Source organism: Nostoc sp. (assembly GCF_041747015.1).
Classification (GTDB): Bacteria; Cyanobacteriota; Cyanobacteriia; order Cyanobacteriales; family Nostocaceae; genus Nostoc.
The window spans coordinates 1-43,629 of record NZ_JBGTFY010000076.1; the positions used below are offsets into that span (position 1 = coordinate 1).

The window sequence follows — 43,629 nt, forward strand, 5'->3', positions numbered from 1 at the left end:
CCGCGATCATAATGCAGCAATTAACGTGAAGAATAGAGCGGCAGGGCATTCCGTTCTTAAAGCCAAGAGCCTCCTAAGCAATAGCCGGATTGTCTTGGAAGCCTACACTGTATGCGTTGCATCAGTGTAGGAGTATGTCACTAGCTGTTGTTCTGGATTTTCACAAACTAGTCATTACCTGAGCTAATTCATTAGACAAGTCAGTTACAGACTCCTGGCATTTTTTAAATAAAACACCAGCTAGAAAATAATAATTACCAGAATAAAACGCCATTTTGTGTTTTTGAAGATTTTCTATGTGTTTCTTTACCTTGGGTTCAGAGCTATAGTAGCCGAATTGCAAAGGTAAAACCATGAATTTGTCAACACAATAATCATTTTCTTTGGCTAAATTAAGTGTACTTGTTGGATTAGAATAGCTTGATAGTAAAACCAACACATTTTCATAACCTAACGACAAAAGCTCATTGGTAACTGTGGCTCCATCTACACCTCCAAATAAGAGTGGCATACAAATATCGTTATCTGGCGCAGGGAGATACGGCGGATTGGCTATAAGATACTCTGCATCGGTTTGAGAATAATTAAACAAAGATGAATTATGAATTACATATTTGTTAGTGAGATTGTATTCATCAATGTTTGAATTTGCAACTTTCCATGCAGAAGTGTTTAATTCAAATCCCTGGATCACACTATCAAACTTGTTTCTCAGTAATGAGTTAATAACGGGGCTGCCATCCCCTGAACCAAACTCAACAACAGATTCGGAATTTTTACAATCTCTGAGAACAAAGTTTTCTAGGCAGTTTGAGTAGAAATTAGATTCTTCAGGGCAAAAAAATATGTCTTTCATTTGACTATAGCTCAAAGGCAATGTATTATTAACTCGGAAAAAAAATCGTTTATTGCCTTAATATAAGGCAACAGATAAATGTTTCTTTAGTAAGAAATTTATAGCTCAAGAAATCGGTTGCAGACGAATTAGCAATAAAATGCCTTAGAGATACCAAATCAAAATGTTAAACAGTAACTTGCTAATTTTTGGGATTTATAATCAGACTAAAGCAGCTTGTTCTGCTTCGCGTATTGATCGCATTACAGCCGTCGCCGCGCGATCGCCCATTAGTTTCTCCTGATCATACCCAAGTACCAATTCCCATGCCTGATCGGGATACTGTTCTGCCAAAGGCAAAGCGACATCATCTACCATCCAACGTCCGTGGCGTTCATCTTCCTTAATGTGCAGTTCCCAATAACCCATCGCCGCCTCTGAGAGGTCCAGCCGTTGTGCCGCCGCTAAATAATTGCTGTAAGCCGCAGGCCCAGCCACCTCAAAATATGTCAGCGCCCCATTGTAACGCAGGAAATAACGCTTGCGCTCAGTCGTTAGAAAGTTATGATTACCACAAGCCAGCACTTCCCAAGGTACTAAATCGAAGTATCCTTCTGGTTTAGTGTTCATTCCAAATTCAGCCAGCATCTGGGCAAAAAATGTCGAGTGCTTGCGAGATAAACGACCGTTGCCATATTCTTCTAGTAGTACGCGCACTAGCGTACACTGCACTTCATTAGCCGTACCACCCAAAATCCGGGAGAGACGACTACCTTCGACTAAGCCATCAAAGGAAGCGATCGCTAGCAGGTGGCAATAGCCTGCTTCCGTCATTTCCTCACGGATGTAGCGGCTATCCTTCGACAAGGGCGGCTCTAAATCAGCAGATGCACGCTCAATTAGCGCTTGTTTGACATCTAGTTTTTGCAGTGCGGCCACATCTATTTGGGCAAGTTCCCACTTTTGCCAAGCATCTTCAATTTGGTCACGGCATGAGTACAAGTAAAGTGATCGCTCATTGGTATAATGCCGCAAATCGTCGTACCAAAACAGCTTTAGCCGATTAATTCGGTAAAGTATCCTCTGAAGAAAACGGTGAGCCTGTTCATCGGAGCGATCGTTTCTATAAGCCGCGCTAATTGCCAATGAAAGCGTCTGTTCAAACTCACTAGCTCTTGCCGGTTCTACATCGAGTTTATTGTCCAAATCCTCCGTTGCCAGAAGTTTTACAAATTCCTCTTCAGCACGCTCGTACTTGGTAAGCGTTCTTTTTTCTGTTTGTGTACTCATTTTCCCAGCTTCAGCGCTAGGAAACATAACTAAATTACTTTGCATGGAATATTCGGTAGCTTTGCAAAAGTGAGAAATGAGTTTCACCTCTAATAATAGTTTTTCACAGGAGTTGATTTCTGTACCTCTTTCCCTGGTTATAAAGAAAAGATTAAATCTAGAAGAACGCTGGGCATTGGGCATTGGGAATAAGTCTTTGATACTCACTGACGAGTCTTTTAACTCCACTTCTCCTGCCCCCTGCCCCCTACGGCGCTTCCGAATGTTGCTCAGTTGCCTTACTTGGCGGAATCTCCTCAAGAGGAATCAGCGCTTCGATTACCGATTTCACAATTGGCGCGGCGACAGTAGAACCATAGGCACTTTCTCCTTTTGGCTCATCCACCAGCGCGAACACTACATAGCGAGGAGATTCCACTGGCAAAATAGCTACAAAGCTGGTCATTCTAGCACCCTTAATGTAGCCACCATTCGGACTTGCTTTTTGAGCAGTACCAGTTTTGCCAGCAATCCGATATCCCGGAATTTGTGCCGCCTTCCCGCTGCCTTCAGTAACAACAGTTTCCATCATTTCCACAACCTTTTGGGCTGTGGCGGCTGAGAAAATTTGGCGGGGGATGGTGCGAGTGGGTGAATCATGCATCTGCCCTTTGGTATCAATCAGCCCCCGAACGACATGGGGTGTAACCAACTTACCGCCATTGGCTAAAGCACCGTGCATTTGCACTAGCTGTAACGGTGTCATCGAAAAGCCTTGGCCAAAGGAAGTAGTAGCTGCTTCAATTGGCGAAGCGATAAATTCTTCTTGACTTTTGAGCCGCCCACCAACTTCAAAAGGTAAATCTGTATCAACTTTTTGTCCTAGTCCCAAGCGTTCTAGCCAGTTGTAGTAGATTGAAGGCTTTAAGCGTTGGATAATTTGCACCATGCCAATGTTGCTAGAATATTGCAAAATCTGAGCAATGTTAATTCGCCCATTACCATTTTTCATCGCATTTTGGATGGTGTAGTTAGCGACTTGAATAGAACCGGAGTCATTAAATACATCATCTGGTTTGATGACGCCATTTTCCAGAGCGATCGCCACATTCAAAGGTTTGAAAGTTGATCCCGGTTCATAAAGATCCGCCACGGTCCAGTTTTTGAACAGCGAAATATTAGCCTTAGAATATTCATTAGGATTATAAGTAGGCTGAGAAACCAGGGCGAGTAGAGAACCATCCAATGCATCCATGACAATTACCGCCCCACGTTTAGCGTCAAACTTCTCCATTTGTTGTTTGAGCGCAACGCGGGCAATTCGTTGCAGACGGCTATCAATAGTGAGTTGCAGTCGCAAATCATCAAAATGCAAAAAACCTTCGGGCGCATAATCCGGCCTCAAGTCTCCGTTACCCGAACGACTGAGCCGCACAGTTTGCACAGGACGTTCTAGCAACTTCTCTTGAGAGTATTCCACACCTGCTTGACCACGACGGTCAAGATTCACGTAGCCTACCACGTCAGCAACTAAATCGTCTGGCGGGTAAAATCGGGAGTATTTTTGAATCCACTCCAAGCCATTTAAGCGTAAAGAGATGACGCGATCAATCATTTCTTCCGGCAAGGCTGGGGCGAGTATAATCCCACTTTTTTTACGTTGAAAAGTTTTCACTAATTCAGTAGTATCTTTCGCCAATATTGACGAAAGACGCTCTGCCATCTCCTCATTAGACTTATCAAATAGCTTGGGATGAGCGTACAAAGTATACACAGGACGGTCAATCGCCAATAAATTAGTATTGCGATCGACCACCGGGCGACGGGGCATAAAAGGGCGCAAATTTACCATTTGCTGGTTTCGCGCCTTCTGGGTTAACTTTAGTCCCCTGACAATTTGCAGATTATACAAGTTGACAGCCAACCCCAACCCTGCTGCCATTAGTAAGCCCCATACGATGAATAGTCGAGACTTATGGTTCGATTTGTTCGATATTTGGTCTGGGATATTAGAGTCTAGTGTTCCTAACAACCCTTGTTTAGAACCCTTCTGTCGCCTTGCAAACGCTGGATTCCGAAACTTTCTGAATTTTGTTTTGCTTGGTGACTTCTGCATTCGGTTCGTCCTTTGTTCTTTGTCATTTGTCATTTGCCACAAGTCTGAGTCCTAATGACCAATGACTATTGACCCTTGACCTGATATTAATTCTCTAAAATCACGCTACAGATAAAAGCCTGAAAGCTCAGATGAAATTTAACCTTCCAAAATTACGAATTGTTACTTAGTATCCTCCCAACGGCCACGATGTTTGCTGTTGCATTTCAGAATTTGGCGTTGTGTTAGAAGAGGCTGGCTTAAGACTATGAGGTGCTGGAGGCAAGAAAATCATCCCTTGAGGAGTTGGCGATACTAGCCCTGTCGTTGGTTGTTCTGCTTCTTCAGCCATTTTATTTGTCAGCGTCGCGTTGGTTGTCGTTAGTAGTCGCTCATGACGTTGGAGCTTTTGTAGTCTGCTATATGACTGACTCCAAAGCTGTTGGGAATATACCGTCCAGCCATAAGCTGCAAGTGTCGCTACTACTAACAAGAATGCCAAAACTGACGAATAACGATGAAAAGTGTACAAGCGCAGCAACCACAAAGGTGTCACTCCAGAATTAGACACTGTGGGAAGGCGAAGAAAACCTCCCCCCGGACTCTTCTGAGTCCGACTCGACTGCTCACTGAAATTTTTCGAGGAATGTTGTTTTTGAGAGGATGTTGGTGTGGTTTGGGCAGAGGGTGTAGAACCACTCCGCGCTGCTGACTTCCGACGGGCAGAGTTTCGCGTCCCTAAAGAAAGGATGGAATCTCGCCGGAACCAATTACCCCTCGGAGAAACAGCCGATTTACGAGCAACTACCATAAGTTTTTTTAGATGGGAAATACTGTAGTTTAGATTGATTGTCCTGATTGTCTGTTTTTGTTTAGGTTAAAATTCCTTTCTGTGTAACAAGCACACATAACAGACTACACCCTTTTAACTGTTCTGATAGGTAGCTGTACCGATGTTTGCATCCCCTAGATATTGCAATGTTTGCAATCAGCGATTAGAAACTGTCCAGTTTGCCCTTTGGGTATCGCACCTAAAGTATGGCAACGCTGGCAGCAAGGTGCAATACTCTGTAAAAAAAATAAAATTTTTTGCTATGGTAGCTCGGTTTGCCAGAAAATTTTGATATTTTCCGTTTTGCTTCTAGTGAAAAGAAACTAATCAGATGGCTATATGATATCTAATCCGAAAAAGAATACTCCAAAGGATTGTTTTTTTTAGTATGTAATCTTAGAACATTTAAAAAAAGCAATAAATACGGTATCGTATTCAACAGGCGGAAAATTGTTCTAGCCACAATTAATTGGTGAAAGAGGAGTTATGAAAACAAAAATCTTTGGTTTGGCTCTAATGTTAAGTCTGGCTGCAATTCTCGGAGCCTGTGAAGGTGGTGGTGGTACTGGTACTACTACTCCAGCTGCTACAGGTGAACCAACTGATGCACCTCCTGTTGGCTCTACCCCTGTGCCTACTACACCAGCTACTCCTTAATCAGGCATCTTCAGCTTTAGTTTAATTTATGGTGTATGAGAGCTTAAAGTTTGCTAAAACATCAGCTAAGTAGGGTAGCAAGTAGAGGACACTGGTGATAAAAATTCAATTCGCAACCAAGTGTCTATCGGAAATTCTCGCCAAACCGAACCTTGTTCCAAGTTAAAGCGAGTTGAGTTCTCTAAATCTTAAGCCATCTTTTGAACCAAGTATTTCCCTCATTTGGTATTTACAATGGCTTAGACTATTGAGTTTTGAGAGGGCAAAACTAATTTATTACGATCGCTGGCAATTGCTCTTGAGCATTTCCTGTAGTCTATTCCGTATCAGGGAAGACCTAGTAATGTTTATTGATATTGCCAGATTTTTATTGGGAAAATTTGTAACTTTGCGAATGGGGCATGGGGCATGGAAAAAACAGATTTTTATTCTGCGTTGTGAACGTAGCTCAGGAGATGGGGAGAGTTGAAGCGATTAAGGCAATAAAATTACTGGGCTTAATTGCGACTAGTGCGACGTTGATTGTCTTAAGTAGCTATTGGAGATCTGCGGTAATAGCGTTACCGCTACCAGAGGATATACCAGAAGAGATATTACGGACACAGATTATCATAGAAGCGCGATCGCCTATTGATGGCAAATTTCTCACAGCTGCCGAATACGCCCAATTAGAAGCGCAGCTACAAGAAGCTCCGCCACGAAAACTAGACCCAAAAATTCGAGAACAGATTTTTTTGCTTCGTATACGTAAAACCTTACTTCAGTTTTTCCCATTTTTAAATCTTTGATAAATTACTCAAAGAGCAAAAGTCAAAAGCTTTCCCCAATGCCCTTCAGGAGTGCTGAGTGCTGAGTGGAGAATCTCATTTCTTTACTCAGCACTCGGAACTCTTAACTCGGAACTGTTTTGTCCCATTCCCAATGCCCAATTCTGATGTACGATAACGGTAGCGGCAAAATTGCAAATAAATGTAAAGAATATGTATAAATATTAAAAAAGTAGATTCAGTCAATCACGTTATTTCACTTAGGTAGCTTCATGTCCATGACCACGATTGCCCCTGAACAGGTTGACCGTATCGTTTGGAATCAGCATAACGATCCCTTTGAAATACTAGGTTCTCATCCCATAGAACAAGATGGCAAAACTGTCTGGGCTGTGCGAGCCTACCTACCAAATGCAAGTGCCGCATGGGTAGTTATTCCTGAACAACGGAAGGAATACCCAATGCAAACAGTGCATAATCCTCACTTTTTTGAATGCACGATTGAAACCGCAGAACTGGCAAACTACCAGTTACGGATTAAAGAAGGGGAACATGAGCGTGTCATCTATGACCCTTATGCTTTCCGCTCTCCCGGCTTAACAGACTTTGACTTGCATTTGTTTGCTGAAGGCAACCATCATCGCATCTATGAAAAACTGGGAGCGCACCCCACGGAAATAGACGGTATTAAAGGCGTTTATTTTGCAGTTTGGGCACCCAACGCCCGTAATGTTTCATTGTTGGGAGATTTCAACCTCTGGGATGGACGTAAAAACCAGATGCGTAAAGGACGCACGGGCGTTTGGGAATTGTTTATTCCTGAAATAGGTGTGGGAGAGCATTACAAATATGAAATCAAAAATTTTGAAGGACATATTTACGAAAAGTCCGATCCCTATGGTTTCCAGCAAGAACCGCGCCCAAAAACGGCATCCATTGTTACTGATTTAAATACTTATAGTTGGAGTGATGAAGACTGGATGGCAAAACGGCGTCGCACTGACCCCCTTGCTCAACCAGTCTCAGTCTACGAAGTGCATTTAGGCTCTTGGTTACACGCTTCCAGTGCCGAACCAGCTAAACTCCCCAATGGTGAAACTGAACCCGTAGTTATCGTTTCCGAACTGAAGCCGGGCGCACGCTTCCTTACCTACCGGGAACTAGCAGATCAACTTATTCCATACGTCAAAGAATTAGGATACACCCATTTAGAATTGCTACCGATCGCAGAGCATCCCTTTGATGGTTCTTGGGGTTATCAAGTAACTGGCTATTATGCCCCTACCTCCCGTTTTGGCAGCCCCGAAGATTTCATGTATTTTGTTGACAAATGTCACGAAAATAATATCGGGGTAATTGTAGATTGGGTTCCCGGTCACTTTCCTAAAGATGGACATGGTTTAGCTTTCTTTGATGGTAGCCACTTGTACGAACACTCTGACCCCCGCAAAGGCGAACATAAAGAATGGGGTACTTTAGTGTTCAACTACAGTCGTCATGAAGTCAGTAATTTTTTAGCAGCAAATGCCCTCTTCTGGTTTGACAAGTACCACATTGACGGGATTCGTGTCGATGCTGTGGCCTCGATGATCTATAACGATTATTGCCGCAAGCCAGGAGAATGGCTGCCCAATAAGTACGGCGGTAGAGAAAACCTCGAAGCAGCAGATTTTGTGCGTCAGGTAAATCACATCATATTTAGCTATTTCCCCGGTATTCTCTCAATTGCTGAAGAATCTACTTCTTGGCCAATGGTGTCTTGGCCGACCTACACAGGCGGACTGGGCTTTAACTTGAAATGGGATATGGGGTGGATGCACGATATGCTGGATTATTTCAGCATGGACCCTTGGTTCCGTCAATTCCACCAAAACAATATCACCTTTAGTATGTGGTACAACCACAGTGAGAACTTTATGCTGGCTCTGTCTCACGATGAAGTGGTGCATGGCAAGAAGAATATTATCGGTAAAATGCCGGGGGATACATGGCAGAAGTTAGCGAATGTGCGTTGTTTATTTAGCTATATGTTTGCTCACCCAGGTAAGAAAACCATGTTTATGAGCATGGAGTTTGGACAGTGGAGTGAGTGGAATGCTTGGGCAGATTTGGAGTGGCATTTATTGCAGCATGAAGGCCACCAACAGTTAAAAACGTTTTTCCACGATTTGAACCATCTCTACCGTTCTGAACCAGTTTTGTATACCCAGGATTTTGCCCAAGAGGGGTTTGAGTGGATTGATTGTAGCGACAACCGTCATAGTGTAGTTTCCTTTATCCGCCGTGACAAGGATTCTGATGATTTTGCGATCGTGGTTTGTAATTTCACACCGCAACCCCATTCTCACTACCGCATCGGTTTACCGGAAAAGGGATTTTATACTGAGTTGTTCAATAGTGATGCACGTAAGTATGGCGGCAGCAATATGGGGAACTTAGGCGGTAAGTGGACAGATAATTGGTCATTGCATAGTCGTCCCTATTCCCTGGATTTGTGTCTACCACCTTTGGGAGTGTTGATTCTCAAGTTGGATAAGCAGAAAACAGCAGAGGTAATGGGATAACAAACTCAGTGCTGAGTAAAGAGTGCTGAGTGCTGAGTGCTGAGTGCTGAGTAAGAAGGAAAGTATTAAGTACTTTCGCACTCGGTAAAAGCCCCGCCCCTAGTGGGCGGACTTTCTTTCAATTTAGCACTCAACACGGGCTAAACGCCCCGCGATCGCTAACGAAACTCAGCACTCTTCATTGGCGTGTTAATGACCTAGATATGTGGGGAATTACGCGAATTGTTTAAATTGACAAACTCAACTGTGAACCTTCCTGAGTTTTATTCACTTCAATCCTGGCTTGGAAAGCTTCTTTGAGGTGGGGCATATGGGTGACAGTGAGGATGCAGGCAAAATCGGAAGCGATCGCATTAATCGCGGCAATCAAGCGATCGCATCCTTCAGCATCCTGTGTACCAAAACCTTCATCTACAATTAACAATTGCAACGCCGCCCCCGCCCGTTGCGCTAATAATTTCGCCAAGGCTAAACGGATGGCAAAGTTAATTCTAAAGGCTTCTCCACCAGAATAAGTTTCATAAGATCGCGTTCCTCTAGAATCGGCGATTAAAATATCCAAGGTGTCGATCAACTTGGCATTTTTCTTAGTTGATTTCGCACCGCGCCCAGCTTTTTGAGTAATAAATTGGACATGAAACTGATTACCACTCAGCCGCGAAAGTAGCTGATTTGTTTCGGCTTCCAGTTGCGGCAACACATTCTCAATCATCAGTGCTTGGATGCCATTTTTACCAAAAGCTTGCGCTAATTCCTGATAAACCCGATATTCTTGCTTACAAGATTGGAGTTGCTGCTGCTGTTGTTCATACTGAATTTGCAGCGTTTCCAGTTGATGCGCCAGCTGTTCTAAACGCCCTAACTTGGCAATTTGCTCATCAAGTTGCCGTCTGCGGATGACAATCTGCTGCTCTAAAGCTTGAATTTGGGCAGATGGGTTAGATGTTGCTTGGAGTTGCTGAATAATGCTTTCGATTTGTCCGCCAAGTTTTTGCCGCTCCGTTAATCTGGCACTTCTAGATTCCTCTAACTCTTGTAATCTCGTCTGGAGTTGGGGATATTGCTGCTGGGCTGATAGTAGTTGTTGATACCGCAAATGCCAAGATTGAGCTTTTTTTACAGCCATCCGTAGATTGTTGTGCTGCTCGGAACTGTAGCCAATTTCGGCAATGTGACGCTCAAGAGCCGCAATTTGTTTAGCACATTCCGAATCAGTCTGATCCTGTTGGATTCTGGTTTGTAATTGGGCAATTTGGGACTGAAGTTCTGGTTTTCGGGCTAATAGTTGCGTTTGTCGCTTAGTTGCATCTTTAATCTGCCCCTGTTTAATTTCTGCCCATCGCCACCGCTCAACTTCGCTCCGAGCCAGGGCGTGGTCTTGTTCATTATAATTAACTTGTTGCAGATATTGATTTAGCTGCTGGAGTTCGGCTTGTTTATCGGGAGCGTAATCACCAGTTTGGAGCGATCGCTCTAAATGCTGTTTTTCGGCGGCAATTTGTTGTAACTGTTGTTGGACATCAGTTGTAGCTTCTAACTGTGCTGCCAACTGTCCCCGTTGTTCGCGTAAACCATCGTAACCCGCCAACTGTTGGGAAATTTCCCGATATTCCTGCCTAAGTACCTGAATCTCTCTGTCTGACACAGCCATTTGTTCTCTGACTACCCAAAACTGCCCTTGAGTATCCTCTAACTCAGCCTGGGTTTTTTCTACCACGCGGTTCCAGTGATGTTCGTCTAAAGGATGTTCACATAATGGACAACGTGCTTCAGGATTTTGGAGCATTTGCAATTTTTGCTCTAATTCTCCCAGCAGTTTTTCATAGTCTCGTTGGTGAGCTTGCAGACGTTCAATAAAGTGACGCCTTTCTTGCCCTTTTTCCTGGACTCGTTGCAGATAAACCCGCTTTTTTTCCAGTTCATCAATCTGGATTCCCACATCCATCACCGCTTGTTGCAATTGCGGTTGGCGTCGCTGCTGGCGTTGCAATTGATTCTCAGTACTTTGGAGTTGTTCGAGTCGCGCTACTAAACCAGCATGAGTGCGATCAAGTTGGCTTTGTAAAGTTGCTCGTTGTTGCAACAAGGGAGAAACTTGCATTTGCAGTTGATCTAGGCGAGCAACATGGTGACGCGCTGCGCCCAATTGTGACAAAGCTGCTTCCACTTCACCTGATTTAGTCAGAGTTTGCTGAATGTCGCGCTCTTGTTGCTGCAAAGCTTCGATTTGGGCTTGAGCTTGTTGCAGTTGCCGTTCGATTTCGTGAATTTGTCTGGTAAGTTGTTGTTGCTTTTGTTGGCGAGTCTGCCCGGCGCGGGTATATTCTTCAAATTTGACAGCAAAGGCTTCTTCTTGAGATTGTAGACTTTGATATTGAGCGTATCCAGCTTTAATCTCAACTTCTTGGTGTAATATTTTTTCTAAATCTGATCGCTGAGAGCCAATAGCTAATTGTTCTTGTTGGAGGCGATCGCAATCTTGAGTAAGATTTTGATATTGCTGTTTCACAAAGCCGAGTTGTTCTTCCCAATTTTGGCGCTGGTGCTGGACAACTTGCAAACTTTGTAATTGAATATTATCAAAAGCTTGCACCTGTTGCAGTTGGTTGAGTTCGGCTTCTAACTCGATTCTTTGCGTTTTGGTTGTCTCGCGTTGTTGCAGCTGAATTTTTATCGACTCCAAAGAACGCTCTAGCTCTATTGTCTGTGCTTTGAACTGACGAGAAGATTCCTTTGCCCGTTCTTCCAAATCATCATACTGATTGAGTTTCAACAACTCCGCTAAAATTTCTTTGCGTTCTGCGGGGCGCTTGAGCATGAATTCATCCGCACGACCTTGACGTAAGTAGGCAGAATTAATAAAAGTATCGTAATCAAGCTTGATGTGTTCTAAAATCAAATCCTGTGTCGCTCTTACCCCTTTGCCAGTGAGTGAGCGAAAACCAGACGGTATTTCTATTTGAAATTCCAGGACGCTCGTAGCTGCCCGAATTCGAGTGCGAATCACCCGATATTTTTGCTGGTTACTTTGGAAAGTAAAATCAACCCGAACTTCTTTCGCGCCAGAATAGATCACATCATCTTCAGCAGTAGCGCGGCTTTCACCCCAAATTGCCCAAGTGATTGCTTCCAGAAGGGAAGATTTACCCGCACCATTGGAACCACAAATACAAGCCGTATGCAAACCACGAAAATCTAAAGTTGCATCACGGTAACTAAGAAAGTTTTTGAGGATAAGTTGTACTGGGATCATTCAGGCTACAGTGCCACATCTACTTTTAATAATTAACAGTACAGATGCACTGTTTGTTAGTTTAGCTATGTAAATATCAGGTTTCTAGTCTTGAAGACATCAAATTTACAAAAATTAACAATAGAATGAGTAAATTTTTCTTGTTGTATGAAGAATTTTTATCGAAATTCAGGAAGAAGCAACCAAAGAAGTTCTAGGAGAAAGAAAAGTTGCAAACCAAGAGTCAACAGTAGCAGCTGTTGGCGGTGTCGTTTTAGGTAACGTAATCGGAGGTAATTTTGGCGGTTTTGTGGGTTCAGTTCTTGGCAATCAAGGCGCTCAACGACAAGTAGAATCAGAGAAACGCATTAATGAGATTTTCGAGAAAAAGAAAAAAGAGTTAGAGCAACGTTTAGCAGAACAAGAACGACAGATGAGCCTTTGATACTCGTTGACGAGTCTTTGATATCATGTGCAGTTGAATACTTGTCATTGCGATCGCGGTAGCATCTCGTAGAGAAGCAATTTTAACATTCTTGCGATCGCCTCGCTACCTTCGCAAGTTCAAGTGCTGACTTGACTTTAATATATTCTGGGGCTACCCGAAGCGATATCTACGACGGGCTACGCCTACGCGCCATCATTTGGATGAACCTTTGAGCTTCGTGAATGAACCTCAGAACTTTGTTGACCAGTCTAGGACTTACGCACTGTATAAATTCATCGTGATGTGCGTTAACGAAAATAGGTTGTTTCAGGCTTTTTTTAATTATCTTTTGATCGTAAATAGGCCATGCTGTAGGGGTTTAGCATGCTAAACCCCTACGGAAGATGTGGTTTTTAACCTTGTTCATATTTGGTATTTCCTGTCAATGCGTAAGTCCTAATATCTATAAATTAAGTCAAATAAAGCGGTGCGTTACGCTAAAGGCTAAAGGAGTAGAAATTAATAAGGAGTTAGGAATAAATAACTCCTAACTCCTGAGAGACGCGATTAATCGCGTCTCTACAATATTTTTTACACCCCACAACTCAACTCGCCGGCTTTTTGACTAAAGCGGTGATTCTCCCGATAATCTACGGGACAATCTATCACGGCTGGTACATCTTGAGCGAGGGCTTCTTTAAGTGTGGGAATCAAATCTAGAGTCGATTCAACTCGGTAGCCTTTTAAACCCATACTTTCGGCGTATTTGACAAAATCAGGATTACTGAAATGTACAAAGGATGAGTTTCCTTTGCCAAAATGATTTTCTTGCTTCCACTCAATTAACCCATAGCCAACATCATTGAAAATTATGGTGACAAAGGGCGTACCGACACGCAAGGCTGTTTCTAATTCCTGAGAATTCATCATAAAGCCGCCATCGCCTGTTACAGCCACAACTGTGCGGTTGGGATGAACAAGTTTTGCTGCTAAAGCGCCAGGAATAGCAATACCCATAGCCGCGAAACCGTTGGAAATTATGCAAGTATTGGGACTATGGCAATGATAATGACGAGCCATCCACATTTTATGTGCGCCAACATCCGAGATGACGATATCATCTGGTCCCATCACTTGCCGTAAGTCATAAATTAACTTTTGCGGCTTGATGGGAAATTCATCATCATGGGCATACTGTTCATAATCTGCGCGAATATCTGCCCTTAAGCTGATGCCAAAGGGATCGGGTTTACCTTGTCGGTCTGCTAATTTTAAGATTTCATAGAGGGAATCGGAAATATCTCCAATTACTTCGGCATTAGGAATATAACTACTATCAATTTCCGACGGACTTACCCCAATATGCACAATGGGAATTTCACCATTACGATTCCATTTTTTCGGGGAAAACTCAATCAAATCATAGCCGATCGCAATTACTAAATCTGTGTTATCAAAGCCACAGGTAATATAATCTCTTTGCTGTAATCCTACTGACCACAAAGCTAATTGATGGGTGTAGGGAATTATGCCTTTACCCATGAAGGTATTGGCAACAGGTATATTTAGTAAGGTGGCAAATTGCGTGACTGCATCACTAGCATGAGCGCGAATTGCTCCATTTCCGACTAAGATTAATGGGTTAACTGCTTGGCAAATTGCGGCGGCGGCTGCCCGAATGCTCGCAAAAGATGCATAGGTTTTTTCGCTACTATCCTTACGCAAAGGTTTGCCTTCGACGGGCATGGCTGCAATATTTTCTGGTAAATCGATGTGAACTGCACCAGGTTTTTCCGATTGCGATAGCTTAAAGGCTTTCCGCACTACTTCTGGTGTAATACTCGGTCGCACAATCTGTTTATTCCACTTGGTAACAGGTGCAAACATTGCCACCAAATCTAAATATTGATGGGATTCAATGTGCATTCGATCTGTTCCCACTTGACCGGTAATCGCCACTAAGGGCGCACCATCGAGGTTAGCATCTGCCACTCCAGTCATCAAGTTGGTTGCACCAGGTCCAAGCGTCGAAAGACACACTCCGGCTTTTCCTGTGAGTCGTCCGTAGACATCGGCCATGAATGCTGCACCTTGTTCATGACGAGTCGTAATAAATTTAATTGAAGAATGTTTTAGCGCTTCCAAAACGTGTAAGTTCTCTTCGCCAGGGAGTCCAAAAATATATTGCACTCCTTCATTTTCTAGGCACTGCACCAATAACTCTGCTGTATTCATTTTATTTCCCGACAACTCTATTAACGAATAAGACTTTTATTCTTTGTCATTAGTCATTTGTCCTTTGTTGTTTGTTCTTTGACCAATGACCAATGACTAATGACTAATCATTTAACCCACACGGTTTTAAGGTTGACAAACTCATGTATACCCTGGATACTCAATTCTCTGCCATATCCAGAACGCTTGATGCCGCCAAAGGGCAAGCGGGGATCTGATTTGACCATACTGTTGATAAACACTGCACCTGCTTCGATTTCCTCAACCAAGCGATCGCATTCTTGGTTGTTGGTTGTCCAAGCACTTGCACCTAAGCCAAAGGGTATGTCATTGGCGAGTTTAATGGCAGCATCAATATCGGGAACGCGAAATAATAAGGCTACTGGACCAAAAAATTCTTCTTTAGCAATTGGTGTGTTAGGTGGGATATCTTTAATAATCGTGGGTGGATAAAAGTTACCTGGACGATCTGATAAAGGATGTCCACCGGTGAGGACTTTACCACCGCTGCTGATGGCATTCTGCACTTGTTGATCTAAGTCCTGAAGAATACCAGGAGTTGCCAGTGGACCTAAATCGGTATCTGGTTGCATGGGATCGCCTACTTTCAGCGCCTCGAATTTTTCTAAAAGCAATTTTTCAAATTTGTCGGCGATCGCCTCTGCGATAATAAAACGTTTCGCTGCAATACATGATTGCCCGTTATTCAACATCCGCGCTGTAGTTGCTGTGACAACTGCTGTCTCTAAGTCAGCACTTGCTAACACAATAAATGGGTCACTTCCTCCCAATTCCAAAACGGTTTTTTTAATTTGTTTACCAGCGGCGGCGGCGAGGGATGCACCTGCTGGTTCGCTTCCGGTCAAAGTGGCAGCTTTTACTCGATCATCAGCCATTAAATCGGCAACTTTAGCAGCGCCGATCAACAAAGTTTGAAAAGCACCTTCAGGAAACCCGGCGCGGCGGATAATATCTTCAATTGCCAAGGCGCACTGCGGCACATTGGAAGCGTGTTTGAGTAAGCCGACATTCCCCGCCATCAATGCGGGTGCAGCAAAGCGGAACACTTGCCAGAAGGGGAAATTCCACGGCATCACTGCGAGGATTGCACCCATTGGTTGGTAGCGAACAAAACTATGGCTAGCATCAGTTTTTACAGAAACATCAGCTAAGAAACCAGGGGCGTGTTCAGCATAATAGCGACAGACGCCAGCGCATTTTTCGACTTCAGCGATCGCTGCTTTAAATGGCTTGCCCATTTCCAGAGTCATCAACTTAGCAAATTCTGCTTTGTCTTGCTCTAAAATATCAGCAGCCTTTTGAAGAGCGTGCGATCGCGTGAAAAAACTCGTCTGGCGATACTGTTCAAAAGCCTGATTAGCCAAATCGAGTTTAGCGGCAATTTCTACATCGTTTAGTGGCTCAAAGGTTTTGAGCGTTTCCCCAGTGGCGGGATTAATGGTGGCGATCGCCATTACCTGACCTCCCGTTAAAGAATAGCTTCGGTTAGGCTTTCTAGTGTTACACAAATCAATTCTGGAAGCCACCACCCAAATTTTAGTCTTTTAACCAAGCATTAGTTGCTTAATATTACGATTTTGCAATTTAAATTGAATTAAAGTATACCAATCAACAAGTATTAATCTTGGTGAGTTAAATACGAGTAAAGTTGCTAGAATTTGCACAATTGAGGAATCAAGTCATGACTCAAGTCTTACGCAAAGTAGTTACGTTTGATGAATTCGTTGCTAAATATCCAGATAACACAGGACAACGTTACGAACTATATGATGGAGTAATAATTGAGATGCCACCACCTACAGGCGACCATGAAGAGGTGATTGGATTTTTAGCCACAAAAATCACTTTAGAATATAGTCGCTTAAATCTTCGTTATTTCATCCCCAAAACAGTATTTGTTAAACCAGTTGAGAACGAATCTGCTTATTCCCCAGATGTCCTGATCCTAAATCAGCCTAATTTAGTTAATGAACCTCTGTGGAAAAAAGAATCAACTGTTACTCAAGTAGCATCAATTCCTTTAGTAATTGAGGTGGTAAGTACCAATTGGCGTGATGATTATCTGAAAAAATACGCTGATTATGAACAAATGGGAATTCCTGAATACTGGATTATTGATTATGCCGCATTGGGCGGTAGGGAATTTATTGGCAAGCCCAAACAACCTACTATTTTGGTTTGCTGTTTAGAAGAAGGTGAGTATCGTGTTAGTAAATTTCGACGAGATGATCGTATTCAGTCGCCAACTTTTCCAGAGTTGAATTTGACCGCAGAGCAAATTTTTCGCGCTGGCATGGTCAGCTAAATTTAGCATGAAGCTATTCAACTTCATCTCAAAATTAAGTAGGATCAGCCAAATAATAGCTTTGGTACTATTGCTGTAGTAATTATTAACCTATAGAAGACACAAAAATCAACTGATATTAGGGTTAAGCATCTCCCACTTTTTATAAATTGATTCGCTCTAAAAACTAAAAACTTAAGTCTTGATCACCTCCAATTATTTTGCATAATCATAGTTTTTCTAGAACACCGAGAATATACCAGAACTTCTAAGCTTATTTACTTAATTTGTTATAAATATATACAAACCTTCTCTGTAATATTTCTTCTTGGCTAAACGTAACTAAAGAGCCAATACGGTTCGGTTAAGAATATTGTAGGTTGGGTTGAAGCTTTGCGAAACCCAACAAACGCCGCAAAATGTTGGGTTTCGTTCCTCAACCCAACCTACACATTTTTATTTTTTGGGCTTAACCGAACCGTATTGACTAAAGAGCTACTGAAATTATTGAACTTCTAGAAAGTTGTTACCAACTTTCAAAAGTGCGATCCCTATAAAGGGGACGGATACACCATCACTACTCAAGAGAAAAGTGATCGCAAGATTAAATCAAATTAGTTGATTTCAGCAACCTTTTGAGTAGGATGACTTATTGACAATTGTTCTTTAACTTTAAGTTGACACTAATGGGGCGGGTGAGACACCCAGCCCACAAGAAATAGTTAGATATTTTTTATTTGGAAATCCGTAACGTAATTCATAATTAGTGATTTTTTTCTATTCTCCATTATGCCCAATAACTAAAGATTAATAATTGGATTAATAATTGTTGGCATTGGTTGCAATTGTGTCTGATAAACCTTTACTAATCGCTCAATACCTTTAAAACGATAATCTCCCATTTCCTCGAAGTCGGAGGGTTCTGAAAGCATTTTATGGGTAGCTTCACTAATCACGCATTCGCTAGGGGGACAAACTGCTTCCATCCGAGCCGCAAGATTAATCGTCGCACCTAATGCCGTATAATCTACCCTCTGGGAACTACCAACATCTCCCACAACAGCCTTACCACTGTTAATCGCAATCCGTAATTGTAGAGGTTCGTGCCAAAACCCATTGGCATTCAGATGTTCGAGACGATTGAGCATTCCTTTGGCAGCAGCAACAGCGCGATCGGCGTGATCTGCTTGCGGTTCTGGAGCGCCAAAAAATGCCATAATACAATCGCCAATATACTTATCTAAAGTGCCGCCGTAAGTAAACACTTCTTTTAGCATCTCTTCAAATAAATTGTTTAATAGTTGAGCGATCGCAGTTGGTGTTAACTGTTCCGAAATTGCCGTAAAGCCAACCAAATCTGCAAACACAATACTGATTTCGCTCTCAACGGGAGCTAAACGACCACCTGGCAATGCGCCTAAAGATATCAACTGCTGTACAACTGCTGGAGAATGATAGCGTTCTAATCGGTGTCGAATCATCTCTTCAGTTTTGAGTTTCTCAACTAACAACCAACGCTGTACACTAGAAGCTACAAGGTTTGCTAAAGCTGAAAAGAAGCTCAGTTCTTCCTCGCCTTCATTTGCCCAATGGTAAGAAGAAAGATTGGCATCGGCGTATAATACGCCCACAACTTTATTTTCATCCCATAAAGGCACTGCCATCGCGCTACGAATGCCTTTAACTAAAATACTCTGTTCACTAGCAAACCGTTCATCCTGATGAGTATCAGCAGTTTGAATCACAACTTTTTCGTCAAATACCTTTTGACAGATACTACGACTAATCCAACTACCATCAGAGGGGAGATGTTTCTGTTGAGAAACGTTTTTAGTGGCAGCATTCACTAACTCCAACTGGCCGGAACTATTGACATCAATTAATAATGCCAAGCGTTCGATGCTATCAAGGTAACGAAAAACCACTTGTTGTACTTGAGAAAAAATTTCTTCAATAGATGCCGCAGCACAGAGATTTTTGGCTATGTCCACTAAGTCTTTGAGACGGGCAATGGTTTTGTCCTTATTATTGATGTTGCCATCCTTGCTATCAGCTGCAATCCATTGCTGTTGCAGTTGTTCGACATTGTGAAGGATTGTTCTTTGCTCATTAATGTCCGAAGTTCCGGGATGCTCAGGTGTCGATTGTGAAGTAGGATTTGTAAGTAGCACTAACAGGCTAACATTGCCTAGAGAAACGATATCGCCGTGATGTAACTCTTGGGGAGAGCTAACAAGATATCTATTTACTTGTGTGCCGTTTTTGCTGCCCATATCTTCAATAGTCCACGCACCGTCAGCTGTTTTTACAAGGCGAGCATGGTGACGGGATACTCCAGCAAAAGGTAAGTACAAGTTGCATTCCGGCAAACGACCAATTGTGAATACATCTTGGTCAACTGCGATCGCTGTTTCGATATCTCTCTCTTGCAGCCGTAATGTGAGTTCAGTCATGAGTGTGATACGATCCATCGAAGCTAGAGGTACAAGAAACTCTGATGTGAGTCATACCCTACACATTAACCTTCACCTTTTCTTTATAACACTGTTAACTGCATTCCCAAAACTGAGTGTAGCAAATACTACTATAATTTCTCCTGCACTTCTCTACGAGAGGCTGCACTTCGACAAGCTCACTGACCATCTCCTACTTTCTCAATTAGGCGGTAATTCTAAACTAATCTCACCTAACAACCCCTTGCGAAAATCTGTTAGAAGTTGCCTTGCAGCTCGCTCTACATCCCCTTTGTAACGATGCTCTGCCAAGGCGTGCAAATAGACATCTCCGGTGTCGGATATAGAATCAAGTTGGTAACGAGACTGTAATGGTTTTTTCGGTAACAAATCTGTAGCTACAACTTCCAAGTAGTTCAATAAATCCACTAGAGCTGCTGCTACTAGCTGATTATCGTAAGATGCTTCACCAATATCATCACAAATGGCTAATTTCAATGCTGCTTCTTGGTCTTCCAATCTGATCGGAATGACACCAGGAGCATCTAATAATTCCAAATGTTCGGAAATCCGCACCCAGCGTAGTTGGCGAGTTACCCCAGGACGAGCTGCACTTTCTACTACTCGCCGTCCCAACAGACGGTTAATCAAAGCTGATTTACCGACATTAGGAAAACCAATCACTACAGCTCGGACGGGACGAGGTAACATCCCGCGATCGCTTCTTCTTTGATTAAGTTCTACCCCGGCGGCTTGCGCTGCCCGTGCCACTTCTGCTATACCTTTACCATGTTGAGCGTTAGTAAAATAAGGGACTTCTCCCTGACGTTTAAACCAATCTGTCCAGAGCGATCGCATTTGCGGCGTAATCATATCGACTCGGTTAAGGATTAACACCCGTGCTTTACCTTCCACCCACTCAGCTATTTGGGGATGGTGAGTCGCTAAGGGAATCCGGGTATCTCGGACTTCAAACACCACATCTACCCGCTTCAGCTGTTCTTTGAGCTTCTTTTCAGCTTTGGCAATGTGACCTGGATACCATTGAATCAGGTTTAATCTATAATTTTGAGTTATAGCCATAGTGCTTTTTAAATAAAATTATTCATTATTACTTATCAATTATCACTCCTCTTTGGCTTGATGTAAAATCAGACGATTGCCATCGGGATCGTAAGCATAAATTTCTCTGCCGTGGTCAGCAATGGAAATGTTTCCAGGTGGGAAATAACCTAAAGCGGTTAGGTGGGCGATCGCATCTTCCAAGTTGCTCACCTCTAAACACAAACTTATCTTACTTTTGTGGCTTGTTTCAAATTCAGATTCGTGTGTTTTTTTCGGTTGAAAAATACTTAATCGCAAACTAGCTAAATGAAACTCAGCATAGATATTTGGAATCAATGATGCTGGGTTTTCTCCTAGCAATTTGGTATAGAAACTCACCAAATTCTTAAAATTAGTCGATGCGATCGCTACCATCGCATCAGTATACTGGAAAACCATATTTGCTAAATATCACCTTACTAAAATATTGTTTTTCCAAATACAGGTTTTGCAGCTGGCAAAGATCAGCCTCCTACTTGCTGCCTCTCTGAAGTTCCGATTGGATAGCGCAGCGTTAGTAAGTCCGCGTTTGCGTGCTTACTGAGCCTTGCCGAAAGGCCGAAGTGCAGCGTCTCGTAGAGAGCGTCGGAAGCCTCCGCTCGGACTTATCTGTGCCTTCCTATACTAGTTGGCTATACTAGTCGCTGTGGCTGGTTGATGGTGAAGATCCCGCACAGGATCACCCAAAGAGCGTACATTAGCAGCAAACTCTAGCGAAATGCCATCAGGATCGAAAAAATAAATTGAGGAAATAAATGTACTTTCGTCAAGTTCTGGAACAAACCCTGAGGGAACATCTGAATGATGTAATACAGGCGTCACTTTCACACCTTTAGCGACCAGTTTTTCTCTGTATTCCTCAATTTTTTCTAGTGGAACGTTAAATGCCAAATGGTTTAATGAGCCATGAGCGGTAGTTATATTGCCAGTCTGAAAGCCATCAACTCTCATAGACGCAATCCCCGGTGCGGCTTTAGGTGCCGAGGGAAACCAGAAAAAAGCCAAGGCATCCCCATTACCAATATCAAAAAAGAAGTGTTGCCCACCATCTGGTAAGGCAATGGTTTTGATTAACTTTAAGCCCAAAGTGTTGCTGTAAAAGTCCACGGTGATTGCCATGTCCTTACATACCAAAGCTATGTGGTTGATTCCCCTGATTTGAAAATCTGTCATATCTATTATCCATTTGTGAAATTAATTTTTATTCTTTACATTAATTATAATTTTTTTAAGCAGTGTGTATTCTATCCCACCCAGTGTAGACATTGAATCGTTTCCCGCGTAGAAATCCAATTAAAGTAATTCCGAATTCTTTAGCGACGGACACCGCCAAACTACTAGGAGCAGAAACAGAACAGACAATAGGAACCCCAGCAGTTGTAGACTTTTGTAAAATCTCAAAACTAGAGCGTCCGCTAACCAAAACAATCTGATTATTCAAAGGTAACTGATCACTGAGCAACGCTGAACCGATTAATTTATCCAAAGCATTGTGACGTCCAACATCTTCTCGCAGATTTAACAATTGTCCTTGAGCATCGAAGGTAGCCGCAGCGTGCAAACCTCCTGTAACAGTGAAGATACCTTGAGCCGCCCGGAGCTTGTCTGGTAGACTGTAAATAATCTCAGGTGTTACTTTGAAACCTGAAGGAATCACTGGACAAACTCTTAGACGCAAGGCTTCAAGACTAGCTTTACCACAAACTCCGCAGGCGCTATTAGTGTAGAAATGACGCTCCAAAGGCTGTAAGTCTGGAATCAGCCCATCTCTCAATTCCACATTCACGATGTTGTAGCTTTGCTCACCATCTACTAATTCATCCACACAGTAGCTAATACGTCTGATATCTTCCCTGCGGCTAACGACTCCTTCACCGTAGAGGAAACCAGCAGCTAGTTCAAAATCCGCTCCCGGTGTCCGCATAGTAACAGCTATCGTTTTCTGGAGAGGGACAAGGCGAATTTCTAAAGGTTCCTCAGTGGTGAGATGGTCTAAACGCGATCGCATTTTGCCGTTTTCCACCACCCAGACAGTGGCTTTGGTCTTACTTCCAATTTGGGTATTCATTTAATAATTACTATAATAATCACAAAGAATTAGTTAAATTTGCTTACTACACTTATGCGCGATCGCGTTTCCTTAGAGACTGTATCTGTAAGTCTGCCTTTTGGCATTGGTTCGATGTCTTGGAAAGTTGACATAACAGAACGTAAAGCAGCTTGGTCGCTGTATGTGGAACTTGTTACCCGCATTGCTGTGCAATCATTGGAAGTTGACCAAGGGTTGGTACGGGAAGCGTTGAACTCTCTCTATAGTTTATTTGGAATTACCCGCGAAGTTCTTAAAGTAGCCGGGCCTAATGTGGGGGGTTCTCGTAATTCTGTGGGGGGAATTGCGATCGCAGTGTTGAATAATGGGTTAAGACCATTTTTGGCTAAATGGCATCCTTTATTGCAAGCTTGGGAAGCGAAACGACCTTTGGGTTTGAGTCCCAAGGAACATGAGCAGAATTGGTCAGAGGAACCGAAGTTGCGAAGTGAGTTGGAAGCTTTGCGTAATGGTTTGGAAAAGTATGCGAAGGCGTTGGCGGTAATTGCAGGAGTGGAAGAGTAACCAATGGAAAAATTCGATGTTTTTCTTTGCCACAACAGTAAGGATAAGCCTGCGGTCATCCAAGTTGCCGAACAACTAAAGCAACGCGAACTTGAACCCTGGTTAGATATTTGGGAATTACGCCCTGGTTTTTCTTGGCAGGATTCATTAGAGCAGCAGATAAACCAAATTGGAGCAGTAGCTATTTTTGTAGGGAGTTCAGGATTTGGCCCTTGGCAAAGTCAAGAAATTAATGCGTTTTTGCGGCAATTTGTGAATAGAAAATGTCCAGTCATTCCGGTACTTTTATCGGATGCTCCAACAGAGCCACAACTTCCTTTATTTCTCCAAGGTTTAATGTGGGTTGATTTCCGTTCTTCGCAACCTGACCCGATGGGGCAGTTGATTTGGGGCATTACAGGGCTAAAGCCAGGAACAAGACCTACAATTCAGCCTAAACCACCAGAAACAAGCCCTAAACTTATTAAGACAAATGACCTTGCCTCAGAAAAAGGCATCGACTACACCAAACTGCGCGATTTACTGGCAGCACACAAGTGGAAAGAAGCTGACATAGAAACTTATCTAATGATGATGCAGGCTGTGGGTAAGAAAGACGGCGGCTGGTTCAGCACAGATGAACTCTTAAATTTTCCTTGCACCGACCTCCGCAAAATTGACCAATTGTGGGTAAAATACAGCAATGGGAAATTTGGTTTCAGCGTACAAAAGAAAATTTACTTGGGCGTCGGCGGTAAGGCGGACGGCAAATACTACGAAGAAGCTTGGAATAAGTTTGGTGATAAGGTCGGGTGGAGAAGAGGATGGATTTTGAATAAAGAATGGATCAGCTACTCAGAAGGCACATTTGACACTAGCGCCCCAGTGGCACACTTACCCATGAGGGCTAGTTGGAGAAAGTCCATTGAGTTTGAGCTCGGTTGGGCTTCGGGGATTTGGGTAACAGACGCAATGTCTTCTCTCGCATCGAGAGTTGTAAACTGTAACATTTAAGCCTTTCCGGGTTATGTGAATATTTATTGCAGCTCCCTTTTGTAGGGTAGAATCAGCATTTCAGAATTCCGATACCTGTTACTGGGGCTTAAACTCGTTAGCACCAATAAATTTTTCTGCTACTTCATGCACTTCAGTACTTTCTGTTACTGGTTGCTTGTCCCAAGGTAAACTCATCTGTCCTGGTGACTTCTTCCCTTTACCCTTATTCTTCATAGATGGCAAAAAGCGACTTCCCCAATGGTTCCTTTTTCAGGCTTTGGCTATTTATTTACTTATTATCACAGATATAATAAAACTTTTAATTATTTCCCATAATTTACCCAATATTAAAATTGAATGACGCGCTTTATACATGATAAATTTGCCAAGGACTATCTAGAAGAACTATTAAAAAATTACGGAGAGGTCAAGGCATCAGAAAAAGTATCAGGAGAGATTAAAGAAATAGATGTTTTATTCACTCCTGCTAAACAGCAAAGTTCTAATATACAAATACTGGGTTTGCTAGGAAGATTTGTTGAACATCCGGCGATTATAGAACCATACCGCAATCCAGCTTTTACCGATGAAATATGCGACTGTATTCTCAAATTATTAGAAGTCAAGGCTCTCCTGCGACGAGAAGCTAAGGCAAATAAAAGCAAACTTCAGGACTCAGAAATTCCCAAATTGTGGGTTCTGACTCCAACCATATCTGAAACTAAATTGTCTAGCTTTGGAACTATGCAAAAAGCAGGTTGGTTATCGGGAGTGCATTTTCTGCCAGATGCCTTGCGGACAGCAATTGTAGCCATACACCAACTACCCCAAACACCGGAAACGTTATGGTTGAGGCTTTTGGGAAGAGGAAGTGTACAGTCGCAAGCGATTATTGAGTTGCAAGGGTTAGCATTAGATCATCCATACCAAAAAGCAACTCTTGAATTAGTTTACAACTTGCGCGAAAATTTGAGAGTAAATCAAGAATTAGAAGCAGATGATCGGGAGTTAATTATGCGATTAGAACCACTTTATCAAAGAGACAGAGAACAAGCCAAAGAAGAAGGAAGGCAAGAGGGAAGGCAAGAGGGAAGGCAAGAGGGAGAACAAGACTTAATAGTGCGTCTACTCAATCGCCGTATTGGTGAAATTGAGGCATCATTAATCGAGCGAATTAAAAGCTTATCCATTGAACAATTAGAGAATTTAGGAGAGGCGTTGCTAGATTTTTCTAGTGTTGCTGATTTAGAAGCTTGGTTAAACCAATAATATTGATATATACCTGTTAATTATCATCAATAGTTGCTGCTCTTCTTTGGTAAAACTCCCATATTGAAGTTTTATCCAACTCTGCGATCGCTGTAAATCAACAATGTACACTATGTAGCGATGATTGCACTCACCAACAAACTTTAGTCATCAATGTTAGAATGTTGACTCTTAAGGCTACAACATTAAGCCTTAAGGTCATAATATTAACCCTTAAAGCTAGAACCTTAAGGCTTAAGATTACAACGTTAAGCCTTAGAGTCAGAATATTAAGTCTTAGAGCCAGAACATAAAGCCTTAAGGTTAAAGCGATGGCATCTTAACTTCTAGTCAACTGCGATCGATCGCTTATGCAACAATATTGTAATTTTCGTGCAACTTAAACATAATATTATTTCCCTGAAAATCAACCATTGGTGATTAAATACCGAGAAATTACGGACACAAGTAAAAAATTTTATTTAAAAGACTGCGCTTTTTGCTGAACCAGCATATGAATTAATTGAGACAAGATAGGTCAGTAAAGCTTTAATATCTGTATAAATTTATGTCTCGGAAAAAACGTAGTTCTCGGATTTTAGAAAAAGCTGAGTTTAGAGTTGCCGGACTGAAAGCCATCGATCAAAATATCAATTTTGATGATACTTACAACTTGCAAAACCTGACTCAATTAATAGAACACTTTCACAATACGCTTGATGATTATAACGCTGATATAGCTATGATTGACTCTTCTAAAACAAAGTTGGATGAAATGGAAAAAACCTTAAATCAGGTTTCAGACAAAATGCTGACGTGGGTTGGTTGCAAATACGGCAAAAACAGCAATGAATATGAACTTGCAGGTGGTGTTCGAGACAGCGATCGGATTCGGAAAAGCAGATTGACACGCTTGAAAGCTAATACAGATAAAACATCAGGTGAAAATAAAATAACCGCTATATTACCATTGCGCGGAAGTTTAAGCGAATAAAGTTAAGGTCAAGAATCGCTTTTTGTATCGAAACATTAAGGAATATTGCATTTCAGGAGAAACCTGAAAGCAAAGCGCTAAATCACCCGAAAGACCGTGGTAGTATGCTCTCGGTAAATGTAAAGATTGGGAGAAAGACCTTTGACACTACGGGTTGCTGTTATTGGGTCAGGCCCTGCTGGTTCATCTGCTGCTGAAACACTGGCTGCCTCTGGGATTGAAACCTACCTGTTTGAGCGAAAGCTAGACAATGCGAAGCCTTGCGGGGGTGCAATTCCCCTATGTATGGTGGGTGAATTTGACCTACCACCAGAGATTATCGATCGCCGGGTACGGAAGATGAAAATGATTTCGCCTTCCAACCGCGAAGTTGATATCAATCTGGTAAATGAAGATGAATATATAGGAATGTGCCGCCGGGAAGTGCTAGATGGCTTTTTGCGCGATCGCGCGGCAAAAGTCGGCGCAAATTTAATTAATGCCACTGTTCATAAACTCGATATACCAGGAAACAATACTGACCCCTATACCATCCATTACGTTGACCATACAGCAGAAGGTGCACAGGGTATTGCCAAAACCCTGAAAGTGGATCTGATCGTTGGTGCAGATGGGGCTAATTCCCGCGTTGCCAAAGAAATGGATGCTGGGGATTATAATTATGCGATCGCTTTCCAAGAGCGGATTCGCTTACCCGAAGACAAAATGGCCTACTATAACGACCTCGCCGAAATGTATGTCGGTGATGACGTTTCTACTGACTTCTACGCTTGGGTTTTTCCCAAACATGACCACGTAGCTGTCGGTACAGGCACTATGCACGTCAATAAAGCCAGTATCAAACAGTTACAAGCGGGTATCCGCGCTCGTGCTTCCGAGAAACTGGCAGGCGGTAAAATTATCAAAGTCGAAGCGCACCCCATTCCTGAACATCCCCGTCCCCGTCGTGTTGTTGGTCGCATCGCTTTGGTGGGAGATGCGGCTGGTTACGTTACCAAATCCTCTGGCGAAGGTATTTATTTTGCCGCTAAATCTGGGCGGATGTGTGCTGAAACCATTGTAGAAATGTCTAACAGTGGTAGCCGTATTCCTACTGAAAATGACCTCAAGGTTTACCTGAAGCGTTGGGATAAAAGATACGGACTCACTTACAAAGTGCTGGACATTCTGCAAAGTGTATTCTATCGTTCCAATGCCACCCGCGAGGCGTTTGTGGAAATGTGCGATGACCTCGATGTACAACGGCTGACATTCGATAGCTATTTGTATAAGACGGTTGTCCCAGCTAATCCCATCACCCAACTGAAAATTACTGCCAAAACTCTTGGTAGCCTAATTCGGGGTAATGCCCTCGCACCTTAAGGGACTTTTAAATGAAAGGGAAAAGGGGAAAGGGAGTAGACCGCCCACTAGAGGCGGGGTATCAACCTTCCCTATAATGCACGGATTATTTCGTTTAACTTCGGGCGAGGCTTTTACCTTTCCGCTTCCCCTTTGATAAATAAACACTCAATAACTTCTTGTGGGGTAGGCAGCGTTCGACTGAACGCTGCCTACCCCACAAAATTTGATAATTTATTTGTTTGAAATCTCTAATTGTCTGGATTAATTGAAAAGGATTTGGACATCAAAGAAATTCTCTAAATCAGCAACGCCGTTTTTTGAGACAATTATGCAGGGTTAGGCTGGGTTCCGCTTTGAAGTAGTTGGATAATTGCAGCTTTTTCTCAGATTCCAACTAAAACGCCGTTGTCACGAATCACGGCAAGCACAGATAACTTTTGTTGTTCAAGTAACTGCATGACTTCCAGTAGAGGTTGATCGGATTGGATTGTGGTAAACTCTGTAATCGATCGCATCACGTCTTTTATTTGAGTTTCTGACCATAGTGCTGTGGGGATGGTTCGCAAATTATCAACAGCGATCTCACCTACTAATTGTCCTTCACGATCAGTCACTAAAAACCGACGCCAGTTTTGTCCACTCACTACCCGCTCATCGGCAAACTCTCTCAGAGTAAGATTAGCAGACACAATCGGGCTATCGTGAGTTACAGCATCTTCAGCAGTCAAACCTGTAAGTTTTTCTTGGACTCTGGCAAATTGAGCCGCATTACCAGCATTTTGTAACAAGAAGAAGCCTACTAACAAGTTCCAGAAGTTACCGAAACTGCCAAATAATAGTAGAGGAAGTATTCCCGAAAGAACTGCTACCCAGCCAAAAATTTGCCCAACTCGACTGGCAAAAGTCACACCTTTATAGGGATTGCCTGTAATTTTCCAAACCAGGGCTTTTAATATATTTCCGCCATCTAAGGGTAAGCCAGGAATGAGGTTGAACAGCGCTAATGCTAAGTTAACGGAAGCCAGAACACCGAGAATTGCAGTTAGTGGACTTGATGCAGCAGTCGTAAAACCAATGGCTGTAACGATACCGCACAGTAGTAAGCTAACTATTGGACCTGCGATCGCAACCCAGAAAGCCTCACCTGGAGTTTTCGACTCTTTTTCTAAGCTTGCCAAACCACCAAATATAAACAGTGTGATGGATTTGACATCAATTCCCTGACGAATAGCAACGAAACTGTGGCCTAATTCATGGGCGACGACTGAGGCAAATAACATCAGCGCACTCATCAATCCTAGTAGCAAAGCTAATCCCGCAGATAATTGGGGAAATTGTGCCGCCAGTCCACTGCTATAGCTCCAAGTTACCAAGCCCAGAACTAAAAACCATGACGGATGGATATAGAAGGGAATTCCGAAGAGATTACCAACGCGAATTGTGCCATTCATGTCGTCTACCTTTGATTTCAGCTTCGAGAGGTTTGCTTTCATTTCTCTCGATATGTCTACTGTAACGAAAGGTTAAGGAGCTTTAATCTTTCTAACGGTAGTAGTGTCCGTCCGTAAAGGTGCGGGTATTGGGCATTTGTCATTGGGCAAGTAGGTTGGCTTAAGGAAGGAAATCCAACGTTGTCATTTGTCATTTGTCATTATTTAGATCCCCCTAACCCCCTTTTTTATAGCAGGGCTGTTTCACTCTACAAAGGATAAGAGTTTGTCAATATCATTAGAGGTAAATCCTGGCTTTTACTTGCCGCAGCTGTCCAATCAGATTTGCACCCATTGTTTTCATCCTCTCGACGCTTGTAATTTTACACCTTTTAGGATATAAAACAGCCCTGCCCTTAAAAAGGGGGGATCAAGTCTAGAAAGTAGAGGGGCATGGACTAATCCCAATTCCCAATGCCCCAAATCGATTATTCTGGCTGGCGACAATACTTATTTATTGCATTTCCTAACGTATCTGACTGCTTGCCAACAGTTGTAGCTGCTGTTGTTAGTGTTGAGTCAATTTCGTCCCTTGCCTTTTGGATTTTTTCTCTACCCGATGCCGAGGCTTCTGCTATCTTGGACGCACCAAGAGCCTTACCTGCCTTAGCGATCGCTTGACTGAGATTTTTGAAAATCTTGACAAAACCGCTTTGAAATTCCTTCAGCTTGGGGTCTGTTAATTTAAGTTCCCCTATGGATTTAGTCACAAATTCTAAATCTTTAGATAGCTGTAAGCTGGTTATCACTTGCGTTCCTTTATTTTTATCAATCAGTGATGTTCCTGCGTTCACAACCCGAATCAGTCGCTGGCACTGGGAGACTTTACTTTCGCTGCAACTAGTAATAAACAAAGCAATGCTTAGACTAACAGGAGCAATAACAGTATATTTATGTAAAACAGACATTAACACACCAACAGCAATAAAATCCACAATATATAGCGGTTCCCATTCAGATGCGGTACAACGTTATATCCCAAGGTGTAGGGGCACGGCATGCCGTACCCCTACGGGTGTACCTCACGTAAACGAGAACTGCTATAATATCCAATATTACGAGTAAAGAAGGTAAATAGAGTTATATCAATAAGCTGACACTATTAATAATCAGACAGATAGACTCAAAACCTTGCCTACTAAGACTTATATCTTGCCAGTAAAGGATTTTAGGACTTGTGTGTACACCGGAGCTTTGGGAGAAGCGTTAAGGCAGGGGTATTACGGCGTTCTGATAAATGTATTGCCTTTGTCTGTTAATTTAAACTTAATCTTTTGCTAACGACACCCTATAAATATCACAAAACTAAGCCGTAGTATTAAAGTTAAACTCATTACAAATTGACTTGGTTAACCGACGATATCTAAGAAGATTTGCTATTCTTAACAATATTCCAAACTTTTTAAATCTTTTATTTTGTCTTTCAATAGTTTGAAAAATGTTTTCTCCATTTCCTACTGAATAAATACCCCCACGAAATGGTAATGGTTCGAGTTCTATTCCATTATCAAGTAGAGTTTTTTGATGTTGGTATTCATACTTGTTGAACAGTAGAGGATACAATTCATATTTAATGATTACCGAGGAACCACACGTCTGATTGAAATCTTTGAATTTTACCTGTAAGAATTGACGATTTTCGTGATATAGATAACCGCTCTTTATATACCAGCCATTACAATTAGGATTTTGCTCGACAAATTTAGCTATATTTCTACTTAGACAATCATCAGCATCAACTACCATTACATGAGAGGGCGAAAATTTCTCAGCATAAGCTAATCCATTCAAAAGTTTTCGTCCTTTGTCTATCTCTCTACTGAAGAATTCTGTCCCTTTCCAATCTACTTCTTGCTCTAAACCTAGTTCTTTTAGCTGTTGACCGGGTAGAGGATAATCAACTTCGATATAAGTAATATAAGGATGGGAAAAACCAATATTTGGTTTTTCATGGCAAACAACGATAACCCTAAATTTGTCAGATGTCTGATTACAAACTGATTTCAGACATCTTTCAAACAATTGTGATACTAAATCCCAATCTTTTGAAACTTGGCGACTTTTAAGTGGAATAACAAATACAAGCATAATAGTAGTGAGATACAAACAACTCGGCTGAATCCTCTAGCAAGATAGACATAAACAGAGCTACCTACTGCTTCGCAGAAGCCGAACGCGTAGCCCCCCCCATAGGGATTTTGTCCAGTTTTAACTGTTATGTGGGAATAAATATTACAAAATTAAACCATAGGATCAAAGCTAAACTCATTACGAATTGAATTGGTTAATCTGCGATACCTAAAAATATACGCTATTACTGACAATATTCCATATTTTTTAAATCTTCTATTTTGTCTTTCACCAGTTTGAAAAATGTTTTCTCCATTTCCTACTGAATAAATAGCTCCACGAAATGGTAATGCTTCGAGCGCTATTCCATTATCAAGTAGAGTTTTTCGATGTTGGTATTGATACTTATTGAAGAGTAGAGGATAGAATTCATATTTAATGATTACCGAGGAACCACATATCTGATTGAAATCTTTGAATTTTACCTTTAAAAATTGCCAATTTTCATGATACAGATAACCCCTCTTTATATACCAGCCATTACAATTAGGATTTTGCTCGACAAATTTAGCTATATTTCTACTTATAGAATCATCAGCATCAACTACCATTACATGAGAAGGCGAAAATTTCTCAGCATAGGCTAATCCAGTCAAAAGTTTTCGTCCTTTATCTATATTTTTACTGAAGGTTTCTGCCCCTCTCCAATCCACTTCTTGCTCTAAATTCAGTTCTTTCATCTGTTGAATGGGTGAAGGATAATCAACTTCGATATAAGTAATATGAGGATGGGAAAAACCAATATTTGGTTTTTCATGGCAAACAACGATAACTCTAAATTTGTCAGATGTCTGATTACAAACTGATTTCAGACATCTTTCAAACAATTGTGATACTAAATCCCAATCTTTTGAAACTTGACTACTTTTAAGTGGAATAACAAATACAATCATAATTTATAGTCAGATACAAACAACACTGAATTATCTATAAAGATGGACATAACAGAACTCCCCACTGCTTTGCAGAAGCCGAACGTGTAGCCTCCCTTAAGTAAAGTATTTTTTTATATAATATATAGGACTCATATTTGATTTTTGAACAAACTCAGTACAACTCAAAGAGACTTCTTCCTTACTCTCCACTCCCAGCCTACGCAAATAATTTCAGAAATCAAATCGCATTGCTATAGTTTTAATTGTTGTGTAAAAGTCCAATATTTTGCTGTCAACCAACTCATATTGAATTGTACCGTAAATGTACGTAATGTCAAGTGGATTTCAAATTTTATTTAGCATAAAACAGCCATGTTGCCTCACACCTACTTGAAAAGAGGTGTCCAGACGGCAGTCGCTCATGGGGGAAACCCCCAGACGCTCTCTACGAGACGCTAAAAGCGTAGCTTGCTTCTCTGTAAGAGTACGCGGACTCGCTAACGCTGCGCTATCGCTCTTAGCGTCTCCCCTTCTCCCAAAGGGAGAGGCTAACGCCTTCTCTACGAGACGCTCCGCGTTCGCGGAGCGTCTCGTAGAGAAGGGAGAAGACCGCGCTGCCTCATGAATTGCGAGGGAGTTGACGACAGTTTCCCGGCGGCAGTTGCTCCACTTGAAAATCAAATTTGGTTAAGTCGGCTAGCAAAAAAACAGTTGACGAGAGTTTCCCGACGGTAGTTGCTCCACTTGGGGAAACCCCAAGACCGCACTGCCTCACCAATGCGATAGCGTTCGCGTCAGTGGATGGACTTATCGGTTGGGCAAAGAGGTAAGACCGCACTGCCTCACCAATGCGATAGCGTTCGCGTAGCGTCTCGTAGAGAGGAAGGGAAACATGGAGGGAACGAGCAAAATATGAGAGTTTAATGGATATTTCTGGTAGAATTATGTTGTCTGCGGTAGGGCATTCCGTGGACTTAAAACAAAGCTCATCGCCTCCCAAGCAATAGCCGGATTGGGTGAGAAGCGTACAATGCAACGGTATTCCGTTCAGTCTAGGAGATGTCACAGTTCAATGGCTTCAAATCAGTAGGGGATTTAACCCCTACTGCCTCCTGCCTCTTTCAATGCAGATGAAGCTCAGAAGTCTACTCCTGTGTCCCGGCTCTCCTTTGTCTGCTGGGATCACCAATCTATCGGTAAACCCAACTGGTCTAAAGTAGTGCCATCTTGCAAAAGTGGCTGAATATCGCTATCTATTTGAATGCGACCACCAGCCAGTACCAAAGCACGTTGAGTAACTCTGCCTAACCAATGCAGATCATGAGAAGCAATTAATATCACCTGCACAGGTAACTTTAACAACACTTGGGCCAAATGACGCCGCCATGCTGGATCAAGTCCGTTAGTCGGCTCATCCAAAATTAAAATTGTCGGTTCTAGGGCTAAAATCGAGGCTAGGGCGGCCAAGCGTCTTTGTCCACCAGAAAGTTCGTGGGCGGAACGATTGGCGTAGGCTTCTAGACCAAAATCAGCTAATAATTGCCGGGCGCGATCGCTTGCCTCTGCTGGTGATATTCCATAGTTGCGTGGCCCAAAGGTGACATCTTCCAAGATGGTCGGCATAAATAGTTGGTCGTTGGCATCTTGGAAGCTAAAGCCAATTTGACGACGTACTTGTGGTAGCGTTTTGGGTTCTACGGGGATGCCATTAATCGTAATTTTCCCAGTTTGCGGTTGTTTTAAGCCGATCAGGTTCTCTAGCAAGGTGCTTTTTCCCGAACCAGTGGCTCCCATCAACGCTACGCGATCGCCCGGATTTAAGGTAAAAGAAATTTCTTGTAATACTGGCTGCTGGCGAGAATAGGCATACACTAAGTTCTCAACCTCGACCACGGCTGCGTGAGGGTTATGGGTTGATGGTTGGGGATTAGAAGTTAAAGATTTCAAAATTCACAAACTCAATATTCACAACTGCGCTAAATTCTGTAAGAAGTTAAAGTTACACCAGCAGCGATCGCCCAAGCTGCTAACAGGGCAAAACGCTCTTTTGGTCTGAGGGTAGAATCTATGGGTAATTGCCCATTGTAACCACGAGCTACCATTGCCGCGTAAACTCGCTCTGCCCTGTCGAGACTGCGGAGATACAAGGCTCCAATCATCGCAGCACTGGCGTAGCGCAGCCATCCCCCAGTCCCAGTTAAACCGCGTAATTGAGCGCTGCGCTGCATCCGCGTCACTTCGGAGAGCAAAATTTCCATATATTGCCCAGCTAACAACAAGTTTTCTTTTAAAGGTGCTGGCACTGGTAAGCCTTTAAGGGCGATGCCGAAACTGTGGGGCGGTAAGGTTAACAAAAAACTATTCATGGTAATCAGACAAATCAGAGAACGAACTAGCAAAAAACTGGCTCGTTCCCATCCCAAGGGTAATGCCAGCAATGACAAAAAAATCAATTCTGTACCGAGTAATCCTCCCAACTGGCGAATTGGTACGCGCAACAGCCAGACCCACAAAAGTGCGATCGCGCCATATACACCTAAGCAATACCAAGCATAATGCTTTAATAAAGCTGCTCCCACCACAACTACTAAAGCTAGTTGCAAACGTAGCGGTAAGGAAAGTTTAAGCATTCTTCGGTTTCACCACTTTGGCAATCCCAAAGGCAACGGCAAAGCAAACCGCACATCCTACCAGTCCAGCGATACTAGTACCAATTGGCCCCAAACCCTCAATCCCATAGTCAGCTAACGGTGTGGGTACAATTACCCGGACTTTTCCGGCTAAGTCGAGGAAGCCCGTGTTTTCGGCAACTTTCTCCAAACCATCAGGCCATGCTGAGGCAAACAGTGACAGCACTCCCGCAATCAAGAAAATGGTGACAATAGGTATTGACCAACCGCGAAACTCATGCTGTTCCCCTGGTAACAAATCTGGACGAGCGGTGGCTAGATAAGTCAGCACACCCCCGGTAATTAGCCCTTCACCGATGCCAATCAAAATATGTACACCAGTCATGGCTGGTAAAACTATGGCTATAGGTGCAGTTCCAGAGAGGGTTAACTCAATGGCTGCTGCTACAGCTGCTACTACTACACTTACACCAGCTGCCATGCCAGCAGCCAAGGGTAAACGCCCTTTAGACCCACCAAATAGCCGTTGCAAGGTTTGGGTTAAAATCCAACCTACCCAAACACCAATCACTGCCATGTTCAAAATATTTGCGCCCAAGGCTGTAATGCCACCATCGGCAAATAGCACGGCTTGAATAATTAAAACTGTGGCGATACACAACGTTCCCGCCCAAGGACTGCCCAAAACGATCGCTGCTAAAGCTCCCCCCAACAAGTGACCACTGGTACCTCCTGCGACTGGAAAATTGATCATCTGGGCGGCAAAAATGAAGGCGGTGGTTAGTCCCAGTATGGGCGCACGGCGGATACCAAAAGCTTCTTGCGATCGCCCGAAGGCAATAAAGAGTGCTGCCACACTTGCTAAACCGGTAGCCCCTGCCACCGGAACAGAAACAAATCCATCAGGAATATGCATAATGTACCCTGTCTTTTAGATGTTTATTTACTCAAAACAAGCAATAAAACTACGGCATCAAACTAATAACAAACAAAATTTTTACCCTTTTTGCAATGCCCCATTAGGGGATTTTTTAGTATTACTTTTGACAGATTTACAATATAATACTTACTAAATATTATATATATTTATTAATTTATATTAAGTTTATTATGTAGTATATCACTAAATCTTGATAAGTTTTTAGAAAAGTGAAAAAATCTCTAATTTACGAATAATTCGGCAGTAAAGCCGGAAACTGCCGTTGTATCTGGTCAGAAATTAGCATAGATGGGAGTTTGACAGGTTTAGGGTAGAGTTAACGATTCTTCAAGCATCACGAGCGTCAGTCGCAGGGTGGATGAATGATCAGACACTACAAATTATTTTGAGATTTCTCTATATTGTGGTATTCAGTTAATTTAATACTTGCTAATGTAACAAGTAAATTTCTACAAATATACAAAGTTATGCAGTCAGCATTTGCACTTTATTTCCGTTTTCTCATATTTTAAAATAACAAATATACATATCGGGCTATTGAATTATTTGTTGATGAAATATTAATAGCTATAAAACTTTAATTACTAATTACCAAATTTTAGAATACTTCATATTGACTTATGTATTAACCATAGTATGATTAAAAAAATTATTCAGAGATACTCATGATATGCTGTATATTTGCTGAGTCGGCTGAACTAATTGTTTGTATAAAAAATCATCTAAATGCAGCCGATATACCATAAAAATAAATCGTAGAATGTAAAGTTTAGATGAAGTTAGGGAAAATATTGTGAATAAAAGTGCGGAAATTACTAAACTTTCAGAGCAGCTAACTGTAACAAAAGTATTCATAAAATTTTAAGCCAGCAGATGTTTGGCTCTATTTTGCCCGGTCTTTATACACCCTCGTTCTGCAATTTGAAATATGAAGACAAACCTATCCAACTCGCTATTAACAGTTCCAACTGGGCCACTCAAGATTTCAGAGTTGCCCCCTAACGGTGTAGGTATAAGTGATGAATCTATCCATCTTTCTCTAGTAATTCCTACTTATAAGGAACGTGACAACATCAAGAATGTAGTCAGTATATTAAGTAAATTATTGGATGAATCTATTCCAGGAAAATATGAACTAATTGTGGTAGACGATGATAGCCCAGACCGAACTTGGGAAATAGCACAATCCCTCATAGAAGAATACCCCCACTTACGGGTAATGCGACGCCAACAGGAACGGGGGCTTTCATCAGCCGTGATTCGTGGGTGGCAAGCAGCGATGGGGAGTGTGTTGGGAGTAATTGATGGAGATTTGCAGCATCCACCAGAAGTGCTGATGCAACTGTTGCGTAGTGTTGAGCAGGGAGCAGATTTGGCACTAGCCAGTCGTCACGTAGAAGGAGGCGGTGTTAGTAGTTGGAGTGTTGTTAGACGTTTGTTGTCTCGTGGTGCTCAGTTGTTAGGCTTGGTGATCTTACCGGGGGTACTGGGCAGAGTTACCGATCCAATGAGTGGTTATTTTATGGTGCGCAGGAGTGCGATCGCCAATGCAACACTTAATCCCGTCGGATACAAAATTCTTCTTGAGGTAATCGGGCGAGGTAAAGTAGACCAAGTTGCCGAAGTTGGGTATGTGTTCTGCGAACGCAAAGAGGGTGAGAGTAAAGTCACATGGAAGCAGTATATAGATTACATCCATCACTTAGTGCGGTTGCGGCTATCCACAGGGCGGGTAGGGCGATTTAGTAGAAAAGTCAATTTCCCTATTGGTCGATTTGTCCGTTTTGGGTTTGTTGGCTTGAGTGGTGTGTTTGTAGATTTAACGGTGTTTCACTTGCTGCGTACTGTAATTCATTTAGGTTTAACGCGCAGTACGATTCTTTCGGCTGGAGTGGCAATCATAAATAATTTCCTATGGAATGATTTATGGACTTTTGGTGATATTTCTAAGAGGCAACGTGATCCACATCAACGTTTCAAGCGATTCTTGAAGTTTAGTGCGATCTGTTTGGCAGGAGTTGTAATACAAGCTTTAATAATTAACTTTCTCTGTAATGTCTTGGGGACAAACGAGTATTTAGCTAAGTTGATTGCGATCGCAGTTGCTACCATCTGGAATTTCTGGGTTAATTTGAAACTCAGCTGGCGCGTCACTGACGTTAAATAGTCACAATCAGGGATTGGAGATTTAGATTTTTGTTTTTAGATTTTAGAACGAACTTAAATCTAAGACGTAAAATCTACAAATCTATTCGTGTGAGGCTCGGCAATGAGAGTTATTTTCCCAGGTGCATTTTATTTTTACAGAAAAATTATCTCATTGTTACCTGCCTATGCCACCCATTCCCGACCTCTACCAGATCCAAACTCTGGTTCACAACACAAGCATTGGTATAATTGGCAGACTCGCCTTTCTCCTTCCTGGCTTCACCCTTTGCTGAACTTGATGTGGTTGATCATCGGCATCAGCTTACGCCTAACCAACTTGACCAGAAAGCCTCCTTGGACTGACGAGTTTGCCACCTTGGTATTTAGCTTGGGGAATACTTTTTTAGGAGTTCCCCTAGATCAAGCGATCGCACCTGATACCTTATTGCAACCCCTGCAACCAAACTTAACGGCTAGTATTGGTGATGTGGTTCATAACTTAGCTACACAAGATAGTCATCCACCACTATATTTTGTGCTGGCTTACCTGTGGATGAAATTATTTCCCACCGAGGGAGGATTAGTATCGCTGTTTGCGGCGCGATTGCTACCAGCTATACTAGGCGCTGCTTCTATTCCGTGTTTTTACGTGTTAGGTAGAATAGCGTTTCGTTCGCAATTAGTGGGACATTTGACTGCTGCCATGATGGCAGTATCGCCCTACGGCGTATTTTTAGCACAAGAAGCGCGTCATTACGCTTTGGCAATCTTATGGGTAACTGGTTCCTTGACTTGCCTAGTAATTGCCACACGTCATATTCAAAACCGCACACCTTTACCTATATGGGTAGCATTTTTGTGGATAGGAATTAATGCTTTAGGTATTGCTACTCATTACTTTTTCACCCTCACCCTCTGCACAGAAGCCGTAGTTTTGATTTTTCTTGCTTGGCTTCAATGGCAAACTAGCAGCAAATTTTCTCTCCTCTTCTCTCCTCCCTGGCGGCGCATCTATGCCGTTGTTACAGGTACTTTTGTGGCGGGTTTAATTTGGATACCAACCTTATTAGAGAATAGCAATCGTGGTACTTTGACCGAATGGATTCGAGGTTCGCGCGTTGGATTAGATTGGTTAAGCCCAATCTTTCAAGCTTTAGGAACATTGATTGCAATGATTTCCCTCCTGCCAGTTGAATCTTCACAGATATTGCTTGTGATTCCTTCTGGAGTGGTAATGCTAAGTTTCTTTATTTGGGCAGTACCAATTTTGTTACGTGGGATCAAGATTCAACTACAGCAACCAGAAAACCGGATGATGATTCAGGTTTTTATGGGAGTCGTGATCAGCGCGATCGCTTTGTTCTTTATCTTTACGTACTTTTTGGGAATCGATCTGACCAGGGGCGCTCGTTATAATTTTGTTTACTTTCCGGCGATCGTTGTTTTGCTAGGGGCAAGTCTCGCAGTTTGTTGGCATCCTCCCAAGGAATTGATGGAAAGCGAACAAGGGAAAAATGGCATAAAAAGCATCGGCAAATGGGGAATAAACGGCAAAAAAGCTGTGATGTTAATTTGGTTAATGGGATTTGTTAGTGCAGTTACAGTAGTCTGCAATCTTGGCTATCAGAAATATTATCGCCCTGACCTTTTTGTACAACTAATTCAACAAGTATCCCCAGTGCCAGTACTAATTGCCGCTACCCACAAAACTTATGTACACACCGGGGAAATGATGGGGGTAGCAAGGGAGATTAAACTTGCCAATTCACTCCAAAAACCTCTGTTTGTCCTTGCCCATCAAGACCAAGACCCCAATACTTCTACCATTGCTCTGGAAAATACTTTAAAGACGCTACCACGACCTTTTGACTTGTGGCTGGTAAACTTTTACGCCCCTGTAGCAGAAACCGTCAAAAGCTGTGTTATGTCTGATACTCAATCTTTACCAAGCGTGGATGGTTACGAATATAAACTTTATCACTGTCAGAAGAGTTAATAAGTTTTGTTACCAAAAGCCCAGTAGTCTATCGGATTAACTTTGTTTAATTTTCTCTGGATAAACAAATTGCTGTAATCAGTAAATATACTTTGTTATCCGCAGATGCATCTTGTGGAAGTTCCTCAAATTTCGATATCCATAGGAGACTAGAGAAAGAAAAACAAAATATATCTGACACGTCTTCAAGCAGCTAATGCTGTAAATAGCTAAGGAGGATTTATGCGTGCAGTATTGATGGCAGGCGGTTCGGGAACGCGGCTTCGCCCGTTAACTTGCGATCTGCCCAAACCGATGGTACCCATTCTAAATCGACCAATTGCCGAACATATTATCAATCTTCTCAAAAAACATCAAATTACAGAAGTTATTGCGACATTGCATTATTTACCTGATGTTTTGCGAGACTATTTTCAAGATGGCAGTGATTTTGGCGTCCAGATGACTTATGCCGTCGAAGAAGACCAGCCTTTGGGTACAGCAGGCTGTGTGAAAAACATTGCCGAACTTCTTGATGAAACATTTTTAGTGATTAGCGGTGATAGCATAACAGATTTTGACCTCACGGCTGCGATCGCATTTCACAAACAAAAAAATTCAAAAGCTACTTTGATTTTGACCAGGGTTCCCAACCCGATTGAATTTGGGGTGGTGATTACCGATGAGTCAGGACGGATTAGCCGATTTTTAGAAAAACCCTCTAGTAGTGAAATTTTTTCCGATACCGTCAACACGGGCACTTACATTCTTGAACCAGAAGTTTTGGAATATCTGCCAGCAAACACTGAATGCGACTTTTCCAAAGACTTATTTCCTTTACTACTAGCCAAAGATCAGCCAATGTATGGTTACATTGCTCAAGGTTACTGGTGCGATGTTGGTCACTTAGATGCCTATCGGGAGGCTCAGTATGACGCATTAGATCGGAAAGTCCAACTAAATTGTGCCTACCAAGAAGTTTCCCATGAGTTATGGGTAGGCCAAAATACTTACATCGACCAGACAGCTGTTATTGAAACCCCAGCAGTGATTGGTGATAATTGCCGCATCGGGGCAAGAGTACATATTGAGGCAGGAACCGTAATTGGAGATAATGTCACTATTGGTGCTGATGCGAATCTTAAACGTCCGATAGTGTGGAATGGGGCATTCATTGGCGAGGAGGCACATCTTTCTGCCTGTGTGATTTCCCGTGGTACTCGTGTAGACCGCCGCGCTCAAGTATTAGAAGCTGCTGTTGTTGGTTCGCTTTCTACGGTGGGAGAAGAAGCCCAAATTAGCCCTGGCGTGCGCGTTTGGCCTAGTAAAAGAATTGAGTCAGGAGCAATTTTAAATATTAACTTGATTTGGGGAAACATTGCTCAACGGAATTTATTTGGGCAACGCGGTGTACAAGGATTAGCTAATATCGACATCACCCCAGAATTCGCGGTGAAATTGGGAGCCGCTTACGGTTCTACCTTAAAACCCGGTTCTAATGTAACGGTTTCCCGCGACCAACGTAATATCTCTCGGATGGTGACGCGATCGCTCATTGCTGGTTTGATGTCAGTAGGTATCGATATTCAAAACCTCGATGCTACAGCTATTCCCATCGCCCGCACCGTTATACCCACAATGTCGGTAGTTGGTGGTATCCATGTGCGGGTACACCCCGATCGCCCTGACTACATTCTGATTGAATTCATGGATGCCAAGGGGATTAATATCTCCAAAGCCCTAGAAAAGAAAATTGAAGGAGCCTACTTTAAGGAAGATATGCGGCGGGCGCTAATTCATGAAATTGGCGATGTATCTTACCCCAACCAAGTTATCGACCGCTACTGCACTGCCTTTGAGAAGCTACTGCACGTTCATACACTCCGCAACAGTCGGGCAAAAGTAGTGATTGACTATGTTTATGCCGTATCTGGAGCAGTTTTACCCCAAATGTTAGATAAATTTGGTGCTGATGCGGTGGTGCTGAATGCCAGTGTCAATAAAACGGCGATGTCAATAACCGATCGAGAAGGACTGCTGACTCAGTTAGGTCATGTAGTCGAGGCATTAAAAGCTAACTTTGGCGTCCAAGTAACGGCTAATGGAGAACAGCTAATTTTAGTTGATGAATCCGGTTTCCCAATTCGTGGGGAAATGTTAACAGCGCTGATGGTGGATATGATCCTAACGGCTAACCCCAGAGGCACAGTAGTAGTCCCAGTTCATGCTTCCAGTGCTATTGAACAAGTCGCCCGCCGCCACGATGGCAGAGTGATTCGTACTAAAGCTAACCCTACAGCTTTAATGGAAGCTTGTCAAACTAATCCGAATGTGGTAATAGGGGGTAATGGAGACACTGGTTTTATTTTCCCGCAACTGCATCCAGGATTTGATTCCATGTTTTGCATTGCTAAGATCATTGAGATGTTAACTATACAGGAGCGATCGCTCGCTGCGGCGCGGTCAGAACTACCCCATGTAATTCACAAAACTTATACAGTACGCTGTCCCTGGACAATCAAGGGTGCTTTGATGCGTTACTTGGTGGAAACTCACCCAGCCCAAAACTTAGAACTAATTGATGGGGTAAAAGTTTGTCAACCCTATGATGACAGTTGGCTGTTAGTTTTACCAGATGCCAGCGAACCACTGGTGCATTTGTATGCAAATAGCAATGATCGCGAATGGGTAGATGAGACTATCAGAAACTACCGCAGCCGTGTCCAGACGTTTGTCGAAAGACAACAAGAATATCAACCCACAGAAGATCATTTGTAATTCGTAATTGAATTATTTAATTACGAATTACGTTAGCGAGTCCGCAAGCGTCATCAGCAATTACGAATTATGTTAAACTTTCCAAGATGCTTTGAGAGGGTTCAAAATTCTCATTGAGAACATTCTGGTAGATTTTTCTCAGCGTAATTGCAATCAAAATTAATTAAAGCTTCCCTACTAGAGGTGAATGCTCTAGTTGTGGAGTATGGGTCACTTGTTGGACTTGCTTCATTTAACCAAATTTTCAAATAGTAACCACTATTATCATCGCTAGACCATAATTCATAACGGTAATTACCTCCTACACCCTCACTATTTAAGTAGTCAGCTAGTGCTGTATTTGATGTAGACAAAAAGCTCAATCCAGTCAAAACAGGAATTACAGCAACTTTTAGTATTTGAATTAATTTCATAAATGCACCAAGAACTTACTTTCTCTAGCTTCCTTTACCGATGTGATTTTTGAGATCAGTAATCATCTGGAATACTTTGTGAGGATATCGTAAGGCACTTAGTTTGAGTTGATGGAGGGTATTATCCAAGATTATCAGCAAAACGTCAGAGTGCGATCGCTAACTATACTTTTGCAGAAATTGACCCAGAAATTAAATTCCTGAGCTAAGTATCAAAAAGTTGCAACTGGTGGTCTAGGCGGCTAAACGAAGAATTTGATCTAGCTCACGTGAGCGTGGCGTCAAGTCCCCTTCAGGAGC

General features: G+C 42.4%; 35 protein-coding genes and 1 pseudogene. 14 read left to right on the top strand and 22 right to left on the bottom strand.

The window, feature by feature from the left end; genetic code table 11:
* Positions 1-130, top strand: a pseudogene (locus ACEW80_RS05925) (RNA-guided endonuclease TnpB family protein); the annotation flags it as partial.
* Positions 131-160: 30 nt separating this feature from the next.
* Here the strand turns inward: ACEW80_RS05925 and ACEW80_RS05930 are convergent.
* The 4 genes from ACEW80_RS05930 to ACEW80_RS05945 form a co-directional block, all read right to left on the bottom strand.
* Entirely contained in the window at positions 161-856 is a 696-nt protein-coding gene (locus tag ACEW80_RS05930; protein ID WP_373525706.1) for an SAM-dependent methyltransferase, read from the bottom strand.
* Between the two features lie 201 nt (positions 857-1,057).
* Positions 1,058-2,170, bottom strand: a complete 1,113-nt coding sequence (locus ACEW80_RS05935; protein ID WP_373525734.1) for an iron-containing redox enzyme family protein — start codon at positions 2,168-2,170, stop codon at positions 1,058-1,060.
* A 202-nt stretch (positions 2,171-2,372) separates the two neighbouring features.
* Positions 2,373-4,220 (bottom strand): peptidoglycan D,D-transpeptidase FtsI family protein, encoded by a 1,848-nt coding sequence (locus tag ACEW80_RS05940; RefSeq protein ID WP_373525735.1) that lies wholly within the window; start codon positions 4,218-4,220, stop codon positions 2,373-2,375.
* Positions 4,221-4,386: 166 nt separating this feature from the next.
* Positions 4,387-5,010, bottom strand: a complete 624-nt coding sequence (locus ACEW80_RS05945; RefSeq protein WP_373525707.1) for a hypothetical protein — start codon at positions 5,008-5,010, stop codon at positions 4,387-4,389.
* A 507-nt stretch (positions 5,011-5,517) separates the two neighbouring features.
* Between ACEW80_RS05945 and ACEW80_RS05950 the strand changes: the two genes are divergently transcribed.
* The 3 genes from ACEW80_RS05950 (at position 5,518) to glgB (ending at position 9,019) form a co-directional block, all read left to right on the top strand.
* Positions 5,518-5,688 (top strand): hypothetical protein, encoded by a 171-nt coding sequence (locus ACEW80_RS05950; RefSeq protein WP_373525708.1) that lies wholly within the window; start codon positions 5,518-5,520, stop codon positions 5,686-5,688.
* 455 nt (positions 5,689-6,143) lie between these two features.
* On the top strand, positions 6,144-6,476 hold the full coding sequence (locus tag ACEW80_RS05955) for a hypothetical protein (protein WP_373525736.1): 333 nt from the start codon (positions 6,144-6,146) through the stop codon (positions 6,474-6,476).
* 251 nt (positions 6,477-6,727) lie between these two features.
* The gene (gene glgB / locus ACEW80_RS05960; protein ID WP_373525709.1) at positions 6,728-9,019 is read left to right on the top strand and encodes a 1,4-alpha-glucan branching enzyme; all 2,292 of its coding nucleotides are present in this window, start codon (positions 6,728-6,730) and stop codon (positions 9,017-9,019) included.
* A gap of 226 nt (positions 9,020-9,245) precedes the next feature.
* Here the strand turns inward: glgB and sbcC are convergent, their stop codons facing one another.
* The gene (gene sbcC / locus ACEW80_RS05965) at positions 9,246-12,272 is read right to left on the bottom strand and encodes an exonuclease subunit SbcC (RefSeq protein ID WP_373525710.1); all 3,027 of its coding nucleotides are present in this window, start codon (positions 12,270-12,272) and stop codon (positions 9,246-9,248) included.
* A gap of 289 nt (positions 12,273-12,561) precedes the next feature.
* Here sbcC and ACEW80_RS05970 point away from each other — a divergent pair, with 289 nt between their 5' ends.
* Positions 12,562-12,696, top strand: coding sequence for a hypothetical protein (locus tag ACEW80_RS05970; protein WP_373525711.1), 135 nt, complete (start codon positions 12,562-12,564; stop codon positions 12,694-12,696).
* 573 nt (positions 12,697-13,269) lie between these two features.
* On the opposite strand, the gene ACEW80_RS05975 is transcribed toward ACEW80_RS05970, so the two are convergent.
* Together ACEW80_RS05975 and ACEW80_RS05980 are read right to left on the bottom strand one after the other, a co-directional pair.
* Positions 13,270-14,913 (bottom strand): acetolactate synthase large subunit, encoded by a 1,644-nt coding sequence (locus ACEW80_RS05975; RefSeq protein WP_373525712.1) that lies wholly within the window; start codon positions 14,911-14,913, stop codon positions 13,270-13,272.
* Positions 14,914-15,020: 107 nt separating this feature from the next.
* A complete protein-coding gene (locus ACEW80_RS05980; RefSeq protein WP_373525737.1) occupies positions 15,021-16,388 on the bottom strand; it encodes an NAD-dependent succinate-semialdehyde dehydrogenase in 1,368 nt (455 codons plus the stop codon).
* A 227-nt stretch (positions 16,389-16,615) separates the two neighbouring features.
* On the opposite strand from ACEW80_RS05980, the gene ACEW80_RS05985 reads away from it, so the two are divergent.
* Positions 16,616-17,239, top strand: a complete 624-nt coding sequence (locus ACEW80_RS05985; protein WP_373525713.1) for a Uma2 family endonuclease — start codon at positions 16,616-16,618, stop codon at positions 17,237-17,239.
* A 779-nt stretch (positions 17,240-18,018) separates the two neighbouring features.
* On the opposite strand, the gene ACEW80_RS05990 is transcribed toward ACEW80_RS05985, so the two are convergent.
* The 5 genes from ACEW80_RS05990 to fdhD all read right to left on the bottom strand — a co-directional run bounded on the left by ACEW80_RS05990 (position 18,019) and on the right by fdhD (position 22,843).
* Positions 18,019-19,671, bottom strand: coding sequence for an adenylate/guanylate cyclase domain-containing protein (locus ACEW80_RS05990; protein WP_373525714.1), 1,653 nt, complete (start codon positions 19,669-19,671; stop codon positions 18,019-18,021).
* A gap of 201 nt (positions 19,672-19,872) precedes the next feature.
* Positions 19,873-20,754 (bottom strand): ribosome biogenesis GTPase YlqF, encoded by an 882-nt coding sequence (ylqF, locus tag ACEW80_RS05995; RefSeq protein WP_373525715.1) that lies wholly within the window; start codon positions 20,752-20,754, stop codon positions 19,873-19,875.
* Positions 20,755-20,796: 42 nt separating this feature from the next.
* A complete protein-coding gene (locus ACEW80_RS06000) occupies positions 20,797-21,174 on the bottom strand; it encodes a VOC family protein (protein ID WP_373525716.1) in 378 nt (125 codons plus the stop codon).
* A 225-nt stretch (positions 21,175-21,399) separates the two neighbouring features.
* Positions 21,400-21,948: a VOC family protein gene (locus tag ACEW80_RS06005; protein WP_373525717.1), complete on the bottom strand. Its 549-nt coding sequence runs from the start codon at positions 21,946-21,948 to the stop codon at positions 21,400-21,402.
* A 55-nt stretch (positions 21,949-22,003) separates the two neighbouring features.
* Complete coding sequence (gene fdhD / locus ACEW80_RS06010; RefSeq protein WP_373525718.1) at positions 22,004-22,843, bottom strand: formate dehydrogenase accessory sulfurtransferase FdhD; 840 nt, start codon at positions 22,841-22,843, stop codon at positions 22,004-22,006.
* A 54-nt stretch (positions 22,844-22,897) separates the two neighbouring features.
* Between fdhD and ACEW80_RS06015 the strand changes: the two genes are divergently transcribed.
* Together ACEW80_RS06015 and ACEW80_RS06020 are read left to right on the top strand one after the other, a co-directional pair.
* On the top strand, positions 22,898-23,389 hold the full coding sequence (locus tag ACEW80_RS06015; protein WP_373525738.1) for a hypothetical protein: 492 nt from the start codon (positions 22,898-22,900) through the stop codon (positions 23,387-23,389).
* 3 nt (positions 23,390-23,392) lie between these two features.
* On the top strand, positions 23,393-24,382 hold the full coding sequence (locus tag ACEW80_RS06020) for a GUN4 domain-containing protein (RefSeq protein WP_373525719.1): 990 nt from the start codon (positions 23,393-23,395) through the stop codon (positions 24,380-24,382).
* 78 nt (positions 24,383-24,460) lie between these two features.
* Here the strand turns inward: ACEW80_RS06020 and ACEW80_RS06025 are convergent, their stop codons facing one another.
* On the bottom strand, positions 24,461-24,607 hold the full coding sequence (locus tag ACEW80_RS06025) for a hypothetical protein (RefSeq protein WP_373525720.1): 147 nt from the start codon (positions 24,605-24,607) through the stop codon (positions 24,461-24,463).
* A 114-nt stretch (positions 24,608-24,721) separates the two neighbouring features.
* On the opposite strand from ACEW80_RS06025, the gene ACEW80_RS06030 reads away from it, so the two are divergent.
* The 3 genes from ACEW80_RS06030 (at position 24,722) to chlP (ending at position 27,968) form a co-directional block, all read left to right on the top strand.
* Positions 24,722-25,633 carry a DUF4351 domain-containing protein gene (locus ACEW80_RS06030; RefSeq protein ID WP_373525721.1) on the top strand — a complete coding sequence of 304 codons (912 nt, stop codon included), beginning with the start codon at positions 24,722-24,724 and terminating at the stop codon, positions 25,631-25,633.
* A 547-nt stretch (positions 25,634-26,180) separates the two neighbouring features.
* Positions 26,181-26,606 (top strand): hypothetical protein, encoded by a 426-nt coding sequence (locus ACEW80_RS06035; protein ID WP_373525722.1) that lies wholly within the window; start codon positions 26,181-26,183, stop codon positions 26,604-26,606.
* 141 nt (positions 26,607-26,747) lie between these two features.
* Positions 26,748-27,968, top strand: a complete 1,221-nt coding sequence (gene chlP, locus ACEW80_RS06040; protein ID WP_373525723.1) for a geranylgeranyl reductase — start codon at positions 26,748-26,750, stop codon at positions 27,966-27,968.
* Between the two features lie 365 nt (positions 27,969-28,333).
* Here the strand turns inward: chlP and ACEW80_RS06045 are convergent, their stop codons facing one another.
* The 8 genes from ACEW80_RS06045 to ACEW80_RS06080 form a co-directional block, all read right to left on the bottom strand.
* The gene (locus ACEW80_RS06045) at positions 28,334-29,401 is read right to left on the bottom strand and encodes a site-2 protease family protein (RefSeq protein ID WP_373525739.1); all 1,068 of its coding nucleotides are present in this window, start codon (positions 29,399-29,401) and stop codon (positions 28,334-28,336) included.
* A gap of 467 nt (positions 29,402-29,868) precedes the next feature.
* Complete coding sequence (locus ACEW80_RS06050; RefSeq protein WP_373525740.1) at positions 29,869-30,348, bottom strand: hypothetical protein; 480 nt, start codon at positions 30,346-30,348, stop codon at positions 29,869-29,871.
* Positions 30,349-30,745: 397 nt separating this feature from the next.
* The gene (locus ACEW80_RS06055; protein WP_373525724.1) at positions 30,746-31,528 is read right to left on the bottom strand and encodes a glycosyltransferase family 2 protein; all 783 of its coding nucleotides are present in this window, start codon (positions 31,526-31,528) and stop codon (positions 30,746-30,748) included.
* A gap of 152 nt (positions 31,529-31,680) precedes the next feature.
* The gene (locus ACEW80_RS06060; RefSeq protein WP_373525725.1) at positions 31,681-32,463 is read right to left on the bottom strand and encodes a glycosyltransferase family 2 protein; all 783 of its coding nucleotides are present in this window, start codon (positions 32,461-32,463) and stop codon (positions 31,681-31,683) included.
* Between the two features lie 601 nt (positions 32,464-33,064).
* A complete protein-coding gene (locus tag ACEW80_RS06065) occupies positions 33,065-33,511 on the bottom strand; it encodes a hypothetical protein (protein WP_373525726.1) in 447 nt (148 codons plus the stop codon).
* Positions 33,512-33,627: 116 nt separating this feature from the next.
* Complete coding sequence (locus tag ACEW80_RS06070) at positions 33,628-34,392, bottom strand: energy-coupling factor ABC transporter ATP-binding protein (protein ID WP_373525727.1); 765 nt, start codon at positions 34,390-34,392, stop codon at positions 33,628-33,630.
* 29 nt (positions 34,393-34,421) lie between these two features.
* A complete protein-coding gene (locus tag ACEW80_RS06075; protein ID WP_373525728.1) occupies positions 34,422-35,075 on the bottom strand; it encodes an energy-coupling factor transporter transmembrane protein EcfT in 654 nt (217 codons plus the stop codon).
* Positions 35,068-35,991: an energy-coupling factor ABC transporter permease gene (locus tag ACEW80_RS06080; RefSeq protein ID WP_373525729.1), complete on the bottom strand. Its 924-nt coding sequence runs from the start codon at positions 35,989-35,991 to the stop codon at positions 35,068-35,070. The genes ACEW80_RS06075 and ACEW80_RS06080 overlap by 8 nt, the downstream gene beginning before the upstream one ends.
* Positions 35,992-36,943: 952 nt before the next feature.
* On the opposite strand from ACEW80_RS06080, the gene ACEW80_RS06085 reads away from it, so the two are divergent.
* The 3 genes from ACEW80_RS06085 (at position 36,944) to ACEW80_RS06095 (ending at position 42,916) form a co-directional block, all read left to right on the top strand.
* On the top strand, positions 36,944-38,182 hold the full coding sequence (locus tag ACEW80_RS06085) for a glycosyltransferase (protein WP_373525730.1): 1,239 nt from the start codon (positions 36,944-36,946) through the stop codon (positions 38,180-38,182).
* 102 nt (positions 38,183-38,284) lie between these two features.
* Positions 38,285-40,159, top strand: coding sequence for a glycosyltransferase (locus tag ACEW80_RS06090; protein ID WP_373525731.1), 1,875 nt, complete (start codon positions 38,285-38,287; stop codon positions 40,157-40,159).
* 222 nt (positions 40,160-40,381) lie between these two features.
* The gene (locus ACEW80_RS06095; RefSeq protein ID WP_373525732.1) at positions 40,382-42,916 is read left to right on the top strand and encodes a sugar phosphate nucleotidyltransferase; all 2,535 of its coding nucleotides are present in this window, start codon (positions 40,382-40,384) and stop codon (positions 42,914-42,916) included.
* Positions 42,917-43,026: 110 nt separating this feature from the next.
* On the opposite strand, the gene ACEW80_RS06100 is transcribed toward ACEW80_RS06095, so the two are convergent.
* A complete protein-coding gene (locus ACEW80_RS06100; protein ID WP_373525733.1) occupies positions 43,027-43,329 on the bottom strand; it encodes a hypothetical protein in 303 nt (100 codons plus the stop codon).
* Positions 43,330-43,629 lie beyond the last annotated feature (300 nt).

Bases quoted from the DNA above. Each gene is read 5' to 3' on its own strand.
- ACEW80_RS05930 (WP_373525706.1), bottom strand. From the start codon at position 856: ATGAAAGACATATTTTTTTGCCCTGAAGAATCTAATTTCTACTCAAAC.
- ACEW80_RS05935 (WP_373525734.1), bottom strand. From the start codon at position 2,170: ATGCAAAGTAATTTAGTTATGTTTCCTAGCGCTGAAGCTGGGAAAATG.
- ACEW80_RS05940 (WP_373525735.1), bottom strand. From the start codon at position 4,220: ATGCAGAAGTCACCAAGCAAAACAAAATTCAGAAAGTTTCGGAATCCA.
- ACEW80_RS05945 (WP_373525707.1), bottom strand. From the start codon at position 5,010: ATGGTAGTTGCTCGTAAATCGGCTGTTTCTCCGAGGGGTAATTGGTTC.
- ACEW80_RS05950 (WP_373525708.1), top strand. From the start codon at position 5,518: ATGAAAACAAAAATCTTTGGTTTGGCTCTAATGTTAAGTCTGGCTGCA.
- ACEW80_RS05955 (WP_373525736.1), top strand. From the start codon at position 6,144: ATGGGGAGAGTTGAAGCGATTAAGGCAATAAAATTACTGGGCTTAATT.
- glgB (WP_373525709.1), top strand. From the start codon at position 6,728: ATGTCCATGACCACGATTGCCCCTGAACAGGTTGACCGTATCGTTTGG.
- sbcC (WP_373525710.1), bottom strand. From the start codon at position 12,272: ATGATCCCAGTACAACTTATCCTCAAAAACTTTCTTAGTTACCGTGAT.
- ACEW80_RS05975 (WP_373525712.1), bottom strand. From the start codon at position 14,913: ATGAATACAGCAGAGTTATTGGTGCAGTGCCTAGAAAATGAAGGAGTG.
- ACEW80_RS05980 (WP_373525737.1), bottom strand. From the start codon at position 16,388: ATGGCGATCGCCACCATTAATCCCGCCACTGGGGAAACGCTCAAAACC.
- ACEW80_RS05985 (WP_373525713.1), top strand. From the start codon at position 16,616: ATGACTCAAGTCTTACGCAAAGTAGTTACGTTTGATGAATTCGTTGCT.
- ACEW80_RS05990 (WP_373525714.1), bottom strand. From the start codon at position 19,671: ATGACTGAACTCACATTACGGCTGCAAGAGAGAGATATCGAAACAGCG.
- ylqF (WP_373525715.1), bottom strand. From the start codon at position 20,754: ATGGCTATAACTCAAAATTATAGATTAAACCTGATTCAATGGTATCCA.
- ACEW80_RS06000 (WP_373525716.1), bottom strand. From the start codon at position 21,174: ATGGTTTTCCAGTATACTGATGCGATGGTAGCGATCGCATCGACTAAT.
- ACEW80_RS06005 (WP_373525717.1), bottom strand. From the start codon at position 21,948: ATGACAGATTTTCAAATCAGGGGAATCAACCACATAGCTTTGGTATGT.
- fdhD (WP_373525718.1), bottom strand. From the start codon at position 22,843: ATGAATACCCAAATTGGAAGTAAGACCAAAGCCACTGTCTGGGTGGTG.
- ACEW80_RS06015 (WP_373525738.1), top strand. From the start codon at position 22,898: ATGCGCGATCGCGTTTCCTTAGAGACTGTATCTGTAAGTCTGCCTTTT.
- ACEW80_RS06020 (WP_373525719.1), top strand. From the start codon at position 23,393: ATGGAAAAATTCGATGTTTTTCTTTGCCACAACAGTAAGGATAAGCCT.
- ACEW80_RS06030 (WP_373525721.1), top strand. From the start codon at position 24,722: ATGACGCGCTTTATACATGATAAATTTGCCAAGGACTATCTAGAAGAA.
- ACEW80_RS06035 (WP_373525722.1), top strand. From the start codon at position 26,181: ATGTCTCGGAAAAAACGTAGTTCTCGGATTTTAGAAAAAGCTGAGTTT.
- ACEW80_RS06045 (WP_373525739.1), bottom strand. From the start codon at position 29,401: ATGAATGGCACAATTCGCGTTGGTAATCTCTTCGGAATTCCCTTCTAT.
- ACEW80_RS06050 (WP_373525740.1), bottom strand. From the start codon at position 30,348: ATGTCTGTTTTACATAAATATACTGTTATTGCTCCTGTTAGTCTAAGC.
- ACEW80_RS06055 (WP_373525724.1), bottom strand. From the start codon at position 31,528: ATGCTTGTATTTGTTATTCCACTTAAAAGTCGCCAAGTTTCAAAAGAT.
- ACEW80_RS06060 (WP_373525725.1), bottom strand. From the start codon at position 32,463: ATGATTGTATTTGTTATTCCACTTAAAAGTAGTCAAGTTTCAAAAGAT.
- ACEW80_RS06075 (WP_373525728.1), bottom strand. From the start codon at position 35,075: ATGCTTAAACTTTCCTTACCGCTACGTTTGCAACTAGCTTTAGTAGTT.
- ACEW80_RS06080 (WP_373525729.1), bottom strand. From the start codon at position 35,991: ATGCATATTCCTGATGGATTTGTTTCTGTTCCGGTGGCAGGGGCTACC.
- ACEW80_RS06085 (WP_373525730.1), top strand. From the start codon at position 36,944: ATGAAGACAAACCTATCCAACTCGCTATTAACAGTTCCAACTGGGCCA.
- ACEW80_RS06090 (WP_373525731.1), top strand. From the start codon at position 38,285: ATGAGAGTTATTTTCCCAGGTGCATTTTATTTTTACAGAAAAATTATC.
- ACEW80_RS06095 (WP_373525732.1), top strand. From the start codon at position 40,382: ATGCGTGCAGTATTGATGGCAGGCGGTTCGGGAACGCGGCTTCGCCCG.
- ACEW80_RS06100 (WP_373525733.1), bottom strand. From the start codon at position 43,329: ATGAAATTAATTCAAATACTAAAAGTTGCTGTAATTCCTGTTTTGACT.